Raw genomic sequence first — 47,105 nt, forward strand, 5'->3', positions numbered from 1 at the left:
GTGATGAAAGTCATTTAGCTGACCGGTACTAATAGCTCGTTTGCTTATCTTTTTAAGCATTACTTCCTTGTTAAAGGTATTAGAAATCCTTTAACAATAATGGTAAAAGATTTTATTAGGCTTGATGACTTTTGCAGTGTTAAAAAAGCAAACTTACAAAGTTTCCTTTTTTAACACTGTCCGTGACTATACAGATGAGGAAACGCCTTGCTCCATACCGAACCAAGAAGCTAAGCTCATCATGGCTGATGATACTCTCCGTTACTCGGATGTCGGGAAAGTAGGTCGTTGCGGACTTTGTTTTTATTCTTTATGCTTTTTTAAATCAATTAAAATTTTTATGTCAATCAAATTTTAAATCAATTACAGGATTAGTATTTTGCAGAATTTTAAAATTTAAGCGGAATTTTGCTTTAAATTTTGCTGGATTGCTTCGAGTTTTTTGGCGCTTGTTGTCAAGTTTCTAGCCCGTCATTGTGCTATAATGCTTGTTTTGATGAAAATCAAATTTTTGGATTGAAAGCGAAAAATGCAAAGATTGTTTTTATGTTTTTTTATGATTTTTGCCTTGTTTGCAAATGCCAAAAACGCTCCATACGCCGAAAATCTGAGCGCCCAAAACTCAGATTGCAATGCTAGCGGAGCGCAGGTTTGCGAGCTGATAAATACGGCTTTTGCTATGATTTGCCTAAAAGATAATCTTGGTGGCGAAAATTTAGATAAATGCCATGAGGCGATACGATCGCGGGTGGATAGGGTCGGTGATAAAAATGCCTCTTATCATTTTGGAAATTTGAGCCTCAATGAAATTTGGTGCAATGAGCACAGCAAAGCTTTGGCTTGCGCGAGGCTAAGCGAGGTGTATTATTATGGCAAAGGCGTGGAGCGCGACGAGGCAAAAGCCGAAGAATTCGCCCAAAAAGCCTGTGATTTGGGGCATGAAATCGCGTGCTTTATCGCTGGGGTCTATGCGGATTGCGATAAAACCAGAGCCAAATATTATTTTGGCAAATCTTGCGACCTTGGCTATGTGCCCGCCTGCAATGAGTATAAAAAACTAAAAAAATGGTGATAAGTTTATATTTTATAATGAAAAATGAAATTTATCTAGGAGCCGTAAGCGAATTTATAAATTTAAATTTACTCGTTGCCTAAATTTTAAAATTCAAAAGTAAGCTTAAATTTGTGAATTTAAATAAATTCAGTATCACAGATACTGACTGAATTTGAATTTGCTAGTAAAATTTGAAAGGAAATATATGAATTTTATAGATAGAATTATCGGTAAAGAATATAGTAAAACCGAACTTCAAAGTTTTAGTAGTATGAATATTATACTTGCTTTTGTGCTTTTTTTCTTTGCATTTCACGGGCTTGGATTTTTAAGTGCTTCTTATATGAAAAAACCACCACACAAATTAGAAGAAATGCAAATGCTAACGGGGCAAATCATAAAAGTCAATAATAAAGTAGTCGGAAAAGAAGACCATAGAAGAATTGAATTTTTAGATACAAACAATACAACTCATATTGTATTTTATGGTAATGGTATATATCACACATACGATGATTATTTACGACTAGTTGGGAAAAATATAAAAATTTGGTTTCCTACACAAGAACCAGATATGAGATTAATAGAACAAATTCAATATGCAGATAATGATAAATATTTTTTTAAGTATAAATACGATGGTCGTATGGAGTATTACGATTATATAACTTCCGATTATTACAGAAATACTTACAAAAAATGGGGCGGTGGAGCTTTGGCTCTTTTGATTTTACAAATAACTTTAACAATTTTAATAAAAAGGAGATATAAATCTCTTTCTAGAAAATTTTAGTCGAAGTTATCTGATAATAGTTTGTTAAATTGCATTTTTAAAATTTTGGCTTCAACGATACTGCGCAATTTTTCAATTAACTTCTTTTTTATAATTAAAAATAAAATTTATCAGTATCATCGCTACCAAAGCTTCGATTAGCGAGGCGACGATCATTGCGTAATAAATCTCTTTGCTTATGAAATTTGCCTCGAAAAACAGCGTAGCAGTCGCGATCAAAAGCGTCAGTGGCATTGAGAGGCTAAGCGCAAAAAGTGCGCCTGCTCGCGCGCGCAGTATCTCCCAAAACACCCCAGCGCACAAAATCCTCGTAAAAATCATTATCGCAGCTAGCAGCAGGCAAAATTTCAAAACCCCGGGCATTAGCAGTGCGTCCAGCTCGACCGCCGCGCCTGTGTGTATGAAAAATATCGGCACGATAAAACCAAAGCCAAACGACGATAGCTTTGGCACGAGGCCCTCTTTGTGCGAGAAAAATGTCGGCAAAAAAGCCCCCGCGATGAAGGCTGCGATAAAGATTTCGATATCTAGCCACGACGCGCTCGCGCAAATTAGGCAAAAAATCGCCATAGCAAAGCGTATGTCTTTTTCGTTTTTGTCATAGTGTGGCATGATTATGGTTTTTAGGCTCGGATACCACCAAAACACCATTTCTAGGGACTTAAACACTAACGCGATTGCGCCGATAAATCCCACAAGAGAGCCGATTTTAAGCAGCATGCTCGCCCCAAAGCCGTCTTTTAGGTAAATCCCCACCACGCTAAGGGCTACGATGCTCACTATCTCGCCAAGCACGCCTACTAGCATGGCTAGATTGAGCCACTCTTCGTCCTTGCCGTAGTCCTTATACAGCGTCGAGAGCAGTCCTACGCTCATAAGTGGCACGGCGATGATGATTAAATTTGGCAAATCAAAAATCGCTACCAAAATCGCGCCCAAGATATAAAGCAGGGTCAAAAACAGAAGCGATTTTTTTAAAATTTGGCGCGAAATTTTAAACAAAAAGCGAAAATCCACCTCTGCCCCAGCCAAAAACATAAGGTAATAAAACCCGATTTTAGAGGCGAAATCAAAGGTAGGATTGGCATAAAGCAGGCCCAAATTTCCAGCGATTATGCCTAGGATTATCTCTGTGGGCGAGACTGGGATTTTTAGCACTTTGGCTAGATACGGCGAGGTAAATATGAAAAATCCTAGCGTGATTAAAATTAAAATTTCGCTCATTTTGGTTAAATTTCGAAATTTAGCCACGCCAAATTTGGCAATGGCTAAATTTATTTATTCGATTTCCTCTTTAAATTTGCATTTCGGACACTCGGCGAAATTGCCTTTTTTCAGCTCTTTTCGCACCATGTAGGTGTTTTTGCACTCAGGGCATTTGCGCGAAAGCACGGCGTAGTTGCTCACAAAATCGCACTTTGGATAGTTCGAGCAACCATAAAATTTCCCCCTGCGCGAAAATCTCTCGACCACATCGCCCTTGGCGCATTTTGGGCAGATTACGCCGGTGCTGGTGGCCTTTTTGGCTGGGGCTTTGGCAGCGCCTTCGATTTGGCGAGAGTATTTGCATTTCGGATAGCCCTCGCACGCGATAAACTCGCCAAAACGCCCAGCGCGCTTGACTAGCTCTTTGCCACATTGTGGGCATTTCTCGCCGATTTTTTCAGGCTCGGATTTGTTTGCCTCATCTGCGCTCTCGCCTAGATTGCGAGAGTATTTGCATTTCGGATACCCTTCGCACGCGATAAACTCGCCAAAACGCCCAGCGCGCCTTACTAACTCTTTGCCACATTGTGGGCATTTCTCGCCGATTGGTTCGGAGATTTTTTGGCTAGCGATTTCGCTTTTGCCTTTGGCGATTTCGTCCATAAATGGGTAGTAAAAATTCGCTAAAATTTCTTGCCAATCAGCCTTGTTTTCGGCGATTTCGTCGAGTTTTTCTTCCATTTTGGCGGTGAAGTTGCTATCGACGATATTTTTAAAATGCCCCTCCAAAACCTCGGTGATTTTAAAGGCGACCTCGGCTGGGATTAGCTGTTTTTTGTCGATTTCGACATATTTTTTCGAGGTTAGAAGCGTGATAGTTGGCGCATAAGTGCTTGGTCTGCCAATGCCTAGGCTTTCTAGCTTTTTAATTAAACTAGCTTCTGAATACCTAGCTGGTGCTTCGGTGAAATGTTGCTCGCTTCCTAGGCTTTCGAGCTCCATTTTATCGCCTTTTTTAAGCTCAGGCAAAATTTTATCCTTATCCAAATCACCATAAACCTTGTAAAATCCGTCAAATGTAACCTTGCGCCCGCTTATGCGAAATTCAGCGCTCGCCCCGCAAATCGTGATTGTTTGGATATCTGAGGTAGAAGCGCTCATTTGGCATGCGATGAAACGATTATAAATCAGCGTATAAAGCCTAGCTTCGTCGCGTGGGAGCGTGGCCTTTGCCATTTGTGGGGTAAAGGCTATGTTTGTAGGGCGAATCGCCTCGTGGGCTTCTTGCGCGCCTTTGGATTTGGTGGTGTAAATGTTTGGCGATTTTGGCAGATACTGCGCGCCATAGGTTTTTTCGATCATATCGCGTGCGGCAGCGACGGCCTCTTTGGCTAAATTTAGGCTATCTGTTCTCATATATGTAATCGCACCGCCAAAATTCGTATTCACGCCCTCATACAGGCTTTGGGCTAGGCTCATAGTTTTGCGTGGATTAAAGCCAAGGCTAGTTGAGGCTGCTTGTTGAAGCGTGCTTGTCATAAACGGCGCGCTTGGGGCTGTTTTGCGAGATTTGCTCTCAATCGCGCTAACGCTAAATTCTTCGCTTTTTAAAATTTTTAGAATTTTATCTGCCTCAGACTTTGTTTTTATGGATAGTTTTTCCATTTTTTCGCCGTTAAATTTGACAAATTCGGCTTCTAGCTTTTTCTTAAAAACAGCGTCTATGCTGTGGTATTCTACCGGCACAAATGCCCTTATTTCGCGCTCTTTATCGACAATGATTTTTAAAGCCGCGCTTTGGACGCGCCCAGCGCTTAGCCCTCTTTGGATTTTGGTGTTTAGTAGCGGACTTAGCTTGTATCCTACTATGCGATCTAGCAAGCGACGCGCTTGTTGGGCATTTACGCTATTCATATCGAGCGTGCGAGGCGAGTTTATGGCGTTATCAATCGCGCTTTTTGTGATTTCGTGAAATACAATGCGAGGCAGGCTGGTTGGGGCTTTGCCGATTGATTCTGCGATATGGTATGCTATCGCCTCTCCCTCTCTATCCTCGTCGGTTGCTAGGTAAATTTGACCTGCTTTTTTGGCTAAATTTTTTATCTGCGACACGATTGCTTCGTGATCGGTGCTGGTTTCGTATTCGGGGCTAAATTTGTTGCCGTCGATTTTAATGCCAAATTTTTTCTGCGGAAGGTCGCGGATATGACCTTTGCTAGCGATTACTTCGTAATCTTCGCCTAAAAATTTTTTTATCGTTTTGGCTTTGGCTGGTGATTCAACTATGACTAAATTTTTCATATTTCTCTCTTATTTTAAAATTCTTGGTAGCGTAATGCCCTCTTGGGCTTGGTATTTGCCCTTTTTGTCAGCGTATGTTACTTCGCACGGCTCATCGCCTTGCAAAAACAGCACCTGCGCGATTCCCTCGTTTGCGTAAATTTTGGCTGGAAGCGGGGTTGTGTTTGAGATTTCGATCGTGATATGCCCCTTAAATCCCGGCTCAAAAGGCGTTACATTTACGATGATTCCGCACCTTGCGTAAGTGCTCTTGCCAAGGCAGATTGCAAGCACATTGGAGGGCATATTAAAATACTCGATTGTGCGAGCCAGCGCGAAAGAATTTGGCGGGACGATACAGATATCGCCTACAAAATCTACGACATTTTTTTCGTCGAAATTCTTAGGATCGACGACCGTGCCACCGATATTTGTGAAAATTTTAAACTCATTTCCCACTCTGATATCATATCCGTAGCTTGATACGCCATAGCTCACCACGCCTTTTCCCACTTGCTCTTCGGCAAATGGCACTATCATAGCGTGCTTTTGCGACATTTCTCTAATCCATTTATCGCTTTTTAGTCCCATATTTATCCTTAAACTGAAAAATTTTTCGCGCATTATAGCAATAAAATTCCACGATTTACAAATTTGGTGCTATAATTCAAATTTAATTTTGCAATTAAATGCAGAAATTTATCAAATTTTAAGGAGACAAGATGAAAATCTTAGGCAAATTTGCGTTCGCTGCGCTTTTTATCGCTTCATCACTAGTTGCAGCTAAACCAAACATCTACATTTTGGCCACAGGTGGCACAATCGCTGGTGGAGGCGATAGCGCTGTTAGCGGTGATTACACATCAGGCACAAAAACTGTCGATGAATTGCTAGCTGCCGTTCCTCAAATCAACGACATCGCAAATGTCAAAGGTGAGCAAATTTCGCAAATCGGCTCACAAGAGATGAACGATGAAGTTTGGCTAAAACTAGCAAACCGCGTAAATGAGCTACTTACGAAAAACGATGTCGATGGCGTAGTCATCACTCATGGAACTGATACTATGGAAGAGACAGCGTATTTTCTAAATTTAGTCGTAAAAACTAAAAAACCTATCGTAATGGTTGGCGCGATGAGATCTGGCACTTCACTAAGCGCAGATGGCCCGCTAAATATCTTTAACGGAGTAAATGTCGCAATCAACCCAAGCGCTCGCGAAAAAGGCGTAATGGTCGTAATGAACGACGAAATTCACGCTGCACGCGAAGTAACTAAAACAAACACAACTGCTGTTGATACATTTGCTTCACCAAATGCTGGCAAAATCGGCACTGTAAATTACGGAATCGTAAATTTCTATATGAATCCACTTCGCAAACACACAGTCGATAGCGTATTTAACATCAAAGATGTAAAAGAGCTTCCACGCGTTGATATTTTGTTCGCTCACGCACAAGATGTCGCTGATTTCGTTGAAACTGCTGTTGCAAACGGCGCCAAAGGTATCGTGCTAGCTGGTATGGGTAATGGAAATCCTTTCCCAACCGTCGAAGCTGCACTTGCAAAAGCTAGCGAAAACGGCGTTGTCGTAGTTCGCGCTTCTCGCACAGGCTCTGGCTCAACAAGCGTTGGCGCAGAAGTTGATGACGCAAAATACGGCTTTTTGACAAGCGACAACCTAAACGCTGCCAAAGCTAGGGTTTTACTACAACTTGCCCTTTCAAAAGGTCTAGACAAAGCGAAAATTGCTGAAATTTACGCTACTCATTAATAACTCTTGGGCGCAGGTTTTGCGCCCTTTTTTAAATTTTACTCAATTTCAAATTTCACAAAATTTCGCCAAATTTAAATTTAATGTAAGAATTAACTAAATTTAGGTAAAATGCGCCTTTGGAATTTCTATTTTTAGGAGAAATAAATGAAACAAGAAGATATTAAGGAATTGATGACTTTTTTTGACGAAAAATCATCTCTGAGCAAGATTAAAATTAAAAACGATGATTTTGAAATCGAGATTAAAAAATTCGGCGCAGATATCGAAACAGGCGCAGCATGTGCCACACCTGCACCGCACGCCCCAGCTGCTGTGCCAGCTGTAAATGTCGTCGTAGGCGACTCTCACGCAGCTAGCAAGGCTAGCATGGATACTATCGATAGTCCTATGGTTGGCACTTTTTACAAGGCTGCAAGTCCTGGCGCAAATCCATTTGTAAGTGCTGGTCAAGTCGTGCATAAAGGCGATACTATCGGCATTATCGAAGCGATGAAGATTATGAACGAGGTCGAGGCTGAGTTTGATTGTCGTATCATCAAATCGCTAGTAGAGGACGGACAGCCAGTAGAATACGCTATGTCGCTATTTGAGGTTGAAAAGCTATGAAAGAGCTAAATAAAATTCTTATCGCAAACCGCGGTGAGATAGCACTTCGCGCACTTCGCACTATTCAGGAAATGGGCAAAAAGGCTATTGTCGTGCATTCAACAGCCGATCAAGACGCACTTTATGTCAAATACGCTGACGCTGCGATCTGCATAGGTGGGCCGCGCTCAACCGATAGCTACCTAAATATCCCTGCAATCATCACAGCATGCGAGCTGACAGAGGCTGATGCGATTTTTCCTGGTTATGGATTTTTGAGCGAAAATCAAAATTTCGTCGAAATTTGCGCCAAACACGGCATTAAATTTATCGGCCCAAGTGTTGAAGCTATGACGCTAATGAGCGATAAAAGCAAGGCTAAGCAAGTAATGATGAGAGCTGGAATCCCAGTAGTGCCAGGATCAGATGGCGCGATTGCCGATGTCGAGGCTGCGCGCAAACTAGCCAAAGAAATCGGCTATCCTGTCATCATCAAAGCAGCCGCTGGTGGTGGCGGACGCGGTATGAGAGTGGTCGAGAGAGAAGAGGATTTAGAAAAGCTTTTCTGGTCGGCTGAGAGCGAGGCTATGAGCGCGTTTGGCGACGGGACAATGTATATGGAAAAATACATCACAAATCCGCGCCATATCGAGGTTCAAGTCATCGGCGACGAGCACGGAAATGTCCTACATGTGGGCGAGCGCGACTGCTCTATGCAACGCCGCCACCAAAAGCTAATCGAAGAGAGCCCAGCAGTGATACTCGACGAAGAAACCCGCGCCAAGCTCCTAGAAACAGCCGTTCGCGCGACTAAGGCGATTGGCTATGTCAGTGCGGGAACATTTGAGTTTTTATACGACAGCAAGGATAAGAATTTTTATTTCATCGAAATGAATACGCGCTTGCAGGTCGAGCATACAATCAGCGAAATGCGCTCAGGGCTTGATCTGATCGAGCAAATGATAAGGGTAGCCGAGGGACACAAGCTCCCTAGCCAAGACGAGATTAAATTTAGCGGACATGCGATTGAGTGCAGAATCACAGCCGAAGATCCGAAAAGTTTCATGCCAAATCCGGGCAAAATCACTCGCTACATAGCTCCTGGTGGGCGTAATGTGCGTATGGATAGCCATGTGTATGAGGGATACAGCGTGCCGGCATTTTACGATAGTATGATTGGCAAGCTCATCGTGCATGACAAAGATAGGCTTCGCGCGATTTCGAAAATGAAAATCGCACTATCCCAGCTCGTCATCGGCGGTATCAAATCGACCCGCGATTTCCACATCGCTATGATGAACAACCCTGATTTTATCAACAACGACTACGATACAAACTATCTATCAAAACACTAAAATTCTAAATTTAGCCCATTTTTGGGCTAAATTTATCTAAATTATTTATTTTTATTTCCTTTCATTAAACATGTAAGTTATTATAAAAACAAACACACAAATCGGTGCAACCAAAAAACTAAATAATCCTATAAGGGTATTTATATATTCGCTATTGCCATATAAATACTTTATTGTAATAAAACACAAAAAATCAACATACAAAATTATCAATGACAAATTTTCAATGCAAAAAACCATCACACTTAATTTTGGATTTTTTATAAATAAATTGCTGTATTTGAATTGTTTATATCTAGCATAAAAATATTTAACAAGATAAATACAAACGAACAAAGCTATAATTAGATTAATAGTAATTCTTATTGCAACACTATCACTAATCAATAACAATATCATAGATACTAATGCTCCCGCCAAATAACCAAATACTAAAATTAATGGCAAAAATAATACATATCTGATATTTCTACAAATTCTATATTTTTGTTTTAAATTCACAAAACGCACCCATTTCACTTTTTAAAAATTTTATTTTGCTTTAAATAAGCCATTTCGGCTAACAGCCCAAATTCCGTAATGTTTTGTTCTAATGTATTCATTAGATTTCTCCTTTATTAAAAATTTTTGTATTTTTATCTGAGATAGATACGATAGTTAAATAAAATTGAAAAATCAAAACCCCATTTATCCATATCAAAGACTTTTTCTATCTCTTGTCTTTTGCCACATACTTTATTCGTAAATTGGTAATCATCGGCCAAATGTGGCATTAATATTTCTGGAAAAATAAAAGTCGCTTCTTTATTTCTAATATACATTTTCCAAAAAGCTATCTCTTTTTCTGTTTTATTTTCTACAATAGATACATTTACGATATGATAAAAAGCATTTTCAAATAAACTATCAGAGATTTTTTCACTTTTATTTATTATTATAGAATAGTTGTAATTTTTGATAATATCTCTATCTTTTTCCACTTCATTGCGTTTTGTTATTTTGAATTTGGCTTCTTCAATAACCTTTTTATTTTTCCTATAAAAATCGAATTGAGCTGATTTATCGGCGTGTAAATTTTGATATTGCGAAATTAAATTTATGTATTGCGTGTAATGGGTTGAATTTTTATCAAAATATACTTCTTCTACTTTTCCATTGCTGCATTTATATTTATCCGTTATTTTGCTATTACACTCGATTGCTATTTTTTCAATATGAATTCCGTCCAATAAATCTTCTATTAAATGTAAGCTAGTATGTATATCACCAACTTTGGCGTTGTCAATTTTGACATATACACTTTTTGGATATTCTACAATTTTATCAATCTTAGATTTAGGCTCTATTTGGCAATATTTATTTGCGATAATCCTAGTAGGAACGACATCGTAAAACGGCACTAAAACACATAAGGCAACAGATATAGCCACTGCTTTATTGCTTTTTGAAACTGCACCCACAATAACGCATATTATAACGCTTACTACTACATAAGCGGCAAATACAAAAGTTATAATTAATCCCATAAATTTTCCTTTCAGGTCGTATCGCCAAAAACGATACGAAATGTTTCGCATTTTTGCAATGACAAATCAAATGTAAATTTTGCCAAATCTGTCATTGCGAGGAAAGGCGTAGCCTTGACGAAGCAATCTACGAATTAAAATCGCCAATCGCTAAATTTGCAAAATTTTAAAATTCAATGAAATTAGCCAAAACGCTGACTTTGAATTTCAAGCTCGTAGATTGCCACGCAAGCAAACTTGCTTGCAATGACAAATCAAGGGCTAGGGAATTTCCCTGAATCGCCACAAAATATTTCGCAAATTTTGCCGATGACAAAACGGGCGAAATTTACTCCAAAACCTCGTCTAATCGCACGAACTCAAAGCCATTTTTAACCAAAATTTTAAGGCCCCCCACCACGCCTGCGCCACTTGGCTTTTCGGGGTGGTTTGCATGAGCGATGATGATGTCGCCGCCGCGCGCACTAGACACAGCGGTGCGCGCCCCTTCCGCGCTCATCGTAGCCCCTGCATCTCCTAGCACGCTAAATCCCACGGGCGCGTATCCCATATCATAAATCTGCGCCACGGCAAGCTCATCGTAATACGCCGTGCCTGAGCGGTAAAATTTCGGGCGCGCGCCAGTAAGCCTTGCGATTAATTCCGCGTTTCGCGCGATTTCATCGTATAGCTCGCCAGCATCCGCCGTGCCCTTTATGCCGTAAATGCTAGCCCCATTTAGCGAGGCTGGGGAGTGTGCGGTGCCGTGATTTTCGATTTCAAAATTTGGATTTTGGCGCAAACGCTCGAATTTTTGCGGGAATTTCTCTATCCAGCGCAAATTTACAAAAAATGTCGCTTTTAGGCTGTGTTTTTCTAAAAATTCCACGATTCTCTCGTCCAAATCGTCCGTTTTGCTTCCGCACAAATCGAGCGTGAGGGCGACTTGCTTTTTGTCAGTTTTGAAATTTTTAATTACACCCTGCAATTCCTCGCCCCAAAGTTTGGGCGTGGAGGCAGAGTATTTTTGCAAAATTTGCTCTTTGGTCAAATTTTCGCCCTGCGCGCCACACAAAACCCCCAAAGCGCAGATAAAAATTAAAAATTTTTTCATTGATTTCCCCTGTAAATTCGGCTAAATTTAAAAAGGGGCAAATTTTGAAATTCGTTAAAATTTCGAAATTTTACCCCAAATTTGCGCTTAAATTTTGTTTATTTTTGCGCCAAAATGTCGCCAAGCACCTTTGCGGCGTGGTCTTTGGCTTTGACAGATTTATAGACTTTTTCGATTTTGCCGTCTTTGCCGATTAGAAATGTCGAGCGCACGATCCCTAGATACTCGCGCCCGTAGTTTTTGCGCACTTGAAGCACGCCGTAAGCCTTGGCGACTTCGCGTTCGTGGTCGCTTAGTAGGATATGGCGTAGGCTTTGCTTGGCAATGAAACCTGCGTGTGATTTGGTGCTATCCGGGCTAATGCCGATAATCAGGGCGTCCTCGGCGATAAATTTATCCCAAAGCTCGCTAAATTCGCACGCCTCAGTGGTGCAACCAGGCGTATTATCCTTAGGATAAAAATACAAAACGACCCTTTTGCCGATAAAATCGCTTAGGCGAATTTGCACCCCGTCGGCGTTTTCTAGGGCGAAATTTGGCGCCATATCGCCCTTAGCAAGCGTGATTTTGCGCGCTAAATCCTCTGCGCTAAATGTAGTCTCAGCCATTTTGCGCCTTTTTTCGCATATCTGCGACGCTTTCGCCACCGAAATAGAAATTCTCAGCCTCGTCGTATTCGAATTTCACGACCACGCGACTTGGCACCTTGCCTAGGTTTTCGACCATTGTTTTGGTGATTTCGCCAGCGATTTTGTCTTGCAACTCCTTGCTTGGGGCTGGTTTGGTTAGGTGGATATTGATGATTGGCATTTTTACTCCTTTATAAAATAATCTCCGTCAAAACTGATTAGCGAATATTTTCGCTCATCACCTAGTGCGCCGACAAGCTCATTTATGCTTAGAAATGTCAGGCTGTCTGCGCCGATATACTCGCGCACCTCTTCGGTGCTTTTGTTTGCGCTGATTAGCTCGGCGTAGCTTGGTGTGTCTATGCCGTATCTATCTGGGTGCTTGATTTCTGGGCTTGCGATACACATGTGAATCTCCCTCGCCCCAGCGTGGCGCAGAAGCTCGACGATTTTTTTGCTCGTGGTTCCGCGCACGATACTATCGTCGATGACGACTATGCTTTTGTCTTTTAAAACCTCGCTCATAGGGTTTAGTTTGAGTTTGACCTTTAAATTTCGCATTTCTTGTGTCGGCTCGATAAAGGTGCGCCCCACATAGTGATTTCTCACAATCGCTAGCTCAAAAGGCACCTCGCTTGCAGCCGAGTATCCCAAAGCTGCTGGCACGCCACTATCTGGGACAGGGACGACAAAATCCGCCTTGATATTTTTGCATTTCCCAGCCAAAACTGCGCCTAGTTTTTTGCGGATATTATAGACATTTTTGCCCTCGACCGTGCTGTCTGGGCGGGCGAAATATATGTATTCAAACGCGCAAATTCTAGGATCAACCTCTTCGAAAATTTGAAGCGATTTTATCTCGTCTTTGCCCTCTTCGAAAATCACCATTTCGCCGGGCTTCACATCTCTGATAAACTCCGCTCCCACCAAATCAAAGGCGCATGTTTCGCTCGCTACGATATATCCGCCATCATTTAGTCTTCCGATACTAAGGGGCCTTACGCCGTGTGGATCGCGCAGGGCAAACATTTTGCTACGACTTAAAATCAGAAGCGAATACGCCCCAGCGCATTTTTTCACAGCCTCGATTATGCGGTTTTGCAATTTTTTTTCTTTGCTTCTAGCGATCAAATGCAAGATATTTTCTGTGTCCATATTTGACTGAAATATCGCTCCCTCGGCGATTAGCTCAGATCTAACGCTATCTTTGTTTATTAAATTTCCATTATGCACGATTGAAATTTCGCCTAGGGCGTATTTAGCAGAGATTGGTTGCGCGTCGTGGATACTCTCGTTGCCTGCTGTGGAGTAGCGATTGTGGCCGATTGCGCTATTTCCCTTTAAAATTTCAAGGGCTTGCGGGGTGAAAATTTTGGTTACTAGTCCTTGACCTTTTACCGTGTTTATATGGTGGTTGTGATTAGCACTTACTCCGCTTGCCTCTTGGCCTCGGTGCTGCATCGAAAACAGCCCATAAACCGCCGTTTTAGCCGCATTGGCTGAATTTATAACTCCTACTATCGCGCACATTTTAAAATCCTAAACAATCATTTATGCTATAAAGGCCATTTTTTTGTGTGGCAAGCCAAATTCCAGCCTTAATCGCGCCATTGGCGAAGGTTGCACGGCTCGTGGCGGTATGGTTTAGCTCGATATACTCGCCATCGTTGTAAAACCCTACCGTGTGGCGTCCGACGATATCGCCACCACGAAGTGCCATGACAGCGATTTCGTCTTTGCCCCGCTCTCCGATTAGTCCGTCTCTACCGCTAACTCGCACTTTTTTGATATCTAAATTTCGCGCATTTGCAGCAGTAGTGGCTAATGTCATTGCTGTGCCACTTGGGGCGTCTTTTTTGTGTTTGTGGTGCATTTCGACTATTTCGCAATCAAAATCGCGCAAAGCCTTGCTAGCTAGATTTACGAGCTTGTTTAGCACGGCTACGCCAAGGCTCATATTTGTCGCGTGAAAAACTGGCATTTTTTGCGCGCACTCTTTTAGTAGTGCTTCGCCCTCATCGCCTAGGGCAGTAGTGCCGATGACAAGGGGTTTTGGGTGAGTTTGGGCGAATTTTAATAAATTTATTGCCCCATCTCTAATGGTAAAATCAATCACCACATCGCAAGAATCAAAAAATTTCGCCAAATCGTCTGTGATTACGCATTTGGGGCTGTATGATAGCTCCTCGATAGTATAAATCGCGCTAACTTCCGCGTTTTCGTAGTTTTTCAGACACTCATAAATCATACTTCCCATTCTGCCGCTGCCGCCGTGGATACCAATCCTAACCATTTTAACCCTTTCTGAATTTGTAAAAATTTGGCGTAGTATAGCCAAATTTAGCTTATTTCTGAATTCGTTGCGTGGAATTTATAAGGCAAGGAAATGCGAAGCATTTCAGTAAAAATAAAACCAGCTAAATTTAAAGCGAAGCTTTAAATTTAGCCACTTCTAAGGTTTTACAGGGGTGGGGGTTGGTAAGGGGGAGGGTAGCGTCTCCTAAAAAGCGCGCCCTCCCCCTTACGAGAAAAACACGGCGCAGGTTAAATTCAAAAAATCGTTCAATGCTAAATTTAGGTTGAATTTTGAATTTAAATTTTCTGGATTGCTTCGAAAACTTCGTTTTCTCGCAATGACAGCAAATTTAGCGCAAGGAATTTTAAATTCGTAGATTGCCACGAATTTTGCTAACGCAAAATTCTCGCAATGACAATGGTGAGTGTTTCGGGGCAGTATTTTGCAATGACACACCCGGCGTAAATTTTGTCCGCTATTGTCATTGCGAGGAAAGGCATAGCCTTGACGAAGCAATCAACGACTTTAAAATTTTTACCGCTAAATTTGCAAAATTTTAAATTTCACTTCTCTACGCCAAGGCCGACGCTGATGAAGCTATCTTGCTTCGCGCTGACATTTGCAGGTTTTTTAATCACGATTTGTGAGTCCGAAACACCCAAATTCGCAAGCGCGCTTTGCACGGATTTAGCGCGCGCGACGGCTAAATCATTTAGGCGCGAGGTTGTGAATTTTTGCGCCTGTATTAGTTTTTCAAATCCCTCTTCGCCACCCTCTTTTATGTGGTGTTTCGCCCTTAGGCTCGCAATCGCAGCGTCAGATGAGAGATTTTCTTTTAGCATTACCCTGTCTATATTTTCGTTTAGCGTGACGAGCTTAAACGCCCTGGTATCGAGCTTCTCGTTATATGCTGGGGTTAGGGTGATTTTGATTTCTGGCTTTGATTTTGCAATCGTGGCAAGATTCTCGATTTTTTCGTTTTCGCTGATCAAAATCTCGCTACTAGCTGGCTCAAAATCAATTCCGTCGAGGCTAGAAGTATCGATTCCAGCAATTTTGCCCAAAAACCTAAACGGACTTAGCACGATATCGCTAAATAGCTTTGTCAGAGCCCCCACAATCACGCCACCAAAGCTAAATTTCGGATCGTTTAGATTCCCGCTGATTGGCAGGCTGACATTGATTTGGCCGTCGCTGTCTTTGAGAATCGAAATCGCTAAATCCAGTGGCAAATCCAGCGCGTCTTTACTCTCAACTTTTTCGCCAAGCACGAGATTATCGAGGTTTATGTCGTTTGTGGCGTTTAGTTTGGAGGCGTTGATTTTATAATTTAGCTTTAAATTGCTCTTGCCACTTTTTATCTCATAGCCCACGAATTTCGCGCTGTATGGGGTGATATCACTGAGCGCGACATCTTTTAAAACCACGCTAATATCGCTTTTTTGCTCTGGCGCGAAAGGGTAGGCCCTAAGAGCGATTTGCCCTAAGCCACTTTTGCCCACAAGGCCGTTAAATTTGAGGTTTGCTTGGGATTTGTCGCTGATTTTATCGATTGTAGTTTTGATTTTTGAGACCGTGATATTTAGTGGCATAAAGAGCGTATCATCGATGAAATTAAACGAGCCGTTTTGCACGCTGATATTTGCAATATTTACGCCAAAAGCGTTTTTTTGCCCACCTGCTTGGGCTTTTGGTGCGGGCGATTTGGAGGCTGGTTTGCTTGTGGATTTTGGCGAAGTTTTGGCTAGTTTGGCTAGGTTTATTTCGCCGTTTTTGGCGATATGGATTTTCGCGTAAGGGGCGTTTATGGCGATATTTTTGATATCGATTTTGCTCTCGTTTAGGCTTAGCGCGCCCACTTTTGCGCTATTTATGCTAAAAACTTTCGCCCCTTTTGCGTCGTTTAGGGCTAAATTTTTGCCCGAAATTTCAGTATTTAGCGCGAATTTATCGCTAAATTTGAAATTTCCTTTTAAATTTGCGCTACCACTTGCGATTTTTGCGTTTAAAAACTGCTCCAAATACGGGTTTGCTTTGCGCAAATCAGGGTGGGCGACATCAAAATCAATGTCTAAGTTCAGCGGATTTATGGTGATTTTCGAGGTCGCATTGGCACTTATTTCGTCGCTTGCCACGCTTGCTTTGGCGCTAAAAGGGGCGCTAAAATTGCTAGATAGATTTTGCACGCTAGCGTCAATTTTAGCGAGGTTGTGGGTCATCTTTGGGGCTACGAAGCTCTCTGTGATTTTCGCGTGGCCGCCATTTAGCGCGATTTGCGCGATAGCAAAGCTAAATTTTGGCTCATTTTTGGCTGGTGAAATACTGCGCGCGGAGCCGTTATTTTCGCTATTTTGCGTGAAATTTCCCTCTGGGGCGAGCGAGTGTATCCAAGCTAATAAATTTTGCCTAAATTTCGCATTTTCCGCTTTGCTAGGCGCGTAAGAAATCGCGCTTAAATCGTTTATGCTTTTTGCGCCCTCTTCGCTAATCTCTGAGTTAAAAAATGGCGCGTCAATGCCGATTTTATCGATATTTAGGGCAAGTTTATCTAGGGCAAAGCTTAGCTTTTGCACGCTTAAATTTTTAATTCCGCTAAATTTTTCGTTTTTATTAGCTAGGCTAAGCTCGCCAAATTTTGCCAAATTTAGGGCTAAATTTGAGCCTTTTTCGTCCATTTGGAAGCTAAAATCATCTGCGCTTAAATTTGCTAAATTTATTTTGTCAAATTTCGCCAAGGCTAAATTTAGTGGCAAAATTTCGATTTTTGCGACTTTTGCCTCTGTTTTGGAGGCGTTGTTTTCGCCCCTAAAATTTGCGCTGATTTGCGAAATTTCGCCACCCTTTGCGCTTAAATTTATTAGGCTATCGTTAAATTTGCACTCGCTTAAATTTATCTTGTCTAAATTCGCATTTAAGCCCAAATTTTCGCCCTCTAAGCCAAATTTTAAACCAAAATCAAAAGCCCTAAATTCGCCCAAACTCGCGTTATTTTCTGCGCTTAGAAAATCGCTATTTTTAAGCGAAATTTCGCCAAGGCGCAAGTTTGTGGCTAAATTTTCCCCAAATTTGGCGTCAAAATCGATATTTGCAAGCGAAATTTGCTCTGATTTGATTAAATTTTGGCTAGCAAGCAGGGCAAAATCGTTTAGTGCGATTTTGCTTTTTTTCAAATTTAGCGCGATTTCCTCGTCCAAAATCACCTCATAAAGGGCGTTTGCGCTGATTTTCCCGCCGAGTAGATTAAGCTCTTTTATATCCAAAAACGATAGCCAAAACGGATTGATTTTGAGATTTTCTACGCTTAAATTTCCCTCGATTTTAAGCGGATTTAGGCTGATTGAGCCTGAGTGAAAGATATTATCGAAAGTCTGCGAAGAGGCGTTAAAATCGTGGTTTCCGATAGAATTACTAGCCAAATTTAGCCCAGCTATTTCGTAGTTTAAGTTACCAAGCTCGATTTTAAAGGGCCGTTCTAGGCTTAAATCTTCGTAAAAAACTCCGCCGTTTTCGATTTTGAAATTATCCAGCTTGACATTTATGCTCGAATTTTCGTCCGTTTCTTCGCTCTCGCTATTAGCGTAAAGGCTCTCGAAATTAAACGAGCCGTTATTTTCGCGCGAAATGCTGATTTTAGGGCTTTGCAGGCGCAGGGTTTGGATATCTATGGTTTTGTTAAACAGCTCGCCAAATTTCAGCTTGACATCGATTTTCTCTGCCGAAAATAGTGGTTTGAAAGTCGAAAGCGAGGGAGCGGTGATGTTTAGCTCGTAGGTAAAGGGGTTAAATTTCGCGCTTTTAATGCTGAAATTTGCCTCGTTTTCTAGGATTTTTGGAACTGCTTTTTCGATGAGAAGTGGCACGCCAAAAAAGCCAAAAAGCGTGTAAAACGCGCCAATCCCACAAATGCTATAAATAAATTTTTTCTTGTGTTTTGCTAAAAATTTCACCATTTTTGCGCCTATTGATTGTTAAATTTAATAATCTAAAATTATAGCAAATTAAATTAAAAGGCTGATTTTGTTAGTTCATATCTGTTGTGCGGTGGATTGTGATTATTTTTTGCGTAGGTTAGCGCGCGAGTGCGATGAGCCCTTGGTAGGGTATTTTTACGACCCAAACATACACCCTTACAGCGAGTATTTGCTGAGGTTAGAGGACGCAAAGAGCGTGTGCGAGGGGCTAGGGATCAAATTTTACGCTGGGGAATATGATTATGAGGCGTGGTTAGAAGGGGCAAAAGGCCTTGAAAACGAGCCAGAAAAGGGCAGGCGCTGTGAGTTTTGCTTCGATTTTCGTATGCAAAACACCGCCTGCTTCGCGCGCAGTATTGGCGAGAAAAAAATCACCACGACGCTTTTAATGAGCCCCAAAAAATCGCACGCTCAGCTTGTAAATTCGCTAGAAAAAATCTGCAAAGAGCAAAATTTGGAGTTTGTCGCGCCTGATTTTCGCAAAAACGGCGGCACGAACGAGCAGTTTGCCCTAGCCAAAAAAGATAGGCTCTATCACCAAAACTACTGCGGCTGCATGTTTGCGCTACGCGCACAGCGCGGAGAGGGCGAAATTTACGAGCTTATGTCGCCAGTTGGCGGGGAAATTTTGCCTGCTTCGATAGAGGAAAAGTTTAAAATTTATAAAAAAGTGGCGAAATTTAGGCGCGAGGGGGTGAAATTTGAGATTATCAGAGATGAGTTTTTAAACTACCGCCTGCTTAGGGCGTGGGTGAAATTCTCTGGGCAGATAAGGCCTTCGTTTATCTTGCATAACTCCCATTTTAGGCGCGAATTTGTCAAATTCAGCATAAATGAGAGTTGTGAGAAATTTTACTGCGACAAGGGCGAGATTAAAATTTTAAGCCTTAAATTTTTCAACGAAATTTTAAAAATAGATTTCAAAAACACAGCCGAAATTTTAAAAAATCCGCCAAGTCTGAAAAAACAAGAGCAAATTCGCGCGAAAATTTGCGGTGCGCGCTCGCTTTCGCCAATCATCGTCGTAGATGAAATTTACCCAGCCAAAGTGGAGATTTATGCGCTATCTCGGATATTTTTAGATGTTAGGGAAATTTTAGTAAAGTTAGGGTAAAATGGCAAGAATTTTTATCAAGGATACGAAATGATCGACATAACCGAAATCTTAAACATACTCCCGCACCGCTACCCGTTGCTTTTGATCGACAAAGTTACCGATATGGATATGGGAAAAACGATAATCGCTTACAAAAATATCACCTATGGCGAGCAAATTTTTCAAGGTCACTTTCCTGGTCACCCGATTTATCCGGGCGTTATGATTATCGAGGGACTTGCCCAAGCTGGGGGAATTTTGGCGTTTAAATCAATGGAAGCTGAGGGCACAGATTTAAGCGACAAGGTTGTGTATTTTATGAGTATCGACAAGGCGAAATTTCGCAAACCAGTGCGTCCAGGGGACCGCTTAGAATATCGCTTAGAGGCGATTAAACACAGAGGCAGAATTTGGCAGTTAAAGGGCGAAGCGTATATCAAAGATGACGCAGGAGGCGATGTTTTGGCAGCCGAGGCTGAACTTCAAGCAATGGTAATGGATAAATAAAATGAGCAAAATTCATCACACCGCTATCGTAGAAGATGGCGCAGTTTTGGGCGATGATGTCATAATCGAGCCTTATGCGTTCATAAGCGCTCAGGCCAAAATCGGCTCTGGCACACTCATAAAGCAGGGCGCGCGCATCATCGGCGATACTACAATCGGCGAAAATTCTAAAATTTTCTCTTATGCGATTGTGGGCGATATCCCGCAAGATATCAGCTTTGAAGTAGGCGAAAAAACAGGCCTTATAATCGGCAAAAACGCCACAATCCACGAATTTTGCACCATTAGCTCTGGTTCGCACAAGGGAGATGGATTTACGCGCATTGGCGATAATATCTTTATGATGGCGTATTGCCATGTGGCGCATGATTGTATTTTAGGCGATAATATTATTTTGGCAAATTCAGCCACTTTGGCTGGGCATGTGCAAATGGGCGATTACGCAGTAATCGGCGGTCTAACTCCCGTGCATCAATTCGTCAAAATCGGCGAGAGTTGCATGATAGCAGGGGCTAGCGCGCTTGGACAAGACATAGTGCCGTTTTGTCTAGCGGAGGGAAACAGAGCCTATATCAGGGGGCTAAATTTAACAGGAATTCGCCGTAGATTTGACAGAGATACGGTCGAAATCATCAACAAAGCATATAAATTTTTGTTTAACCAAGGCGTGGGATTAAAAGAACAAGCCGAAATTTTGATAAACGAAACAGATAATGCGCATGTGAAAAAAATGTGCGATTTTATATTAAACACAAAACGCGGAATTCCGCTAGATAAGGGTAGAAATTAATGTCAGATAAATGTAGTTTTTGTGGTTCGAGCGAAAAGGACGGACTTACGATTTTCCCAAACGATAGTGGCACGGCTTCGATTTGTAGCTATTGTATAGATCAGGCTTATGCGGCACTTCATGGCGGGGAGGTTGCGAAAAAGAGCGAACGAATCGCAGGTGAGATAGATTTCGAGGCGATTAAACCAAAGGCTTTAATGGAGGTTTTGGACAGATATGTAATCGGCCAAGAAAGGGCGAAAAAGATTTTTAGTGTGGGTGTTTATAACCACTACAAACGAATTTTCCGCAAAGATGAGATAGAGGGCGACGATACTGAAATTTCAAAATCAAATATTTTGCTAATCGGTCCGACAGGAAGTGGCAAGACGCTTATGGCGCAGACTTTGGCTAGGTTTTTAGATGTGCCTATTGCAATCAGCGACGCTACAAGCCTAACAGAGGCTGGATATGTGGGCGAAGATGTCGAAAATATCCTAACTCGCCTGCTTCAAGCAGCCGATGGCGATGTCGAGAGGGCTCAAAGGGGAATTGTATTTGTCGATGAGATCGATAAAATCGCTAGAATGAGCGAAAATCGCTCGATTACGCGCGATGTCAGTGGCGAGGGCGTGCAACAAGCGCTTCTTAAAATCATCGAAGGAAGCGTGGTAAATATCCCGCCAAAAGGTGGCAGAAAACACCCAAATCAAGATTTTATACAAATTGATACGACAAATATTTTGTTTGTTTGCGGTGGGGCGTTTGATGGCATAAACGAGATTATCGCCCATAGAATCGGCAAAAATGTGCTTGGTTTTGGGCAAGAAAAACGAAGCAAAAAAGAAAACCAAAATTTGCTTGGCATGGTAGAGGCTGATGATTTGGTGCATTATGGGCTAATCCCTGAGCTTATCGGCAGACTTCATGTCATGGCGAGTTTAAACGAAATCGACGAGGCGGCAATGGTGAGAATTTTAACCGAGCCAAAAAATGCGATTTTAAAACAATACCAAAAACTTTTCGCAATTGACGGCGCAAATTTGAAATTTGACGATGAAGCTCTAAGCGAGGTAGCAAAACTTGCTATCAAGCGCAAAACTGGTGCTAGGGGACTTAGATCGATTATTGAAGAGATTATGATTGATATAATGTTTGACCTACCAGAGCTTAGTGGATATGATGTGATTATCTCAAAAGAGGTAGTCAGTGAGGGCGCAAAGCCGATATTAGTAAAACAAAATTTAACTGCATAGGGGAATAAATGTTACTTGATTCTTTATTAGGCTTATTTTCTAGTGATATGGGAATTGATCTTGGCACGGCAAACACGCTAGTTTTGCTCAAAGATAAAGGTATAATCATAAACGAACCAAGCGTCGTGGCTGTGCAAAACGAACGCTATGGCAAACAAAAAATCATAGCTGTGGGCGCAGAAGCCAAAGAAATGCTAGGTCGCACACCAGGCGATATCGAGGCTGTGCGCCCGATGAAAGACGGCGTTATCGCAGACTTTGATATGACCGAAAAGATGATTAGATATTTCATCGAAAAAACGCACAAAAGACGCTTTTTTGTAAGCCCTAGAATTATCATCTCTGTCCCTTACGGACTTACACAGGTCGAGCGTAAGGCCGTGCGAGAAAGCGCGATGATAGCAGGTGCGCGCGAGGTCTATCTAATCGAAGAACCAATGGCGGCAGCGATTGGCGCAGGGCTTCCAGTAGCCGAGGCGAAAGGTTCGCTAGTCGTAGATATCGGTGGTGGCACGACAGAGATTGGCGTGATTTCGCTAGGGGGTATTATAAATGCAAAATCAGTGCGCGTAGCAGGCGATAAAATCGACGCTAGCATTGTAAATTATGTCAAAGAAAAATACAGCCTTCTTATCTCAGAGCGTGCAGCCGAAGAGATCAAAATTAAAATCGGCACCGCAATCCAACAACCAAAAGATCTAACCTACACGGTCAAAGGCAAGGACCAAATCAGCGGGCTTTTAAGTTCGGTTGATTTAACTAGCGAAGATGTCAGAGAGGCGATAAAAGATTCGATCCGCGAAATCGCTGACGCGCTAAAATTTGTGCTTGAAAGTATCCAGCCAGAAGTCGCAGCCGATATCGTAGAAAACGGCGTGGTTTTAACCGGCGGAGGCGCGCTAATTAGAGGGCTAGATAAATATCTAAGCGAGGCTGTGAAACTGCCTGTATTTGTCGCAGATGAGCCGCTGCTTTGCGTGGCAAACGGCACTGGCAAGGCCCTAGAAGATATCAAATCGCTAAAACAAGCAGCAAATGACTAATGTAAAGTTTCTACTCATCGCTGTGGTATTGGTGGCTACTTCGCTTATTTTTGGATCGCAAATTCATGGTAAATTTATCGGTCTTAGCGGAGGAGCTATTGATACTTACAAAGATATTACGAGCTTTATAAAAAACAAAATTTCAAAACATATCGATCAAGCAAACACTATCGAAGCCCTGCGTGCCGAAAACGAGGAACTGAAAAAATCCGCCATGCTTCTTGGCACCTTTGCGGGGGAGTTAAATAAAATTTTGCTTGATAAAAACAGCTCCGCTTACGAACCGCGTGTCGAGCTTGTTAGGACGCTAAGTTACGCTAGTTTAAATGATTACAACAAATTTTGGATAAATTTTAAAAATTTCAATCCAGATAAAGTCTATGGTCTCATCAGCGAGGGCAAAACCGCAGGAATCGTCGTAAATCGCGATAACAAACCCCTAGCCATACTCCAAAAAGATGAAAAAAGCAATTTTTCTGTCTCAATCGGCGAGAGCCAAATTCCAGGCGTTGCAAACGGCGAGGGAAATGCTTTGGTGGTGAAATTTATCCCACAATGGCTAGATCCAAAAGTCGGCGATGAGGTTTATACGAGCGGAAAGGACGAGATATTTTTCGAGGGCGTGCCTGTGGGGCGGGTCAAATCAGTTCAGAGTGGTAAATTATACAAAAGCGCTGTCATAGAGCCATACGCAAATCCAAATATGCCAACGTTTTTGTATGTCGTTACAAAGGAAAGATAATGCCAAAAAGAGAAGATGTAAAGACGATATTGCTCATCGGAAGCGGTCCTATCGTCATCGGTCAAGCGTGTGAATTTGATTATAGTGGCACACAAGCTGCTAAAACTTTGAAAAATTTGGGCTATCGCGTAGTTTTGATAAATTCAAACCCAGCTACGATTATGACAGACCCTGATTTTGCAGATGCGACCTATGTCGAGCCAATCACGAAAGAGAGTATTTTGCGAATTATCAAAAAAGAGAGCGTCGATGCGATACTGCCTACTATGGGCGGTCAGGTTGCGCTAAATGTCGCAATGGAAGTCTATGAAAGTGGCGAGCTAGGCGATGTGAAATTTCTAGGCGCTAAACCAGAAGCGATTAAAAAGGGCGAAGACCGCGTGGCTTTTAAAGAAGCTATGATTAAAATCGGCATGGATTTGCCAAAGTCAAAATACGCCTACACTATGGAAGAAGCTCACCAAGCAGCCGAAGAAATCGGCTTTCCGCTAATTATCCGCGCTAGTTATACACTTGGAGGCGCAGGAAGTGGCGTAGCGTATAATATCGATGAATTTAAAGAAATCGCGCAAAACGGCATTGATATCAGCCCAATCCATGAAATTTTGATTGAAGAGAGTTTGCTTGGCTGGAAAGAGTATGAAATGGAAGTTATCAGGGACAACAAAGATAACTGCATAATCGTCTGCTCTATCGAAAATTTAGACCCTATGGGTGTGCATACGGGCGATAGCATTACGATTGCACCGGCTCTTACTCTTACGGATAAAGAATATCAGCGCATGCGTGATGCGAGTTTTGCGATTTTGCGTGAGATTGGCGTCGATACGGGCGGAAGTAATGTGCAATTTGCCATAAATCCGCGCACAGGTCGCATGATAGTAATCGAAATGAACCCACGCGTCAGCCGTAGCTCAGCCCTAGCTAGCAAGGCCACAGGCTATCCGATAGCCAAAGTCGCTACCATGCTTGCTGTGGGATTTAGCTTAGATGAGATAAAAAATGATATTACTGGCACGCCTGCGAGTTTCGAGCCTGTAATTGATTATATCGTCACAAAAATCCCGCGTTTTGCCTTTGAGAAATTTCCGGGTGCGAACCCGCATTTAGGCACTGCGATGAAGAGTATCGGCGAGGTAATGGCGATTGGGCGCACATTTAAAGAGAGTATCCAAAAAGCACTTTGCTCAATGGAGAAAAGCTACTATGGCTTTATCGAGTTAAATTTAAGCAAAGATGATTTGATTTTTGGGCTTAGAAACGCAGGGCAGGATAGAATTTTGTATGTCGCGCAAGCTTTTCGCGAGGGATTTAGCGTAGATGAGGTCTTTGAATTTAGCAAAATCGATCCGTGGTTTTTGCGCGAAATTCACGAAATCGTCGAATTTGAAGCCAAAATCGACATGGATATCCTAAATGCTCCAAATTTGCTTCGCAAAGCCAAAACTATGGGCTTTTCGGACAAAATGATTGCGCATTTGATCAACAAAGTCGATAATCTAGGCCTTACGCAAAATGATATTTTCTTTGCGCGCGCAAAACACGGCATAAATTTAGAGTATAACGAAGTCGATACCTGCGCAGGCGAATTTAAGGCTCTCACGCCGTATTTGTATTCTAGCACAAATATCACGCCAAACCTGCCAACCAGAACGCCACAAAACGCCAAAAAAGTCCTAATCATCGGTGGTGGCCCAAACCGCATAGGTCAAGGCATAGAGTTTGATTATTGTTGTGTGCATGCAAGTTATGCGCTAAGGGATCTTGGCATAAAGAGCATTATGTATAACTGCAACCCAGAAACGGTTTCGACCGACTACGATACGAGCGATATTTTGTATTTTGAGCCGATTGATTTCGAGCATGTTCGCACCGTAATCGAGACAGAAAAGCCAGAGGGTGTAATCGTGCATTTTGGCGGACAAACTCCGCTTAAATTTGCCAAACGCCTAAACGCAATTGGAGCCAAGATTATCGGTACGAGCGCGCGCACGATTGATATCGCAGAAGACCGCAAGAAATTTAGCGAATTTATTACTAAAATCGGCGTAAAACAGCCTAAAAACGACACAGCCATAAGCGAAGCCGAAGCAATCGAAAAGGCCGCAATCATCGGCTATCCGGTTCTCGTGCGCCCTAGCTATGTGCTTGGCGGACGGGCTATGAGAAGGGTGCATAATGTCGATGAACTAAAAGAGTATATGAGCGAGGCTGTGAGCGTGAGCTACCACTCGCCGGTATTATTAGATAAATTTTTGCTTGATGCGACCGAGCTTGATGTCGATGCTATAAGCGATGGCAAAGATGTCTATATCGGCGCTATAATGGAGCATATCGAAGAGGCTGGAATCCACTCTGGTGATAGTGCAAGCATACTGCCTCCAATGAGCCTAAGTGATGAGATGATTGATAAAATCAACGAAACCACAAAACAAATCGCGCTAAATTTGGGCGTCGTGGGGCTTATGAATATTCAGTTTGCGATTTTTGAGGACGAACTTTATATGATTGAAGTAAATCCGCGCGCTTCTAGAACCGTGCCGTTTGTGAGCAAAGCAACTGGAATTTCAATGGCAAAGGTCGCCACTCGCGTAATGTGGCAAGGAAATTTGCGCGAGGCGCTTAAATTTTACGATAAATTTGGCGTTTTGTGCGAGGAAAAGGGTATTTTAAAACCGCGCGTGAGTGGCAGAGTATGTGTCAAAGAAAGCGTATTTCCGTTTAACAAACTCCCAGGCTGCGACATCGCGCTAGGGCCTGAGATGAAAAGCACGGGCGAGGTTATGGGTATTAGCGAGAATTTCGCAAAAAGCTTTGCCAAAAGCCAAATTTCAGCCAGCAATGTCTTGCCAAGCAAGGGCGCTGTGTTTATGAGCTTAACCGATCGCGACAAAGAAAAAGGGGTAAGCCTAGCTAAGACTTTGGTTGAAACTGGATTTAGTCTGATTGCCACTGGCGGGACTTGCAAGGCGCTAAAAGAGGCAGGGTTAGAGTGCGAGTTCGTCTATAAAATTTCAGAAGGTCGCCCAAATATCGAAGATAAGCTAAAAAATGGCGAAATCGCCCTTGTGATAAACACCAGCGACACCAAATCAAGCTCGTCAGATACATTTAAAATCCGCCAAGCTGTGGTGAGATTTAAACTGCCGTATTTTACGAATATCAAGGCCGCGCTCGCTGCTACTATGTCAGTGTGTGCGGTGCAAGACGGAAGCGCACTGGAAGTGAAAAGCTTGCAAGAGTATCTAAAAAACAAATAATTTAAAATTTGGCAAATTTGCGTTAAATTTAGCGCAAATTTGCCTTTTAAATTTGTGGATTAGGGATATATTTATGTTGGACGAAATAATCTATTTTTTTAGAAAACGACCATCGTTTTTCTGGTCATTTATAGTGGTTTTTGCCGTTTTATATGGTTTTTTATTGTGGTTGTATTTTTTAAAACATACAAATTTATACAAAGACCTATTTATAGTGCTTTTGGGGCTTTGTGGTTTTTGGGTAATTTTGTTTGTTATAAGTTTTAAAAAGACAAGGCAAGAGTATAAAATAGAGAGAGAAAAAGAGAAATTCGAGCTTTTTCGCGAGGAAATAGTGCGCAAATACGACCTTAGCAAAGATGCAAATATATTTAAAAAAATAGAAATTATTTCTATTTTGGTAAATGATAAATTTTCAAGCACAAGCCTAGCAAGTATAAAAATCATAAATCTTATAAATCAAACATTAAGTGTTTATATAAAAAATTTAAATACCAATGCCAAACTCAAACAGAGTCTGGCTAGTTCAAATTCTATAAATAAAATGCACCTTGCTCAGCAAATTCACAAAAATAGCGAAAACAACGCTTCGCTTATGGATTGTTTGGATAAATATATCGATGAACTGAGTGGCAATAATAAAAACGAAAAAGAGAGTGCTTTTGCTGAATTTGAGTTAGAGCGAACTCTAAAACTTATAAAACAACTAAACAAAGGATAAGATATGACTACGGATTTGATTGTAAATGCAATAAAAAATAGTGAGGTAAATTTGGCTAATGCTGTTTTTAAAGATGAAATCAATCAAAGCGATAAAGAGAAAATCAATGAAAAAGCAATGGAGCTTTTAGCGTTTTTATCTGGTAAGGATAGTGCGCAAATAAGAGAAATTTTGGAGAGCATTACCATAGCCGATACCCAAAAATTAGAAAATTCATCATCGCTTTTAAGCGTGAAAATCTCGCAACTTCAAAGCATAGAAAGCGATAAATCGCATAGTATAAGCAAGTCGCTAATAAAGCTAAATGATGAATTATCTGCGATTAATCCTTATAAATTTAATTTTACGCCTAGTAAAATTTTATCTTTTTTGCCGTTTGTAGGAAAGCCGATAAATGCGTATTTGAAAAAATTTAAAACAGCAAAAGCTACGATAGATGAAACGCTTTCGCATTTGGAAGAGGGACAAAAACTTCTAAGAGAAGATAATGCTGTTTTGGACCATGAAAAAGAGTTTTATAAACAAAGTGCTATATCTTTGCAAAAAAAGGCGATTGTTTTTGAGCAGTTAGTTCGCGCGATAGAGCAAAATTTAGCAAAATTTCCGCCAGAGGATAAGAAATTTTACGAAAATAATTTGCTTTTAAATTTAAATAAAAAAATTAGAAGCATTTATGAAATTTTGGCTGTTACAAGGCAAGGGTTTTTATCAAGCGACCAGATTGCAAACACAAACTACGAACTAATCGACAATATCTCAAATGTCAAAATCGTAACCAAAAGAGCCCTAGAAATTGGCGTTGCAATGGCTGTGAGTTTGGAAAATCAAAAAAATGTCATGCAGGCAGTGGAAAAAACAAAATCCCTAGCTGATGAAATAATTTTGCAAAATGCAAAAAAAATGAACGAACAAAGTGATGAAATTTTTGCAATGTCATCAAAAGGAACGCTAAATTTGGAAAATTTAAAAGAGGCGTTTAGTCAAATTGATGAAGCTTTGAATAAAATGGATACCTTAAAAGAGCAGTCTTTGAAAAATTTAAAAACCGAGCTTGAAAATTTAAAAGAAATCACAGATAAATTAGATGAAAAAGTAAAAGCAAATCAAAAAATAGAAAAATTTAAATCTGAAATTTCGTTGGAATTTTAAAATGAGAGATAAAAATATAAAGTTAAAGAAAAAGCTTTTTAGAATTCTTATAACAATAATTGTAGTTTTGCCATTTGCGTTTGTTTATATCAAACATGAGAACTCGCAACCAAAAGAGTCAAAAGATACGACCATAAAGCAGGTTGAACTCCCGCGCCCGCAAGCTCAACCTAGCCCGCGCCCACAGGTCCAACCAGAGCCAAAACCAGCACCACAAAGCACTCCAAAACCTCGAATTGTAGGCAACGAAAACGAGATATTTTTTTATAAGTCAGATTTTGCAAATAATGTTGTTGATGTTTTTGCTGATGCAAGAAGATTAAAGTTATCGCACGATGGTAAAAGGCTTTTTTCGTATGGGATAAACCGAGATGGATTTATGATTATAGATGTTAGCAATCCTAAGAAAATTGCTCCAATCGGAATTTACAAATATCCAAAAGCAAGATATTTTGTCAATAATATAGATATTGCTGAGAGTAGGGACGGAAAAAGACTATATGTCGCCGATCCACATAATGGAATTTTGTATTTTGATATCAGCAACCCTGCTCGCATTACGCTTATTTCTGCTTTGCCATTAGAGGTTCCGCTTAAAATTAAGCTAAGCCGTGATGATAAAATTGCTTTTGCTAAGACGACAAAAGGTTTTTTTACGATTGATATTTCTGGGTCAGAAATGAAAATATTAGACGAGTTTGTTAGCGATACTAGCGATAGTGATAATGAAGAACAGCTGGGTGCTATACGCCCAAGAGGGGATTTTGATTTTCTTTCAGAAAATGAAATTTTGTTTATAAATTTCAATGAAATGCATATTTTTGATGTTAGCGATCCAAAAAATATTAAATCTAAATATCGCAGTTATGATTTTAATTGGATTCAGGGTGGAAAATATCAAATGATGCATGATTTTAAGATTGCGAAAAACAATACAAGGCTTTACGCTTCCACAATGGAAGGTTTTAGGATTTATGATATCAGCGATATAAAAAATATAAAATTTTTAGGCGAATATTCATCTAGTGGTTATCTGACAGCAAGGACTATAATGATAGATGAAAATGAAAATTTAGCCTACCTTGGCTGGGGCTCGAAAACAGAAGAGGGTAAATTTGCTAGGATTGAGATTGTGGATTTATCATACGAGCTAGATCCGATGCTGATTAAAAGCTATAATATGCCAGAAAACCACGATCTTTTTGCTGTGCCTTCGCAAGATAAAAAATATCTGTTTTTACAAGCTGAGCCTGGCTCTGGTGGATATGGAGATTATGTAAGTGTTATTGAAAAATAGCAATGATCCAAACAGATTTTTTCTATACAAATTTGGCATTATCGCTCTTGTGGTAATTTGTGTTGTAACGATCTATTTTTCTAAGCTTCAAACACAGCAAAATGTGCAAAGCCACAACAATGAAATTAGCGTGCCAGTGCCAAATCAATCGCCAAATCAATCGCAAAATCAAATAACTACTCAAAACGAAACAAAAACGCAAAAGCCTAGTTTTGATGAACCGCAAGCCAAAATTAGCTCTTATGAAAACACAATGCAAACCGCTATCTGGGAGCTTCCTAGTGCTAAACTTAGAATTTATGATAATTTTCAGTTTATGCAACCAAACGATGAGGGGTATTTGTTTGCGGCGAAATTGGATAATTCGGGTGGCAGGATTATACAGACTGATTTTAATGGTAAAATTTCGTGGGAAAAAAATATAAATTTTACCGATTTAAGGGACGGAATAGAGACCATGCAAAGCTACATAGTAGCCCGTAATGTAATACTAGATAAACAATCTCATCGCATAATACAACGCGTAGAAAAAGATAAAATTTTTGACGAAACAGCTAGCTTTGGCGAAAATTTCGTAGCCTCAGATAAACATAATAATTTATATTTTTTGGATAGAAATTTAAATGAAATTTGGACTAAATCCATTAAAACTGATTTAAAAACTAATTCCACACAATACTATTATAATTCAGACGGAAGCCTTAAAGATACGAAGACTACGAGCAAAACAAGGGCAGTTTGTGAGCAAATTTTAAAAACCAAAGATAATAAAATTTTGGTTTCGGTTGCTGGACAAGGGTTACTCAAATATGATTTAAATGGAAATCTCATTAAAAAGCAAAGTCTTAGCGATTGGGAGTATGTGAAAATAATCCAAAATGATGACGGATCACTTTTTGCGTTAAAAACAAAAAAGGAAAATGGATTTTTTTATGATGGCATAGCAAATGTAACGAAATTTGATAGCGATTTAAATGAAATTTGGAGTAAAAATTTGCATAGAGAAAATGGCGATAATTTTGTGCGCTATTTGCTAAGTAATTACAAAAATGGGTTTTTGCTCGTGGTTTCGCAAAGTAATAAAAAGAAATTGGAAACATGGATTAAATTTGTAGAATTTGATGAAAATGGCAATAAAATAGATGAAAATTTCATTGACGCTTATCCAGAGAATACTAGTTTATATTTTGCCGAAACGATGCGCGATAAGAGCGTTTTGATCGGTGGCGGGGTTTTATATGAGCAATACAGCCCGCCTATTTTAATCAATGGGCGATTGGAAAAATTTTCAGACGATATTCTTACGAGTGGAATATTTATTAAAATTTCAGCTGATTTACCGCTAAGCAAACAACAAATTCGTGAATTCGATGAAGAATTTTTAAGAAAATGAAATTCGAGGGTCAAATTTTTGGCATTTTCATAACCTTTCTTGGTGGGGTTTTGTGGGGATTTAGCGGGGTTTGCGGTCAGTATCTCTTCGAAATAAAGGGTGTGAGCGCAAACTGGCTTGTCCCGCTTCGCCTGCTTTGTGCTGGGGGAGTTTTGGTGATTTATTGTGCTTTTTCGTTGCGAGATAGGCGAGTTTTTGCGCCGATTTTGGACGCGAATTTGAGGGCGCAATTTCTAGCTTTTTCGATTTTGGGCTTAATGCTGACGCAATATTTTTACTTTTATTCTATCGAGCTTTCAAACGCCGCTGTTGCCACCGTGATCCAATACACCGCGCCCGCGATGATTTTGGCGATTGTGTGTATCACGGAGGCGCGACTACCTAAAATCAATGAGTTTATTTCGCTGATTTTGGCGATTTTAGGCGTTGTGATTTTAGCCACGCATGGGGATTTAGGCTCGCTTGTAATCAGCCAAAAAGCGCTTATTTTTTGTCTGCTTAGCGTAGCTTGCGTTTGCGTGTATAATCTCGCGCCCAAAAAACTAAACCAAAAATACCCCGTCGTGCTAAATTTAGGCTGGGGCATGGTGCTTGGCGGAGTGGTTTTAGGCGGGATTTTGGGCGTGTGGAATTTAGCTGGCGTTAGCGATTTAAGCGGTGTTTTGGCGTTTTTGGGCGTGGTGTTTTTCGGCACGGTTTTGGCATTTAGCTTTTATATGGTCGGCGTTAAACTAATCGGCGCACCAAAAGCAAGCCTAATCGCCGCGATTGAGCCAGTAAGTGCAGCTGTGTTTGCGCATTTTTGGCTAGGGACAAAATTTGTATTTTTGGATTTCGTAGGATTTGTGCTGATACTTTCGTGTATATTTTTGTTAGCAAAAAAGGGTTAAATTTACCAAATTCTGTTAAAATCATCTGAATTTTAAATTTTTTCAAGGAGATTTTTTGAAAACTATCGGACTAATCGGCGGAATGAGCTGGGAAAGCACGGCTACTTACTATAAAATCATAAATGAAGAGATAAAAGCTTATCTTGGAGGTTTGCATAGTGCAAAAATTCTGCTTTATAGTGTGGATTTTAGCGAGATCGAAGAGTGTCAAGCAAAGGGCGAGTGGGAGAGAGCCGGTCGTATTTTAGCCGGTGTCGCTAAAAATTTAGAACTCGCAGGAGCCGATTTTATCGCTATTTGCACCAACACAATGCACAAGGTTGAACCACAAATCAGTGCAAATTTGCAAATTCCCGTTTTGCACATCGCCACAGCTACCGCTGATGAGCTAAAAGCCAAAAATATCGATAAAACCATACTTCTTGGCACGAAATACACGATGACGCAAGATTTTTATAAAGAAAAATTAATCGAACAAGGTATAGAAATTTTTATTCCAAATGATGACGAGATCGAATTTATAAACTCAGTCATTTTTAATGAGCTTTGTTTAGGTAAAATTTTCTCATATTCAAAAGAGAAATTTTTAAAAATCATCGATAGACTTGCGAATTTAGGGGCAAAAAGTGTGATTTTAGGTTGCACAGAAATCGGACTTTTGATTTCGCAAGATGATTTGGAAATTCCGGTATTTGACACAACTATAATCCACGCTAAAAAATGCGCCAAAATGGCGTTATAATGGGATTTAATCTCCCATTATAAGCTTATTTGTGATTATATATTTGATCTTTTGACGATTTAAATTTGAAACAGGATCAAATTCGCCCTCATAAATTTCATCGAAATTTTCGTCCAAATACCTAGTGTAAATTTCGCCGATTAACTTCGTCATTTTTGCCGCCACAGACGAATTTATAAGCGCAGCTGTGTTTGCGCATTTTTGGCTAGGGACAAAATTTGTGTTTTTGGATTTCGTAGGATTTGTGCTGATACTTTCGTGTATATTTTTGTTAGCGAAAAAGGGCTAAATTTAGCCAAATTTGATAATTTGAAAGCTTTAAAAATTAAAATTTGAAAATCAAAAAGACACCTAAGGTATCTTAAAATCATTGAAGATCTTGGGTGATTTGGGCCAACCAAGCCTTTATGCGACCTTCTGTTAGGGCGCTTTGGTTGTCGTTATCGAGGGCAAGGCCTACGAATTTGCCGTCTTTTATGGCTTTGCTTGCGCTAAATTCATAACCCTCAGTCGGCACCGCGCCTATGATTTTTGCGCCAGCGGTTTTAAATCTGGCATATAATTCTGCCATTGCGTTGCAGTATGCGCCAGCATAGCTCGAACTATCGCCCATGCCAAAAATCGCTACCGTTTTGCCGGCTATGTTAATTGCGAGCGAATCAAAATCAAAGCTCGCCCAATCATCTTGGAGTTCGCCATCGTTCCAAGTAGAGCTTCCTACGATGAGCGCGGTGTAGTTTGCGAGGTCCGCTGGCGTGATATCTGCTACATTTTTGATTTCATTTACTATGCCTAAATTTTCGCTTATGAGTTTCGCGGCTGCTTCTGTGTTCCCCATCGAGCTACCGTAGATAATGCCTATCATTTAAAATCCTTTATAAGCTAAATTTCGAGGGTCTATATTACTAATTTTGCTATGAATTTATACTTAAATTTGGTGATTAATTCGCATACAAATCGCGCAAAAATGCGAAATTTGGATTTTGCTGAAAGTGCGCTAAAATCGCGGTTTGGTTAAATTTAGCAAATTTTAAAAGGGCTAAATTTGGGAATTTGTAAAAAGCTAAATTTCACCCAAATTTCAACGAGAAATTTGAGCGAAATTTTAGATTAATCGTTTTTGTCTTTGTCGCAACAAAAGCTGTTTTTTAACCCGAAAATTTTACAATACTCGCAAAACACACAGCTTACGCTTCGTTTTGCGCACACAAGCGGGATATTGCGTTTTTTGACTTCGCTTTTGATTTTTTTCATCGTGTTGTGGTTTAAAAAACTAGTTAGCATTACTACGCAATCGGTATTTTGCGGGATTGGTTTGCGATTGACGCGGTTTTCGTTGCGTGCGTCCCAATGCTCGATATGCGTCGCGCCAAGATTGTGCAAAACAGCCTTTATCGGAGTGATTTCATCTGCGCCTATTACTAAAACACTCATTTTATCCCCTTTTGTTTTGATATTGGTTATTATAACACAAAAAATTTAAAACTTTCTGATAATGGATATAAAAATCTCAGAATTTTTATGATTTTAAAAAGGCTAAATTTAGGGAATTTTGAAAGAATAAAGAAAAAAGGTTGCGGTAAATTTACCGCAACCTGCGAGATTAAATCTCGTCTGAATAATCAGAATTTGCTAAGCGTTTTAGCTGTCTGTATCGTTTTTGAGAGTCTTGTTTGTTTTTAGCATAAAGCTCGTCAGCGTGCTCTGGGTTGTTTTTCCTTAGAGCGTTGTAGCGAACTTCGTTCATCAAAAAGCTCTCGTATAGATCCCAATCAGGCTCTTTTGAGCTGATTTTTAGTGGGTTTTGACCAGCGTCTGCTAAGCGTGGATCGAAAGTATAAGTTGGCCAGTAACCGCATTTTGTCGCAAGCTCAGCTTGTGCGCCAGAGTGGTTTAGACCGCCTTTGATACCATGAGCGATACAAGGGCAGTAGCAGATGATGAGCGATGGACCATCATAAGCCTCTGCTTCCAAAATCGCTTTGATTGTAGCAGCTTGGCTAGCGTTTGAGTTGATTTGAGCTACGAAAATATTTCCGTAAGTCATAGCGATTTGTCCCAAATCTTTCTTTTGAACTGCTTTTCCGCCAGCTGTGAATTGAGCGATAGAACCGCGGCGGCTAGCTTTTGAGCTTTGGCCACCTGTGTTTGAATAAACCTCAGTGTTTAGAACCAAAACATTTACATTTTCGCCACTAGCTAAAACATGATCAAGTCCGCCGTATCCGATATCATAACCCCAGCCGTCGCCACCGATAATCCATTGTGATTTTTTGCTTAGGTAAGATTTTCTCTCTAAAATTTCGCTAACACCCTTAACGCCTTTGTTTTGCTCTAAGATTGGGATTAGTTTGTCTGTAACTTCGCGAGATTTTACAGTGTCGTTGCGATTTTCGATCCAGTCATTATATAGAGCTTTTAGCGCGTTTGGAGCTTCGTCCATTGTATTTAGCATAACATCTTCGATTTTATGGCGAATTGTCTCTGTTGCTACCTTCATACCAAGGCCGAATTCTGCGTTGTCCTCGAATAGTGAGTTTGCCCATGCGACACCGCGTCCGTTTGCGTCTTTGCGGTATGGAGTCGAAGGAGCAGAACCGCCGTAGATTGAGCTACATCCTGTCGCATTTGCTACAATCATGTGATCGCCAAATAATCTTGTGATAAGTGTGATATATGGAGTCTCACCGCAACCTGGGCATGCGCCGTGGAATTCGAAATATGGTCTAGCAAAGCCGACATTTTTGACATTGTTTTTCGGTGCCAAATCATCTTTGTAGCGAACATTTTCAAATAAATAATCAGCGCTTGTTTGCTCGCCTTTATCCATTTCTTCGCCAAGTGGAACCATAACCAAAGATTTATCTTTGCTTGGGCAGTTTTCAGCACACAATGCACAACCGGTGCAATCTAGCGGGCTTACTTGAATTTTATATTTCATACCTGCAAAATCTTTGCCTTTTGCGTCAAGTAGGTGCTCTTTTGTGTATTGTGGAGCGTTTGCTACATCGTTTTCATCTAGCAAGAACGGTCTGATTACAGCGTGTGGGCAGACGAACGCGCATTGGTTGCATTGGATACAATTTGCCTCGATCCATTTTGGCACAAGCACGCCTACACCGCGTTTTTCGTATTTTGTAGTGCCTGCTTCAAATGAGCCGTCTTCGTGTCCGATAAATGCTGATACTGGCAAATCATTTCCTCTGGCTGCATTTACAGGTTTTACGATTTTTTCGACGAATTCTGTGCCTTTGTATCCTACGCTATCAGATTTTACTTCGTCTTTCAAATTTGCCCATGCAGGATCGACTGGGACTTGGACTAAGCCGTCAGCGCCCTTATCAATCGCATCGTAGTTCATTTGCACGATTGCGTCGCCTTTTTTAGCGTATGATTTGTATGCAAATTCCTTCATATATTTTTGAGCTTCTTCAAACGGAATAATTTTCGCTAGTTTGAAAAACGCTGATTGCATAATGGTATTTGTGCGGTTGCCTAGTCCGATTTCATGGGCTAGTTTAGTAGCGTTTAAAATGTAGAATTTAACATTTTTTTGTGCTAGGATTCTTTTTACTTTGTTTGGTATTTTTTTGATAGTTTCCTCTGCGTCCCAGATTGAATTCAAAAGGAAGGTTCCGCCGTCTTTGATACCGTCGATTACATCGTAAATTTCAAGATACGCTGCTACTGAACAGGCTACGAAATTTGGATTTGAAACTAGGTAAGTTGAGCGGATTGGTTTTTTACCAAATCTTAGGTGTGAGCGTGTGTAACCGCCTGATTTTTTGCTATCGTAAGCAAAATATGCTTGCGCATAAAGATCTGTTTTATCGCCAATGATTTTGATTGAGTTTTTGTTCGCACCGACTGTGCCGTCTGCGCCAAGTCCGTAGAAAAGACACTCGATCTCATCTGCTTCGCCAAGAGAAATTTTCTCGCCGACTTTTAGTGATAGGAAGGTAACATCGTCTTCGATACCCACAGTGAAACCATTTTTTGGTTGGTCTGATTTTAGGTTGTCAAATACAGCGATCATTTGAGCTGGATCGACATCTTTTGAGCTTAGGCCATAGCGTCCGCCGATGATTAGAGGAGCTTTTTTGCTACCATAAAATGCTGATTTGATATCTAGGTATAGTGGCTCGCCGATACTTCCTGGCTCTTTTGTTCTATCCAAAACGCAAATTCTCTCTACTGATTCTGGTAAAACAGCAAATAGGTGTTTTACGCTAAATGGTCTGTAAAGATGAACTTTGATAACGCCAACTTTTTCGCCTTTTGAATTTAGATAATCAACTACCTCTTCAAGAGTTTGATTTACTGAACCCATTGCGACTATGACTCTTGTAGCGTCTTTGGCGCCATAGTAAGTGAAAGGCTTATACTCTCTGCCTGTGATTTTTGAAATTTTTTCCATATAATCAGCTACGATATCTGGCAAAGCGTCGTAGAATTTGTTTGTTAGCTCTCTTGTTTGGAAGTAAATGTCATCGTTTTGAGCTGTTCCGCGAGTTTTTGGGTGCTCTGGGTTTAGTGCATTATCACGGAAAGCCTTAACTGCGTCATAATCGAGCAATTTGTCAAATTCAGCGTAATCCATAACCTCGACTTTTTGAATTTCGTGGCTTGTGCGGAAGCCGTCAAAGAAGTGTAGGAAAGGAACGCGACCTTTAATCGCTGCTAGGTGAGCGATACCGCCTAGATCCATTACTTCTTGCACGCTGTCGCTTGCTAGCATAGCAAAGCCTGTTTGGCGACATGCATAGACATCTTGGTGATCACCAAAAATAGAAAGAGCTTGCGCTGCAAGGGCTCTGGCTGCTACATGGATAACGCCTGGTAGCATTTGACCAGCGATTTTATACATATTTGGAATTTTAAGTAGTAAGCCTTGTGAAGCTGTGTAAGTTGTAGTAAGCGCACCAGCTTGCAGTGAGCCATGCACTGTTCCAGCGGCACCTGCCTCGCTTTGCATTTCTACGACTTTAACTGGCATACCAAAAAGGTTTTTCATGCCTTTTGCAGCCCACATATCTGTATAATCAGCCATTGGTGAGCTAGGTGTGATAGGGTAAATTCCTGCAACCTCGGTAAAAGCGTAAGAAACATAAGCCGCGGCTTCGTTTCCGTCCATAGTTTTCATAACTTTTCCCATATTTTCTCCTTACTGTTCGGGATTGTGTAAAACCTGTAAATTTTAGCTAAAAGTTGCTTAATTTGTTGTAAGTAATTAAAATAAAAATGGAATTTTGCGGATACAAATTCAACTGAATTTAAGTAAAAGGAGTAAAATTTACTCCTCTTTTTTGCGCTCCCAAACGCGCTTTTTACCGAAGGTTACGACATTATCGGTTAGCTTCATCCAATCAAGCCTAATGGCAAAAAGCTCAGGGTTCATCGCCTTGGCAACGGCAAATCTTTTGAAGTAAATTTTAGCCTCGTTTTCATCTGCGCTACGAATTTTGCCTTTAAACTGAATTCCTTTAATCCTAGAAATGATTTTGGTATCCAAAGCAATCGTGCCAGAGACGAAACGATTGGTAAAAAGCGCCTTGATATGCGTAGAATCTTCATGCCCTGAAAAAATCAAGGTTTTATTATCTTTATCGTAAGCGTAAAATGCGTTTGAGCAATACGGCAGATTTTCGACTAGCACGGCGATTGACATAAGCTTCATTTTGCTTAAAAATAGGTCAAATTTATCCATAAATCCCCCTGTAAAATTTAAAATTTCAAAAATTTGGGTAATTATACCTACATTTTCTTTTATGCGCTATAATTTCGCGCTAAATTTAGGAGAAGTTATGGAAAATTATAAAAAAATAAAAGAGATGTTTTTAATGCAACAACGCCTAAACGACGAAACTAACGGCGTGGGCTGGGAGGACGGATACACCAAAAACGGCAAATTAATCAACTGGAAGCGTTGCATTTATATGGAGTGCGCTGAGCTGATCGACAGCTTTGCATGGAAACACTGGAAAAACATCGCCGCAGCCCCTGATATAGATAATATCGTCATTGAAATCGTGGATATTTGGCACTTTGTGATGAGCTATGTTTTGGAACAAAACAAAAATTTAAAAAGCATTGATGAGATTGCTAGCGAAGTAATCAGCGTAAGCGCGTTTAGAGAATTTAGCGCGCACCGCGCGAATATCGAGGATTACTCGATTTATGAAATCGTAAATGATATCGAGCTTTTGATTCACGAAACGAGCGGATTTAATTTTAGCATAGGTTCGCTTTTGCAGGATTATTTCAGAGTGGCGATTAAGTGCGGGGTAAATTTGGAGGTGCTTTTCGCCAAATATATCGGCAAAAATGTGCTAAATAAATTCCGCCAAGACAACGGCTACAAAGAGGGCAGCTACCGCAAAATTTGGAACGGCAAAGAGGATAATGTCGTTTTAGTCGAAATTTTAAATAGTGGCGTTTTGGAAGTGGGCGAAATTTACGCAAATTTAGAAAAAGCCTATAAAAACAGCGAAATTTAAAGAAATTTAATGGGTAAAATTTTTCGCCTCTCAATCAAAGATTTTTTTACGAAAAAATTCATCACCCTTTCGCTTTTGCCGTTTTTTTGCGCGCTTTTGGTGCTTGGGTATTTTATGTATTTTGGCGGAAGCGAGATTTTTGCTCTGCTCGAAGAGGGGGCAAAAAGCGGTGATTTTAGCTTTTTGGACGAGGCGAGATTTCCGCTGATTGCAAAACTGCTAGCTTATGGTGCCACAAAATGGATAATCGGTGTGATTTTTTACACCTTTGGGACATTTTTGGTGCTTATGCTAAGCGTGTTTTGCGCACTTTTTATCGCTGGATTTCTCACGCCCATTGTTACAAAAGAGATAAATTTAAGACACTACCATTTAGAGCGCGCCGATGAGCCAAATTTGGGGCGAGTGCTAACCCTAATGGCGATTGAAATTTTAAAATTTATTGGAATTTTACTGCTTTGCTTGCTACTTTTAGCGGTGCCACTAATAAATCTTTTTGTGATAAATATACCATTTTTTTATATTTATTATAAACTCATTTTAATCGATGTCGCTTCAAATACCCTAGATAAAAAAAGCTTTGAGAAATGCTATAAAAAGGGCGGTGGGTATAAATTTATGCTTAGCGTGTTTTTGTTTTATTTAGCGTGTTTGATTCCGCTTGTGGGTCTGTTTTTCCAGCTGTTTTTTATCATATACTTATCGCATATAATATTTTTATCGCAACTAAAATTTAAAAAAATTAATGCAAATCAATGAAATTTATGCCGAATTTGTATAAAATAGCGGTTTAGTTTATTCCAAAGGATTTCTCATGAAAACTGGCAATGTCTATATCTGCAATATCTGCTCACTCAAAAGTAGCGATGACGAAAACGCTGTATTCATCAAAGCCCACAAAAACGGCGAAACCGTGCATATTTGCACCGCCTGTATGCCAAGCCTAATACATGGCTCTGGTATGATTGTAAAAAGCAATGCTGAGCTAGAATCTGAATTTTTCGAAGAGTTTAAAAAACACACAAAATAAAAATTTGGCAAATTTTAAATTTGCCAAATTTAGCCTAAAATCCCTTTAATTTTTTTAGCTCTGGATCGATTACGAGTTTGTTGCCCTCGCTATCGACGGCTACATAGGTTACTTCTGCGCTTGTTACATGCTGGCAAATACGAGAGCGCGACTCTTTGCAATACCTCTCGGCTGTAACATTTACCAAAACCGTAATCGAAGTGTTGCCGATTTTGGTCACGGTTGCGTGGCAAGTAACTAAATCTCCCACGAAAACAGGCTGTTTGAAAATCACCTCTTTCATCGATATCGTGACCACGCGCTCAGGCGCAAACTCCCTTGCCGCGACAGTTCCAGCCAAATCAATCTGTGATAAAATCCACCCGCCAAAGATATTTCCGGCTGGGTTAGTATCTGTTGGCATAGCGATGATTTTTATAACTGCTTCGCCCATGTGTTCCATATTTTCTCCTTATTTGTAAATTTAAGCTTGGCATTGTAGCAAAGCCAGATTAAATAAAAAGTTACTAAAACTCTCTTAAAAAAAATTTTGCTAAAATTAGCCAAAATTTTAAAGGGAAAAATATGAATAATTTCGATCGATTAAACGAATTGGTAAGCGAAACGAAGGCAAATTTAAACGCACTTTATGCAAACTCAGATAGCGAAATCATAAAACAAGGTCTGCAAATTTGCGAATTTAGCGAGACTCAAAGCGCGAAAATCGCGATTTTAAGGCGTATTGTGGATTTAAAAGAAGAGGCGATGATGCAAGAATTTCGCAAGCTAGGCTATGACGCAAACAAACAAAGCTTGCTACGCGAAAAAATGTATGATTATGTCAGGCAAATACACTCTGACATGCACGCCGCACTTATCGCAAAAATCGAAGAGGAAAAAATTCTAAACCCATTTTATTTAGAACTTATCAAAAGCGTGCATAAAATCGGACTTGTAATCAATCAAATGCAAAAAAGCTGGCAAAAACTCATTATCGATACCAACAACAAACGCTTAGAGATGAATTTCGCCAGTATCGCGGACGCCAAAGAGTATCTTTTCGAAAACGAGCTTTTACAGCGCACGCCACACGATGAAATTTGTGATCGTTGCTATGGCGCGATTATCCAAGATAGCGAGGGCAAATTTGTCATGGCGCCCTATGCCGTGGCGTTTGAAGAGGATAGCAAAGAGTTAATCGGCACATTTAATAAAGCGATTTTAGAACTCGAAGATCTAGCTAGCAACGCCGAGGAGCGGGCATATATTTACTACCTAGCCAAACTTCGCACAGCCTTTGCCGAGCGCAACAATGTCTTTGTAATCGGCGCATGGCGGGACGCTGAAATGGCGTGGATGGAGACCAAATCCCCGATACAAATCGGCCACCCGCTTGAATACTACGAGGATAACTACACACACGCAGTCGCGCTAGAATGGGACATCAGACTATCTCAGCCGACTAGGTTTGACGCGGATAAATTTAAGGCTGAAATTAGTGCTAGTTTTGATAAAATTTACAAACAAATCGGTGCAAATAGCCCTGTAATGCGCTCGCTCGTGCTTTCAAACATTGATAAAACCCAGCTTTATATCTCCACGCCGATGATTTATTACGGCGCGGATTTAAACGGGCTATTTTCGGCGCAGGTCGTGCCAAATGACGAATTCGTCAGCACAAACTGCGGAAAGAAAATTTTCGCATTTGTAAATTTTGTCTATGAAAGCGCCAAAGCCAAGCCGTTTATGAAAATTTCATCGCAAATTTTTGATTTAGATTATTTAAATTTTGGGCGTGAAATTTTATTCAAACAGCCTAAAATTTGGCGTATGGTCTATGAAATCTCCACAATCGGCCACGAGTTTGGCCATATATTTTTCATCGACGAGGACACGGAGTCGCTGATGAATAAATCAGGCGCTTTCAAGCTCGTCGAAGAATACAAGGCCACCACGGGCGGACTAATCAACTTCTTTTTCAACGAAAAACCAGAAATGCGCCTGCCGGTCCTTGACGAGCTAATCCGCCGCAGCGTGGGGCTCATTGCGTGGCAAAGGGTAAATGATGTAAGGCTTTATTATTGCGAGGGGCTAATTCATCTGACGCTACTATTCCGCGCTGGCGTGCTGAAATTTGACGGCGCGAAGCTTGCGGTCGATTTTAGCGAGGCGGGATATGAGAGATTTAAGAAAATTTGCCTGAAAAATTACGAAATTTTAGCGAGCACTTATTACAAAAAGCTCGACGCTTACGACTTTTTGGACGGATTTGTCGAAAATACTAGCGGCGTGTATCTGCCAAAAGACGCGGTGTGTAGGGAGTTTGTAGAGTTTTACTACGCACTTTATGAAAAAATCGGCAACGAAATCGACGAGAGTGGCGAGCGCGAAAAATGGGCAAATTAAGGGGTTAAATTTGGCCTTTTTGAGTTTTTAAACACTGCGCCTGAGATTTGAAATTCGAAATTTTGCTAGCTATTGTCATTGCGAGCGAGCTTTGCTCGCGTGGTAATCTAGCAACGCCGTTAGGCGTTCAGTAAAAATCAAATCAGCTAAATTTAGAAAAACGAAGTTTTTTTAATTTAGCCACTTCTAAGGTTTTACAGGGGTGGGGTTGGTAAGGGGGAGGGTAGCGTCTCCTAAAAAGCGCGCCCTCCCCCTTACAGAGAATTTCAAATTTCGCTTAAAATTTAAAAAATCGTTCAATGCTAAATTTAAGTAGAATTTTACTTTAAATTTTTCTGGATTGCTTCGGCGTTATCACGCCTCGCAATGACACGCTTGTAAATGTTTTGGTAATTTTTGCTCGTAGATTGCCACGAATTTTGCTAACGCAAAATTCTCGCAATGACAAATTAAACAAATTTTGCCCACCATTGTCATTGCGAGGAGCGACAGCGACGAAGCAATCTACGAGTTTAAAATTTTTACCACTAAATTTGCAAAAATGCCAATATTAAATTTTAAATTCGTAGATTGCTTCGCTTTCTGCGAAAGCTCGCAATGACAGATTTGGCAAAATTTTAAATTTTGCCAAATTTAGCGTTTGAAATTTTAAATTCTTAGGGGTTGTGGCAGGTTTCCCTGCCACGAAGCAATCAAATTTAACTAAAACGCAATGCTAAGCGCCATTTGTGCGCTTACACCTTCTTGTTTGCCAGCGTATCCTTTCACGCCAGCGTCGAATTTAAGCGTTTCGGTTTTGTATTGATAGCCGATTTCGCCAATTCCTGTTAGACCTTTTAGATCTGGGCTTAGCATCTCGCCTGTGCTACCATTTGGCACGATAAATCTACCGCCTGCTTCTGAACTAAACTCATATTCGCCAGCCAAACCAACGAAGAATTTATTATGCTCATCTATTTTGAAGTTATCTTGCAAGCCAGCCCTAATCTTGTGTGATTGTAGGGCGTCGAAGTGAGTATCCGCGCCATCTATTTTGATATCGGCTGCGTCGATATGGGTGTAGAAATATCTAGCATAAAAATCCAAATCGTTGCTTTCGCTTAGCGGGACGATTTTGCCACCGCCTACATGCACAGCATAGTATGTAGAGTCTATGCCCCAATCATAGTATTTGCTAACGCCGTTGAAATTTAGAGTGCCGTCGAAATTCGTAGTTAGCTGACCTACTCTAAATGAGCCCTCATAGTATGAGCCAGTGGTGTTTTCTTGTTTGCCAAATGCGCCCACACCAGCATAGTATGCATCACCGCTACCTTTGGTGCCGTCATCTAAGTAGGCATCATAATCTACATTGCCGTATTCGATGAAAATACCCATTGTAAATTCGCCCTTGCTATTTGGTGCTTTGCCAGCAAGACCTGCGTTTGCGTTAAAGCCCAAACTATCCACATGAGAGCCTGTGTTGTAGCGTTTGTCGTATCCCTCAAAGATAACATAAGGGAAAAGCTCGGTGTATCCATCAGGTATAATGCGCTCTAAGTGGTTTGAGATGAGATACGAACCCTCCCAAACAGCCGCCATACCAGCAATCCTTGCTTCATTGAAAATTTTGGTTTGGTCATTTATGCTAGGTTTTGGATCAGGTTTTGGATCTGGATCAGGTGTTGGCGTTGGCGTCGGTGTCGGTGTCGGTGTCGGTGTCGGTGTCGGTGTCGGTGTTGGTGTCGGTGTCGGTGTTGGTGTTGGTGTTGGTGTTGGTGTTGGTGTTGGTTTTTTCTCTGCAAACAAATCTAGTGAGCTAGTTTCGTATTTAACTGTCGCACCTGCTTGGACGCTTACATTTGTAGCTTGACCTTTTAGCTCTTCTTCTGCGCTAACCAAATGCACTCTACCGCCTTGATCATTTAAATCACTTAAATCATCAACAAAAACATTAACTTGCGAATTTGATAGGTCTGTGTTCGATCCGCCACTTAGTGCGATAGCGGTTGAGCCAGGAGCCGGATTTTTAGGCAAATAAAAGTTAATATTATCAAAACTTGTAATGTCTTTTAGCTTAATACTACCCATTTTAACTGGATTGTCGCTGTTTTCGCCTACATTTAGGGTATTTCCGCTAGGACCGCCATCAAGTGTGACATTGCTTAAATTCAAACCGTTATCGTCTGGCACGATTGTGATTGTATTGCCAGTATCAGGTCCGCCAAATTTGGTAAAAAAGTCGCTTCCGCCGATTGTATCGCCGATTTTTTCAGTCATTTTACTATCGCCTGTAAGGTAAAGAGCCTTTGTATCCTTTGCCACAAACATACCACGCAAAGTTCTCTCAAAAGTATCGGCGTTGTCGATTATATACTCTGTGTTTGTTTGAAGTGCGTCGATAACTATGCCCTCGCCACCATTATCCCAAGCGTGAGCGATAGTTTCGCCTTTACCTGCGATTTTGCTTTGTGTGAAATTTACAAGTTTTTCTCTATTTTTCTCATCGCTTTGGCTTGAAATTAAATAGAATTTTTGATTTGCACCTAGTCCGTAATTGCCACTGCTTGGGTCGTATTTTTTGCCACCAATTTGAACTTCAACACCGCTAAAATCTAAATTTTCGCTATTAGAAGTTAAAATCAAAGCCGAATTTGCTTCGCTAGTAGTTGAAGCTAAATAATCTTTTTTGAAATTTAAAATTTGAAAATCCGCTACATTTCCAGCTTTTAGCTCGGTCTTATTTACATTTAGCTGATTGCCAGAGCTTGTGCCAGTATCGCTATAACCGCCGTGAAGTGTGCCTGTGATTTCACCTGAGTTGAAATTTGCAATGTTATTCTCAGCTTTGCCACTTTCTGTGTAGCCTACATAGACTTCTTTGGCTTTTGCGCCGTTTTTGATTGTAAGAGTATTGCCAGATACGCTTCCGCTATCGCTATCGGCTAGGACAAACTCATCTTCGATTTCCAAATCTGGCATTTCAAAGCTCAAATCTTTTAAATCAGACTCCGCAGATTGTGCTACTATTAGAGATTTTACCTTTGCTCCCTTGGTATTTTTTAGTTGCCCCGGTTTTACTTCGCTTATCGTTCCACTCATAGTTTTGCTTACGACGATATCGACACCTGGAATTTGTGCGCCGTTTAAGTCGATTGTATTATCACTAGCGACTTCACCCTCCTCAGAGTATCCGCCGATAATCACCGCGTTTGATAAACCCGCATCCTTTTCGATAATTATAGAGTTGCCACTCACGGTTTTATCTTTGCTTTCGCCGCCGTAGATTACCTTGCCTTTCAAGTCCCTAGCGTCTTTTGCGATAGTGATTTCGTTACCTCTCTCACTTTTCATGCCAAATTTGGTAAATTCATTGGTGTTGAATTCTGCATTGTCCCATTTCTCTTCTACTTCACTTGCACCTGTTATATAAAGATCTTTTTCATCTTTGCTCACAAACATACCTGCTAGATTTCTGGTGTAGGTATCTTTGTCTAAAATTTTATAAACTTGATCTGTTTGAAGTGCGCCTACTGCTTTGTCGCCATTTCCTACCGTGTTGCCTTGATTTGGCATAGGTTTATTTACAATTTCATTGTATTTTTCTAGTTTGCTGTTTTCTTTATGGATTAGATAGTATTTGCTATCTTTATCTAGTGTGGCGTAGTTTTCTACCTTGTATGGGCTATTTGAAATATCTATTCTAACTCCGCTTAAATCAGTTGTTTCATCTTTGGTTAGGATTAGGGCTGCGTTAGCATTACTATCCTTAGTAGAATCTATATT

At 40.7% G+C, this 47,105-nt stretch carries 39 protein-coding genes, 1 rRNA gene and 1 pseudogene; 24 read left to right on the plus strand and 17 right to left on the minus strand.

Annotation, left to right across the window (positions count from 1 at the left end):
* Window positions 1-178: 178 nt before the first annotated feature.
* From rrf to OFO07_RS07620, 3 genes are all read left to right on the plus strand, one after another.
* Window positions 179-297 (plus strand): 5S ribosomal RNA (rrf, locus tag OFO07_RS07610).
* Window positions 298-529: 232 nt separating this feature from the next.
* Window positions 530-1,072 carry a tetratricopeptide repeat protein gene (locus tag OFO07_RS07615; protein WP_270871525.1) on the plus strand — a complete coding sequence of 181 codons (543 nt, stop codon included), beginning with the start codon at window positions 530-532 and terminating at the stop codon, window positions 1,070-1,072.
* A 187-nt stretch (window positions 1,073-1,259) separates the two neighbouring features.
* On the plus strand, window positions 1,260-1,847 hold the full coding sequence (locus OFO07_RS07620; RefSeq protein WP_270871526.1) for a hypothetical protein: 588 nt from the start codon (window positions 1,260-1,262) through the stop codon (window positions 1,845-1,847).
* Window positions 1,848-1,919: 72 nt separating this feature from the next.
* Here the strand turns inward: OFO07_RS07620 and OFO07_RS07625 are convergent, their stop codons facing one another.
* Genes OFO07_RS07625 through dcd form a run of 3 tightly spaced genes read right to left on the minus strand, consistent with a single transcriptional unit; the run spans window position 1,920 to window position 5,924 of the window.
* Window positions 1,920-3,071, minus strand: coding sequence for a cation:proton antiporter (locus OFO07_RS07625; RefSeq protein ID WP_270871527.1), 1,152 nt, complete (start codon window positions 3,069-3,071; stop codon window positions 1,920-1,922).
* A gap of 54 nt (window positions 3,072-3,125) precedes the next feature.
* Window positions 3,126-5,354: a type I DNA topoisomerase gene (gene topA / locus OFO07_RS07630; protein ID WP_270871528.1), complete on the minus strand. Its 2,229-nt coding sequence runs from the start codon at window positions 5,352-5,354 to the stop codon at window positions 3,126-3,128.
* A 9-nt stretch (window positions 5,355-5,363) separates the two neighbouring features.
* Complete coding sequence (gene dcd, locus OFO07_RS07635) at window positions 5,364-5,924, minus strand: dCTP deaminase (RefSeq protein WP_270870110.1); 561 nt, start codon at window positions 5,922-5,924, stop codon at window positions 5,364-5,366.
* Between the two features lie 131 nt (window positions 5,925-6,055).
* Here dcd and OFO07_RS07640 point away from each other — a divergent pair, with 131 nt between their 5' ends.
* From OFO07_RS07640 to OFO07_RS07650, 3 genes are all read left to right on the plus strand, one after another.
* Entirely contained in the window at window positions 6,056-7,105 is a 1,050-nt protein-coding gene (locus OFO07_RS07640; protein ID WP_270862513.1) for a type II asparaginase, read from the plus strand.
* Window positions 7,106-7,252: 147 nt separating this feature from the next.
* The gene (accB, locus tag OFO07_RS07645; protein WP_270859945.1) at window positions 7,253-7,714 is read left to right on the plus strand and encodes an acetyl-CoA carboxylase biotin carboxyl carrier protein; all 462 of its coding nucleotides are present in this window, start codon (window positions 7,253-7,255) and stop codon (window positions 7,712-7,714) included.
* Window positions 7,711-9,048, plus strand: a complete 1,338-nt coding sequence (locus OFO07_RS07650) for an acetyl-CoA carboxylase biotin carboxylase subunit (RefSeq protein ID WP_270871529.1) — start codon at window positions 7,711-7,713, stop codon at window positions 9,046-9,048. Before accB ends, OFO07_RS07650 begins: the two co-directional genes overlap by 4 nt.
* Before the next feature lie 635 nt (window positions 9,049-9,683).
* On the opposite strand, the gene OFO07_RS07655 is transcribed toward OFO07_RS07650, so the two are convergent.
* The 7 genes from OFO07_RS07655 to OFO07_RS07685 all read right to left on the minus strand — a co-directional run bounded on the left by OFO07_RS07655 (window position 9,684) and on the right by OFO07_RS07685 (window position 18,542).
* Entirely contained in the window at window positions 9,684-10,574 is an 891-nt protein-coding gene (locus OFO07_RS07655) for a hypothetical protein (protein WP_270871530.1), read from the minus strand.
* Between the two features lie 328 nt (window positions 10,575-10,902).
* Window positions 10,903-11,667: a polysaccharide deacetylase family protein gene (locus OFO07_RS07660; protein WP_270871531.1), complete on the minus strand. Its 765-nt coding sequence runs from the start codon at window positions 11,665-11,667 to the stop codon at window positions 10,903-10,905.
* Window positions 11,668-11,765: 98 nt separating this feature from the next.
* Window positions 11,766-12,233, minus strand: coding sequence for a thioredoxin-dependent thiol peroxidase (bcp, locus tag OFO07_RS07665; RefSeq protein WP_270866603.1), 468 nt, complete (start codon window positions 12,231-12,233; stop codon window positions 11,766-11,768).
* A 34-nt stretch (window positions 12,234-12,267) separates the two neighbouring features.
* A complete protein-coding gene (locus OFO07_RS07670; protein WP_270862507.1) occupies window positions 12,268-12,477 on the minus strand; it encodes a tautomerase family protein in 210 nt (69 codons plus the stop codon).
* A gap of 2 nt (window positions 12,478-12,479) precedes the next feature.
* A complete protein-coding gene (gene purF, locus OFO07_RS07675) occupies window positions 12,480-13,826 on the minus strand; it encodes an amidophosphoribosyltransferase (protein WP_270871532.1) in 1,347 nt (448 codons plus the stop codon).
* Between the two features lies 1 nt (window position 13,827).
* Window positions 13,828-14,589: a 4-hydroxy-tetrahydrodipicolinate reductase gene (gene dapB / locus OFO07_RS07680; RefSeq protein WP_270871533.1), complete on the minus strand. Its 762-nt coding sequence runs from the start codon at window positions 14,587-14,589 to the stop codon at window positions 13,828-13,830.
* A gap of 566 nt (window positions 14,590-15,155) precedes the next feature.
* On the minus strand, window positions 15,156-18,542 hold the full coding sequence (locus tag OFO07_RS07685) for a DUF748 domain-containing protein (protein WP_270871534.1): 3,387 nt from the start codon (window positions 18,540-18,542) through the stop codon (window positions 15,156-15,158).
* A gap of 67 nt (window positions 18,543-18,609) precedes the next feature.
* Here OFO07_RS07685 and OFO07_RS07690 point away from each other — a divergent pair, with 67 nt between their 5' ends.
* From OFO07_RS07690 to OFO07_RS07750, 13 genes are all read left to right on the plus strand, one after another.
* Window positions 18,610-19,677 carry an epoxyqueuosine reductase QueH gene (locus OFO07_RS07690; protein WP_270871535.1) on the plus strand — a complete coding sequence of 356 codons (1,068 nt, stop codon included), beginning with the start codon at window positions 18,610-18,612 and terminating at the stop codon, window positions 19,675-19,677.
* Window positions 19,678-19,707: 30 nt separating this feature from the next.
* Complete coding sequence (gene fabZ, locus OFO07_RS07695) at window positions 19,708-20,166, plus strand: 3-hydroxyacyl-ACP dehydratase FabZ (RefSeq protein WP_270859936.1); 459 nt, start codon at window positions 19,708-19,710, stop codon at window positions 20,164-20,166.
* Window position 20,167: 1 nt separating this feature from the next.
* Complete coding sequence (lpxA, locus tag OFO07_RS07700; protein ID WP_270868980.1) at window positions 20,168-20,956, plus strand: acyl-ACP--UDP-N-acetylglucosamine O-acyltransferase; 789 nt, start codon at window positions 20,168-20,170, stop codon at window positions 20,954-20,956.
* Window positions 20,956-22,191 (plus strand): ATP-dependent Clp protease ATP-binding subunit ClpX, encoded by a 1,236-nt coding sequence (gene clpX / locus OFO07_RS07705; protein ID WP_270871536.1) that lies wholly within the window; start codon window positions 20,956-20,958, stop codon window positions 22,189-22,191. Before lpxA ends, clpX begins: the two co-directional genes overlap by 1 nt.
* An 8-nt stretch (window positions 22,192-22,199) precedes the next feature.
* On the plus strand, window positions 22,200-23,234 hold the full coding sequence (locus OFO07_RS07710; RefSeq protein WP_270859933.1) for a rod shape-determining protein: 1,035 nt from the start codon (window positions 22,200-22,202) through the stop codon (window positions 23,232-23,234).
* Window positions 23,227-23,976 (plus strand): rod shape-determining protein MreC, encoded by a 750-nt coding sequence (gene mreC, locus OFO07_RS07715; RefSeq protein ID WP_270859932.1) that lies wholly within the window; start codon window positions 23,227-23,229, stop codon window positions 23,974-23,976. The genes OFO07_RS07710 and mreC overlap by 8 nt, the downstream gene beginning before the upstream one ends.
* Window positions 23,976-27,236 (plus strand): carbamoyl-phosphate synthase large subunit, encoded by a 3,261-nt coding sequence (gene carB, locus OFO07_RS07720; RefSeq protein ID WP_270871537.1) that lies wholly within the window; start codon window positions 23,976-23,978, stop codon window positions 27,234-27,236. The genes mreC and carB overlap by 1 nt, the downstream gene beginning before the upstream one ends.
* Window positions 27,237-27,309: 73 nt before the next feature.
* Window positions 27,310-27,957 carry a hypothetical protein gene (locus tag OFO07_RS07725; RefSeq protein WP_270871538.1) on the plus strand — a complete coding sequence of 216 codons (648 nt, stop codon included), beginning with the start codon at window positions 27,310-27,312 and terminating at the stop codon, window positions 27,955-27,957.
* Window positions 27,958-27,960: 3 nt separating this feature from the next.
* Entirely contained in the window at window positions 27,961-29,106 is a 1,146-nt protein-coding gene (locus OFO07_RS07730; protein ID WP_270871539.1) for a toxic anion resistance protein, read from the plus strand.
* 1 nt (window position 29,107) lies between these two features.
* Window positions 29,108-30,403 (plus strand): hypothetical protein, encoded by a 1,296-nt coding sequence (locus OFO07_RS07735; RefSeq protein WP_270871540.1) that lies wholly within the window; start codon window positions 29,108-29,110, stop codon window positions 30,401-30,403.
* Window positions 30,404-30,452: 49 nt separating this feature from the next.
* Window positions 30,453-31,796 (plus strand): hypothetical protein, encoded by a 1,344-nt coding sequence (locus tag OFO07_RS07740; protein WP_270871541.1) that lies wholly within the window; start codon window positions 30,453-30,455, stop codon window positions 31,794-31,796.
* Window positions 31,793-32,686: a DMT family transporter gene (locus OFO07_RS07745; RefSeq protein WP_270871542.1), complete on the plus strand. Its 894-nt coding sequence runs from the start codon at window positions 31,793-31,795 to the stop codon at window positions 32,684-32,686. The genes OFO07_RS07740 and OFO07_RS07745 overlap by 4 nt, the downstream gene beginning before the upstream one ends.
* Window positions 32,687-32,741: 55 nt before the next feature.
* Complete coding sequence (locus OFO07_RS07750) at window positions 32,742-33,428, plus strand: aspartate/glutamate racemase family protein (protein ID WP_270871543.1); 687 nt, start codon at window positions 32,742-32,744, stop codon at window positions 33,426-33,428.
* A 6-nt stretch (window positions 33,429-33,434) separates the two neighbouring features.
* Here OFO07_RS07750 and OFO07_RS07755 read toward each other — a convergent pair whose 3' ends face one another.
* Window positions 33,435-33,581: a hypothetical protein gene (locus tag OFO07_RS07755; RefSeq protein ID WP_270859928.1), complete on the minus strand. Its 147-nt coding sequence runs from the start codon at window positions 33,579-33,581 to the stop codon at window positions 33,435-33,437.
* A gap of 16 nt (window positions 33,582-33,597) precedes the next feature.
* Between OFO07_RS07755 and OFO07_RS07845 the strand changes: the two are divergent.
* Window positions 33,598-33,717 (plus strand): annotated as a pseudogene (locus OFO07_RS07845) (DMT family transporter); the annotation flags it as partial.
* Window positions 33,718-33,795: 78 nt separating this feature from the next.
* Here OFO07_RS07845 and OFO07_RS07760 read toward each other — a convergent pair.
* The 4 genes from OFO07_RS07760 to OFO07_RS07775 all read right to left on the minus strand — a co-directional run bounded on the left by OFO07_RS07760 (window position 33,796) and on the right by OFO07_RS07775 (window position 39,135).
* On the minus strand, window positions 33,796-34,293 hold the full coding sequence (locus OFO07_RS07760; RefSeq protein ID WP_270871544.1) for a flavodoxin: 498 nt from the start codon (window positions 34,291-34,293) through the stop codon (window positions 33,796-33,798).
* 245 nt (window positions 34,294-34,538) lie between these two features.
* Entirely contained in the window at window positions 34,539-34,862 is a 324-nt protein-coding gene (locus OFO07_RS07765; protein WP_270859923.1) for a DUF2325 domain-containing protein, read from the minus strand.
* A gap of 169 nt (window positions 34,863-35,031) precedes the next feature.
* Window positions 35,032-38,583, minus strand: coding sequence for a pyruvate:ferredoxin (flavodoxin) oxidoreductase (gene nifJ / locus OFO07_RS07770; protein ID WP_270871545.1), 3,552 nt, complete (start codon window positions 38,581-38,583; stop codon window positions 35,032-35,034).
* Between the two features lie 138 nt (window positions 38,584-38,721).
* On the minus strand, window positions 38,722-39,135 hold the full coding sequence (locus OFO07_RS07775) for a hypothetical protein (protein ID WP_270862801.1): 414 nt from the start codon (window positions 39,133-39,135) through the stop codon (window positions 38,722-38,724).
* A 97-nt stretch (window positions 39,136-39,232) separates the two neighbouring features.
* On the opposite strand from OFO07_RS07775, the gene dut reads away from it, so the two are divergent.
* From dut to OFO07_RS07790, 3 genes are read left to right on the plus strand one after another with little or no spacing between them, the layout of a single operon-like run.
* Entirely contained in the window at window positions 39,233-39,925 is a 693-nt protein-coding gene (gene dut, locus OFO07_RS07780; RefSeq protein WP_270871546.1) for a dUTPase, read from the plus strand.
* A 9-nt stretch (window positions 39,926-39,934) separates the two neighbouring features.
* The gene (locus OFO07_RS07785; RefSeq protein WP_270871547.1) at window positions 39,935-40,684 is read left to right on the plus strand and encodes an EI24 domain-containing protein; all 750 of its coding nucleotides are present in this window, start codon (window positions 39,935-39,937) and stop codon (window positions 40,682-40,684) included.
* Window positions 40,685-40,739: 55 nt separating this feature from the next.
* Window positions 40,740-40,955, plus strand: coding sequence for a hypothetical protein (locus tag OFO07_RS07790; protein WP_270871548.1), 216 nt, complete (start codon window positions 40,740-40,742; stop codon window positions 40,953-40,955).
* A 34-nt stretch (window positions 40,956-40,989) separates the two neighbouring features.
* Here OFO07_RS07790 and OFO07_RS07795 read toward each other — a convergent pair whose 3' ends face one another.
* Window positions 40,990-41,397 carry an acyl-CoA thioesterase gene (locus OFO07_RS07795; protein WP_270862798.1) on the minus strand — a complete coding sequence of 136 codons (408 nt, stop codon included), beginning with the start codon at window positions 41,395-41,397 and terminating at the stop codon, window positions 40,990-40,992.
* 122 nt (window positions 41,398-41,519) lie between these two features.
* On the opposite strand from OFO07_RS07795, the gene ciaB reads away from it, so the two are divergent.
* Complete coding sequence (ciaB, locus tag OFO07_RS07800) at window positions 41,520-43,340, plus strand: invasion protein CiaB (RefSeq protein WP_270871549.1); 1,821 nt, start codon at window positions 41,520-41,522, stop codon at window positions 43,338-43,340.
* Window positions 43,341-44,042: 702 nt separating this feature from the next.
* Here ciaB and OFO07_RS07805 read toward each other — a convergent pair.
* Window positions 44,043-47,105, minus strand: a 3,063-nt coding sequence (locus tag OFO07_RS07805; protein WP_270871550.1) for a hypothetical protein, incomplete at its 5' end; no start/stop codon positions are given.

It is taken from the genome of Campylobacter sp. JMF_06 NA1, assembly GCF_027737785.1.
Taxonomy (GTDB): domain Bacteria; phylum Campylobacterota; class Campylobacteria; order Campylobacterales; family Campylobacteraceae; genus Campylobacter_B.

Bases quoted from the DNA above. Each gene is read 5' to 3' on its own strand.
- OFO07_RS07615 (WP_270871525.1), top strand. From the start codon at position 530: ATGCAAAGATTGTTTTTATGTTTTTTTATGATTTTTGCCTTGTTTGCA.
- OFO07_RS07620 (WP_270871526.1), top strand. From the start codon at position 1,260: ATGAATTTTATAGATAGAATTATCGGTAAAGAATATAGTAAAACCGAA.
- OFO07_RS07625 (WP_270871527.1), bottom strand. From the start codon at position 3,071: ATGAGCGAAATTTTAATTTTAATCACGCTAGGATTTTTCATATTTACC.
- topA (WP_270871528.1), bottom strand. From the start codon at position 5,354: ATGAAAAATTTAGTCATAGTTGAATCACCAGCCAAAGCCAAAACGATA.
- dcd (WP_270870110.1), bottom strand. From the start codon at position 5,924: ATGGGACTAAAAAGCGATAAATGGATTAGAGAAATGTCGCAAAAGCAC.
- OFO07_RS07640 (WP_270862513.1), top strand. From the start codon at position 6,056: ATGAAAATCTTAGGCAAATTTGCGTTCGCTGCGCTTTTTATCGCTTCA.
- accB (WP_270859945.1), top strand. From the start codon at position 7,253: ATGAAACAAGAAGATATTAAGGAATTGATGACTTTTTTTGACGAAAAA.
- OFO07_RS07650 (WP_270871529.1), top strand. From the start codon at position 7,711: ATGAAAGAGCTAAATAAAATTCTTATCGCAAACCGCGGTGAGATAGCA.
- OFO07_RS07655 (WP_270871530.1), bottom strand. From the start codon at position 10,574: ATGGGATTAATTATAACTTTTGTATTTGCCGCTTATGTAGTAGTAAGC.
- OFO07_RS07660 (WP_270871531.1), bottom strand. From the start codon at position 11,667: ATGAAAAAATTTTTAATTTTTATCTGCGCTTTGGGGGTTTTGTGTGGC.
- OFO07_RS07670 (WP_270862507.1), bottom strand. From the start codon at position 12,477: ATGCCAATCATCAATATCCACCTAACCAAACCAGCCCCAAGCAAGGAG.
- purF (WP_270871532.1), bottom strand. From the start codon at position 13,826: ATGTGCGCGATAGTAGGAGTTATAAATTCAGCCAATGCGGCTAAAACG.
- dapB (WP_270871533.1), bottom strand. From the start codon at position 14,589: ATGGTTAGGATTGGTATCCACGGCGGCAGCGGCAGAATGGGAAGTATG.
- OFO07_RS07685 (WP_270871534.1), bottom strand. From the start codon at position 18,542: ATGGTGAAATTTTTAGCAAAACACAAGAAAAAATTTATTTATAGCATT.
- fabZ (WP_270859936.1), top strand. From the start codon at position 19,708: ATGATCGACATAACCGAAATCTTAAACATACTCCCGCACCGCTACCCG.
- lpxA (WP_270868980.1), top strand. From the start codon at position 20,168: ATGAGCAAAATTCATCACACCGCTATCGTAGAAGATGGCGCAGTTTTG.
- clpX (WP_270871536.1), top strand. From the start codon at position 20,956: ATGTCAGATAAATGTAGTTTTTGTGGTTCGAGCGAAAAGGACGGACTT.
- OFO07_RS07710 (WP_270859933.1), top strand. From the start codon at position 22,200: ATGTTACTTGATTCTTTATTAGGCTTATTTTCTAGTGATATGGGAATT.
- mreC (WP_270859932.1), top strand. From the start codon at position 23,227: ATGACTAATGTAAAGTTTCTACTCATCGCTGTGGTATTGGTGGCTACT.
- carB (WP_270871537.1), top strand. From the start codon at position 23,976: ATGCCAAAAAGAGAAGATGTAAAGACGATATTGCTCATCGGAAGCGGT.
- OFO07_RS07725 (WP_270871538.1), top strand. From the start codon at position 27,310: ATGTTGGACGAAATAATCTATTTTTTTAGAAAACGACCATCGTTTTTC.
- OFO07_RS07730 (WP_270871539.1), top strand. From the start codon at position 27,961: ATGACTACGGATTTGATTGTAAATGCAATAAAAAATAGTGAGGTAAAT.
- OFO07_RS07735 (WP_270871540.1), top strand. From the start codon at position 29,108: ATGAGAGATAAAAATATAAAGTTAAAGAAAAAGCTTTTTAGAATTCTT.
- OFO07_RS07745 (WP_270871542.1), top strand. From the start codon at position 31,793: ATGAAATTCGAGGGTCAAATTTTTGGCATTTTCATAACCTTTCTTGGT.
- OFO07_RS07755 (WP_270859928.1), bottom strand. From the start codon at position 33,581: ATGACGAAGTTAATCGGCGAAATTTACACTAGGTATTTGGACGAAAAT.
- OFO07_RS07760 (WP_270871544.1), bottom strand. From the start codon at position 34,293: ATGATAGGCATTATCTACGGTAGCTCGATGGGGAACACAGAAGCAGCC.
- OFO07_RS07765 (WP_270859923.1), bottom strand. From the start codon at position 34,862: ATGAGTGTTTTAGTAATAGGCGCAGATGAAATCACTCCGATAAAGGCT.
- nifJ (WP_270871545.1), bottom strand. From the start codon at position 38,583: ATGGGAAAAGTTATGAAAACTATGGACGGAAACGAAGCCGCGGCTTAT.
- OFO07_RS07775 (WP_270862801.1), bottom strand. From the start codon at position 39,135: ATGGATAAATTTGACCTATTTTTAAGCAAAATGAAGCTTATGTCAATC.
- dut (WP_270871546.1), top strand. From the start codon at position 39,233: ATGGAAAATTATAAAAAAATAAAAGAGATGTTTTTAATGCAACAACGC.
- OFO07_RS07785 (WP_270871547.1), top strand. From the start codon at position 39,935: ATGGGTAAAATTTTTCGCCTCTCAATCAAAGATTTTTTTACGAAAAAA.
- OFO07_RS07790 (WP_270871548.1), top strand. From the start codon at position 40,740: ATGAAAACTGGCAATGTCTATATCTGCAATATCTGCTCACTCAAAAGT.
- OFO07_RS07795 (WP_270862798.1), bottom strand. From the start codon at position 41,397: ATGGAACACATGGGCGAAGCAGTTATAAAAATCATCGCTATGCCAACA.
- ciaB (WP_270871549.1), top strand. From the start codon at position 41,520: ATGAATAATTTCGATCGATTAAACGAATTGGTAAGCGAAACGAAGGCA.